The sequence below is a fragment of the Acinetobacter sp. YH12076 genome, from assembly GCF_013419525.1.
Classification (GTDB): domain Bacteria; phylum Pseudomonadota; class Gammaproteobacteria; order Pseudomonadales; family Moraxellaceae; genus Acinetobacter; species Acinetobacter amyesii.
This window is the reverse complement of record NZ_VOZY01000001.1, coordinates 288,357-343,696: the sequence shown is the minus strand read 5'-3', so window position 1 is coordinate 343,696 and position 55,340 is coordinate 288,357. Positions and strand designations below refer to the sequence as shown.

The window sequence follows — 55,340 nt, the reverse complement described above, 5'->3', positions numbered from 1 at the left end:
CGGTGACGCATGAAGCTGACCAATACTAATTGCTCGTGAGGCTTGACTATACAACACCCAAGCAGTTGTATATATAGCATCAATTGATTCACATATAATCAATCAAACTTGATTTAGTTGAAAAGCTTAGTAAAATTGAACACCTTAAATTAACTCAAGTACTTCTGTTAATAACTCATTTGGTAGAAAACTTAGCACGAAGAGCACTGCTCTGAGATTAGACTAAGCAAGTATCCATAACAGTTGTGCTGGCGACAATAGCAAGAGTGAACCACCTGATCCCTTCCCGAACTCAGAAGTGAAACCTCTTAGCGCTGATGGTAGTGTGGGGTTACCCATGTGAGAGTAAGTCATCGCCAGCTCATTATTCGAAACACCCCCTGACTAGTGCAGGGGGTGTTTTTTTATGTGCGGAGAAAAGGGGGGAAAGAAGAAAAGCAGAAGAATAGAATAGGAAAATGAATAAGTTAAAGTGACGAATAAATGAATATTTCTGAATCAAATATAAAGTTAATAGTCTTCAATATTTCTATAAAGTTTATTGATCCGCTGAAATAATTGATTGCGTTGCAGCTTTAAGCATATATAAGATTTGGCCTAATAAAATGTCCTTATCTGTCAATGCTACAATAATCATGGGATGATTTTGTGCAGCAACAGATGCAAGTAAGGTTATATTTTGACAACCGACCAAATGAATTTCTTTAATAAATGCTGACACCATTGCAAGGATAGAGCTGCTAACCGCAGCTAACTTGCTATTGTTATATTGCCCAAGTTTGTAAACACTTGTTAGCTCAAATCCATCTGTTGAACACACCATGATGAAATGAACGCCTCGTGCATTGTTAATAATATTATTTATTAGTTCACGGGCATGTTGTATTAACTCATTCGAAGCGGTGCGTTTTGTGACATTAAACATTGATAACTCCTTATGCGGTAATGTAGTAATTTACTTCGATTGAGGTAATTAAAGCTTCAAGTAGCAGTAAAACGTCAGATTTTTTGCGACAGTCAATAAAGAATAGGGGCGAATATAAGTCCTGACTAATCAGCCAATCTTTGTAGATAGCAGTATTCGTTGAACTTGTGATTTCGTCTGTATGGGTAATTCCAATGGCTATGTTATCTGTATAGTTTTGGAAGGTTTCTAAGTAGCTTTCGAGTTCACTTAGCGGATCATTAACATTATGATCAATCAAAATAATTGCACCGATTGCGCCTTGACAAATCACAGGCCAAATAAAATCAAAACGACTTTGTCCAGGGGTACCATATAAACCTATTTTTAAACCATCTTCTAAGGTCACTTCTCCGTAGTCGATACCTACTGTAGTTTCAAGTTTTTGATGGCTGGTTTGATCTGTATTAAACGCCTCGGTCAGTAGAACTGGGATATCAGAAAGTGAACGGATCGCTTCAGTTTTTCCAGCACCCATAGAACCAGCAAAGACAATTTTATAATGCTGAAGAATCATGTTTGATGTCCTATTCTAAAATCCAAATTTACGGCGTAATTTACGAAAGAAGTTTTGCACAAAGTTCTTTTGTTCTGTTGGTTCATGCGTTTCAGGTGGCGTGTAATGTTTATCCCAAAGATTTATTTTTTTAATATTCAGTGATGCCATATTCGCAGCAATGAACTGTCGAATGGTGCTGGGGGGTATATCATATTGTTCTGCGATCGCTGATATCTTTGCGCCCTGGATAAAGCATGCAGAAAGTTGAAAAATTTGTTTATGAGATAAATGTTCAGCAGGTTTTGGCCAACTTAAAATTCGAAAATGACCATCTTCAGGAATTGTTTGGTAAAAATTCGGAGTTTGCCAAAATAGATTCCATATCCAGTCTTGAAGGATGACGGGATGCTTTCGACTTACATGGGTCATATCTTCAATTGATGCGAAATCATATTTAAAACTAGCATCTGTGTGTTGAAGTTGACGCTTGAGGTTGAGCCAAGCTATATTTTGCGCGGTATCGATTACCGCTATTGTACCTAGATCATCATATAGGTGTAATTTTTCATGGTTATCTTCTGCATACATTTTTTTGAAGTAATCATCTTCCAAATTAAAATCGCTAAAGCTTTGAGTTTGATATTTTTGTGCATGCTCTATGGATTCATTAAGGCCATTATGGCTGACGAGATGTTTATCAATCCATTGATTGAGCTCTTGATTGTCATCCACGGGTAGGAACAGCGTATTATTTCTGACACGCCCAGATTGTTGGTAGTCTTTCGAGATCTTGAGCCAAGGTAAAGCGCGGCGCGTTAATATTTTTTGAATTCCTTCGGTGTCAAAAAAACGCTCATGAATAAATAAGCAATCGAGATTCACATCAGATGCACTTTTCCATTGGATATTAAAGTGCTGTGGAAAAATTGCGTAAAGCTGATGTTTGAGTTGATCTGAATCATGAATACTTAATCCAGCAATGCCGATATTGATATATTGCTTATTCATGGTGTTCCTCGACTAATTTTATTCAAACCTGTAAAACATTTTGGGAATAAAAAACCCTCTTATTGGCATAAGAGGGTTGGGTGAAATTAAGCAAAATCTAAATTTTTTTCATAGGTTTTTAATTCGTGTCGAGCCATGGCTAGGTTTGCTTTGGCACGATCAAGTACTAAATATAAGAACACGGATTCATTATTTTCCAGTGGACGAATCAAGTGATACTGCTTTCCTAGAGTAATTAAAATATCGACAATGTGATCGTCTAAATTGAGTGACTGAGCAACACGTCTTTTGGAGCGAACCACTTCAGTATTTCCAGCAGCTGCTAATTCTAAATCAATATCTCCACCGCCTTGTGTCGCCATAGCTAGGCCACTTTCACCGTCTACCAGTGCCGCTGCATTAAAACCGTCGATTGTTGTGAGTGATTCTAATGAAACTTTAGCCATTTTTATGCCCCTCTTTTAGGTTATACATGATTATTATTTGTAGATATTTAGGTAATTAAACTAGCGTTTTTAACTACATAATTTAATTATAGGAAGCGTAAGGGGCTTTGCAATAAAATTAATTTTTTGCCTTAAAAGGATAATATTTTCTAAATATAGCGTTAAGTTTTAGGATTTAAAAAATGTGATTTAATTTGCTATATATATTTTTTATGTATTTTAGAACTTTATTTTTGATATAAAATTTACCAAAAATTCAAATGTAATATTTTGTAAATGGTGTGACAAAACTCAATTTTTGCAGAATAAAGCTGACCGATTTACATAAAGAAAACAAAAAGTGATCTAAAGGCGTGTAATTTAGAATATTCGATTTAAAAAAACCTGCTTAAAAAGCAGGTCATTGTTTTAGACAAATGAAGCCACTTAAGAAAAAATATTACAAGCTGCAGATGCCAGAATCCATAAAATCACCACTGCAACGATAGGCTCTACAATTTTTGACCAAGTTGGCACTTGTACTTCAGTTGTCACATCTTCTTGAGTATGTTGTTGATTAACCATTTGATTGAACTCCTTCATTGATGCTTCTAATGATATCTCTTCTTGCAGATTTGGTTTAGAACCAAGAAGCTCTGTTAGGTTGTTTGTTGACCAAACCCAATCATCCGCTTGACCAGAAAGGTGTTCAATTTGTCCATTGAGTAATTCTTGAATGCTTTGTGGTGAGTGTGAGCCGGTATCATGAAGTTGCTTTAATTCATTTAATTGTAAATGAAAAATTTCAGTTGTTAGGTGTTCAAGTTCAGAGCGTTCTAATATTGATGCATTCGATGGATTGGTGGTCAGATGGCGTGAAACTTCTTGAATATAGAGTTCATCAGGATGAGTAATTTCTTGATAAACCTTTTGAGCATTATTGCGGAGCTGATGAATCAATTCACCTAAAGTTAATGCATTAATTTCACGTATATGTTGACGTTTTTCTTCACGATTTAAATGACTTAAAAGCGTAGGCTTTTGAGATTCTATTTGTTCGACAAAATATTGTACTAAATCAAAAGCCATTATTCGCTTCCTTATTCTTTAATCGAGCAACCTTAAACCTGGTTTTTTCTTCGGCTGCTCTTGTTGTTCTTGGTCGTTTGATTTTAAAGCATTTTGATCATTCTGAATACCTTCATATTCTTGAGGATCGAAGAACATGCCTTGACCATTTTCACGTGCATAGATACCTAGAACAGCAGAAAAGGGGATATAGAGGTTTTGCGAAACGCCACCAAAGCGTGCAGAGAAAGTAATCGTCTCATTGCTCATGTGTAGCGCATGCGTTGCATGAGGTGCGATATTCAGGACAATTTGGCCATCTTGGATATATTGAACTGGCACCATCGTACCATTCTGTGTCGCATCAACAAGTAGGTACGGTGTAAGTTGATTGTCACAAATCCATTCATAAAGTGCCCGTGTTAAGTATGGACGCGTTGGAGTGAGTTGTAGTTCTTGTTCAGACATAATGCTTACTCGAATATTAATGGGAAATTAATTTTTTGCTAAAAGCTCGCTATAGCGATTTTTTTCCTGCAATGTCATTGATTTGATAAATGCAGGACGGCTAAAGATGCGTTGGCAATAGAGAAATATAGGGCGGCATTGCTGTTTGGGAAGCTCAATCCCCATGGCTTTTAGGCGCAGAAATACAGGTGCGAGCATACAGTCTAACATGCTAAATTGTTCAGACATAAAATAAGGATAATGCTGAAACAAGGGGGTTAGTGAAATGAGTGTATCACGCAATTGTTTTTGTGCTTTTTGCTTGGCTTTTTCATTGAGGGTATCGGGATGGCGAAGCATAATATCGGCAAGTCTTAACCAATCTTGTTCGAAGCGCCATACATATTGACGTTGCTCTGCACGAGGCATGGGTGCATCTGCATACAGTTTATTTTGACGATATCGGTCATCCAGATATTCGGCGATAATACTGCTGTTATAGAGTTTTAGGCCATTTTCAATCATCATCGGAAGTTGATTGTAGGGATTTAAACTTGCAAGATCTTCGTCTTCATCATCAGCAATAATTAAATTATGTTTGATTTGCTTCTCTGCAAGTACATAACGTATCCAGTGTGAGCGAAAGTCATCCGCATGACTGTAAAGCGTAATCCCTTGGAGAGGTGCATTTTCGACTGACATAATCCGAGACGATGAGAAATGAATAAGATAGGATACTAAAATTAGACAGTAAAATCACGGGGACTTTAGCAATATCAATGCAGCTACAGTGAAAATTACAGTTTTGTTTTATTTGATTTTATCTGATAGCTCTTTCATGTCATTCATTTACCTGATCGTCACCGCATGATGACCATTGCACTTGTACAAAAATTATTATTTTTAGCTGCTGTTATTTTTATGGGCATTGGCTTTTATACGGCACTCGCTGGAGGTTATGCCTCTGATTATGGAGCAGAGGATGATACTCCTGAACAAAAAAGCAAAATGACCATTTGTACAATTACACTAACACTGTCGGTTATATGCTTTATTGCGAGTTTGAGTCTCTTTGTTTATCGGATCGTTATTCTATTTGTATCATCTTCATAAAAATTAAGACATAAAAAAACCTTGGCATAAGCCAAGGTTTTTTGTCCAATTCGGTAAACGAATTAACGTTTAGAGAATTGAGGACGTTTACGAGCTTTACGTAAACCAAGTTTCTTACGTTCAACTTCACGAGCATCACGAGTAACGAAACCAGCTTGACGAAGAGCAGGTTTAAGAGTTTCGTCAGAAGCGATCAATGCACGAGTAATACCGTGACGGATAGCGCCTGCTTGACCACCGATACCACCACCAGCAACAGTGATGTAAAGGTCATATTTCTCAGTAGCTTCTAAAAGCTCAAGTGGTTGGTTAACAACCATACGAGCAGTTTCACGACCGAAATATTGTTCTAAAGAACGGTTGTTGATTACGAGTTTACCAGTACCAGCTGATAGGAAAACACGTGCAGTTGCGGTCTTACGGCGACCTGTACCATAGTTAGTAGCCATGTGCTGTATCCCTTAGATGTCCAAAACTTGTGGCTGTTGAGCAGTATGTGGATGCTCAGTACCAGCGTACACTTTCATTTTCTTGATCATTGCATAACCAAGAGGACCTTTTGGCAACATGCCTTTTACAGCACGTTCGAAGATTTCTTCTGGTTTGTGAGCAACTAATTTTTCGAAATTAGTTTCACGAATACCACCAGGGAAACCAGTGTGGCGATAATATTTCTTATCAAGTGATTTTTTACCAGTCACTTGAACTTGCTCAGCATTGATAACAACGATGTAGTCGCCAGTGTCAACGTGAGGAGTATAAGAAGTTTTGTGCTTACCGCGTAAACGACGAGCGATTTCAGTCGCAAGGCGACCTAAAGTTTTGCCAGAAGCATCAACAACGTACCAGTCGTGTTGAACTTCAGCTGGCTTAGCGCTGAGAGTTTTCATTAAACCACTACCTATTATAGTTGGTTTGGACTATGGAAGCTGTCCAAACAAAAGGAGACGCGATTCTATACGAATACGTGAAGAATCACAAATGAAAATATAAAATTTCAAGCGCTGTATTGTAGTATATTTCTTCAGCAATAAACAGCAGATAATCCAGAAATTATAAAAAAAGCGGGTGAATGTAAATCATGTCGAATTCTAATCTGTTAAAAACCACATTTGACCCCTTATTTTGGCGACATTGGTGGTATTTAATGGGCTTATGTAGCACCTTGATTTTAAGCCCAACTTTTTTGTATTTGGTGTCTTTGCATGGGGCGGATGGCGCAATCATCGTTTTGTTAATGATGCTCACTTTATTTTTCCTTAGTTATTTATTGGTTTATCTGTTGATTGGATTATTGCTTGTGGGCGGTATGTTTTTTTGGTTGATAACGAACTACCCGCAGCATGTACCGGCCGTTCAGCGCGGCATTGTAATTCTTATTGCACTGATTTGGATCATTGGCATTTCAGGTTTTGCTTTCGATTTCATTCCATACAATGTCGCAAAACGCGGTTATTTTTGAGTTTTAGTCCGATATTTTTAGTCAATAAAATTAGGTCTGTCATGTGCATCACACAGTATAATAATGCTATTGCACACACAGGATAGACCCATGCTGCCTTTATATATCACGAGCGGTGAACCCGCAGGTATCGGACCTGATATTTGTTTGAGCTTAGCCAATCGAATAGATGAAAGGCCACTTGTGGTTCTTATTGATAAAGATTTGCTGCTCAAGCGTGCTCAACAGTTAAAGCTCGAAGTTGAACTGATTGACTATGTTGGGCAGGAGGGTTCGGCAGCTCTAGGTCAGCTTTATGTGGAACATGTACCTGTAACTACACCTGTTATTGCAGGTCAGTTAGATGTGAATAATGCAGCCTATGTGTTGGAACAATTACGTCGTTCTGCAGATTATGCGATGTCTGGCAAAAGTGTAGGTGTTGCAACTGCACCTGTGCAAAAGTCGATTATTAATGATGCCGGTATCCATTTCAGCGGACATACGGAGTTTTATCAAGAATTTGCAGGCGTTGATCGTGTCGTGATGATGCTTGCGACCAAAACGCTCCGTGTCGCATTGGCAACAACACATTTACCGCTTCGTGATGTTGCGGATGCCATTACTCAAGAACGTTTGCATCAGGTCATTGATATTTTGATTCATGATTTAAAAACCAAATTTAAAAAAGATCATCCGCATATTTTAGTCTGCGGTTTAAATCCGCATGCGGGTGAAGATGGTTATTTGGGCATGGAGGAGATTGAAGTGATCAATCCGGTGCTAGAGCGTTATCGCGCTCAAGGGGTGAATATGAGCCTGAGTTTACCTGCTGATACCTTATTTACCCCTGAAAATTTAAAAGATGCCGATGCGGTTTTGGCGATGTATCACGATCAGGGCTTACCTGTGTTAAAGTCGCAGGGCTTTGGCGAAGCCATCAATATCACTTTGGGCTTACCATTTATTCGGACTTCAGTGGATCACGGCACAGCACTGTCACTGGCTGGAACTGGTCTTGCTAAAAGTTCGAGTTTACAGGTGGCGGTTGATTTGGCTTTAGAATTAGCACGTGCGAAAAATAACGAAACTTAATAATAAAGGTTTGAATTTTATATGAATAATATTAAAAAATTATCAAAAATAAAACAGGAAAATAACAAGATGCTTAGGGCGAAATCGATCATTCGCCCATTTTTTGGGATTGCGTTAGCGTTGATGCTGTCAGCATGCTCAACGCTCGCTACAGATCATCATTCTTGTGAATTAAAAGTATTATCGCTGCAAATTCCAAAACAGACGGAAGGATTTATACGTTTTGCATCACCGGCTGCCGTGGATGGCTTTAAACATAATCAGCAAAAATTTAATCAAGCGCTGACCGCGGTGCATAAAAAATATGCGAATCGTGGCGGTGCTGATAAAATGCTTCAAGATGGACAGGCAATCAATGCTAATATTGATCTGCTTGTACAGCATCAAAATAGCCTGAGTGCGCTATATGAATATCAACTTCTTGTAAGTGAAACCATTCCAGGTATTCAAGCTGAATATAACATTCTGGCTGATATGATGGCTAGAGCAAACAATTCAGCTATTCAAGCAATGATTGCCAAAAATCAAGTCTATATTGCGGGACGAATGTTGAGTTCTTTGCTGAAGTTAACTGATGTGAATTCTATTCATCCAGACGATTTAGATGACTTTTTAGCAGATTTTGAAACTTTCAATAATTTTTTGAAGGCTCAACTGAATGGTAATCCCGAACTCGGTGTAGAGCGCGTAAACAATGCTGAAATGCGTGAAAGTTTGCTCTCCATTCAGGCTGAAACTGAAGAAATGATGAAATCTGAAACAATGGCTTTGTTGAAACAAAGAGAGCCATTGCTCAGTGTAATTAAAGCGGCTCGGGATAATATGACCAAGTCCGAAGAAATTTTTGCTCGCTTGAGTGAATTTGAATCAAGTCAGTAATCGTTGTAATAAACCTATGCGGAGAATTTTATGTATCAAATTAATGCCCTAAACCCAAAAGATGAAGGGCATCACACGCGTAAGCGGTTTGGACAGAATTTCTTACATGATCAACGTGTTATTGCTAAAATTGTACGTTCGGTAAATCCGCGTACTGGTGACAATATTGTCGAAATTGGTCCCGGTCTTGCTGCGCTTACATCGCCTTTAATTGGTGAATGTGATGCTCTAACTGTGGTTGAGCTGGACCGTGACTTAGCTGCAGGTTTGCCGGGCCGTGTGCCGCATCCTGAGCGCTTGACCATTGTTGAAACCGACGCGCTGAAATATGACTTTACCGAGCTGTTTGCCGAAGGCCGTCCTCTGCGCGTGGTTGGCAACTTGCCGTATAACATCTCGACTCCGCTGCTGTTTCATCTCTTGGAGTTTGGCGACAAAGTCAAAGACATGCACTTCATGCTGCAAAAAGAAGTCGTGGACCGTATTACCGCTTCACCGAATACTAAAGAATACGGCCGTTTATCGGTGATGATCCAATACTTCTGTAAACCGACGTTTTTATTTGAAGTGCCGCCGGGTTCGTTTAATCCGCCGCCAAAAGTCACCTCTGCGGTATTCCGTTTAGAGCCTTATGCCGTTAAACCGATTGTGGCGAAAAATGAAAAAGCGCTTGCGCGTTTGGTTTCACATGTCTTTACTCAACGCCGTAAGACGTTACGCAACAGCTTAAAAGGCATGTTGGTTGAAGATGGTTTTGAAAATGCAGGGGTTGATCCAATGGCGCGTCCTGAAACCCTAACACTTGCAGAATTTGTCGCATTAGCAGATCAAATGGTGGCTTAAATAATTATGACTCGCAATATTCGCTATAACTATGTCATTGGTGATGTTCAAGGCTGTTTTGAAGCATTAAAAGCTTTACTGAAAGAGATAAAGTTTGATGCAGACCAAGATTTTATATGGTTTGCCGGTGATCTCGTCGCACGGGGTGAAAACTCGATAGGCGCTTTGCGGTTCATCAAAAAATTAGTGGATAGTGAAGTTGCGGCGACGGTACTGGGCAATCATGATCTGACTTTGCTGGCATGCGCTCGCGGTATTAAGGATATCAATCCTAAAGACAATATCGATGATGTGATTCACGCTTTAGAAAGTGATGATTTGATTGATTGGTTACGCAAGCAGCCGCTGTGTCTATTTCCGAATGAGCAAACCATTTTGACTCATGCGGGTATTCCTTTGAATTGGACTGCGCAGCAAACCGCTGATTTGGCAAAAGAAGTGGAAGCGGTGATTGGTCATGACGACTTTGATGTGGTCGATGCGTTTCTTCAAGTGATGTACGGTAAAGAGCCGAACCTATGGACGGATGATTTGTCTGGTCATGCGCGCTTACGCTGTATTACCAACTATTTGACCCGCATGCGCTTAACCGATGCAGAAGGCCGTTTAGAGTTTAGTTTTAAAGATTCACTCGATGACCCTATGCCGAAGGGTTTTAAGCCATGGTTTGAGTTTGAGTCACAAGCAGCGCAGACCCATCAAATTCTTTTTGGTCATTGGGCGGCTTTGCAAGGAAAAAGCATTTCAGCAAAAATCCAAAATGTGGATGGCGGATGTGTCTGGGGCAATCAGTTGATGGCTTATCGTTTAGAAGATCAGCACATGTTTGCTGTCGATAATCCTGTGATGTAAGTATTTAAAAATAAAAAAGCCGCATTGATGCGGCTTTTTTATTGGTGTGAGGATTAGTCTAAACGAATCCAAGTTTGGTTACGGCCCAAGACTGAAACGCCAATACTTGCACGGATCGAAATACGTTTTCCTGTGCTGTTTAAGCGCACTTTAGCATCATAAACCTTGCCAGAAAGAGGGTCGATAATACGACCTTTTTCATAATTATTTGTATTATTAATTTGCTTTAAACCTTTAACAATTTCCATGCCGAGAATCGGTTGGTTGGTATAAGGCGCAGGGCACTTATTACAGTTTTTTTGCGGTGTATAGCCAGGACGTGGTGTAATTTTAATAATTTTACCGGTATAGGTATTATTGGATTCTTTGTGAATCGAAATAATCGCTTTGGCCGCTCCTGTTTTATCGTCAATTTGTTGCCACGTGCCAGTAATGTCATTTGCAAATGCGACATTCATCAATCCGAATGTGCAAAGGCTGAATAATATTTTTTTAAACATAATCGCTTTTCCCCTAGAAGCGTGATTTATGAGCACGTATGTTAGAAAGTTTACGAGAATAGTCAACTTTATTTTTAAAATAATTTGAATATCTTAGGCATAAAAAAACCGCCATGGCGGCGGTTTTTATAACATTGAACTTATTCTTGGCGAATCCAAGTTTGGCTACGACCGAGTGCTGATACACCCATATAGCCACGCAGCGTGAGACGTTTTCCGCTGGCATTTAAGCGAACTTTTGTGTCGTAAATTTTGCCAGAAAGTGGGTCAATAATACGGCCTTTGTCGTAATTATTGGTCCCTTCAACATGTTTTAAACCAGTTAACACATCAAGGCCTAAAATCGGTTTGTTTTTATAAGGTGCAGGGCAATTTACGCAGGTGTCGCGCGGTGTATAGCCCGGACGCGGCGTCACTTTGATGATTTTACCCACGAATGTTCCATTACTTTCTTTACGGATTTCAATAATGGCTTTTTGTGAACCTGTTTTATCATCAATTTGTTGCCAAGTCCCTGAAAGGTCTTGAGCAAAAGCTGAACCACTCATTACAGCAGCTAAGAATAAGAGGCTCACTTTTAATTTTTTCATCAGATATTCCCTGTAGGTGGTTCACCTATATCAAATCAATTTACTGAATAAATTTAAAATTTATTCAACGCGAATCCATGTCTGTGTACGACCAATCGCGGAAATCCCCAGATATCCACGTAAATGTAAGCGCTTACCATTGGCAGAAATTTTGCCTTTTAAGCTGTAAATTTTGCCTGCTAAAGGATCAATAATTTTTCCTTGAGAGTAGGTATTTTCACTTTCAAGTTTCAGCCCCTTAAATACATCCATCCCTAAAATAGGCTGGTTGGTATAAGGTGCAGGGCAATTCACACATTTTTCCTTTGGTGTATAACCCGGACGTGGCGTCACTTTGACAATTTTGCCGGTATAGGTGTCTTTGGCATCTTTTCGAATTTCGATCAGTGCTTTAGGCGAACCAGTTTTATCGTCAATTTGTTGCCAAGTCCCTGTAAGATCTTGAGCATAGAGTGCGGAGCTTGTAACTACAGCACCGAATAATGCAGCCCATTTCAAACTTTTTTCGATCATATTAATAATCCTTTATCAATACACTTTGTGAGGGTTTATTGATCATACTAGGTAATATTTGAACTTAGAGCAACTACTCTAAGCGTAAATATTTACATTTTATTCGGGAAAGTTGACATGTTGCACAAAAGTGCCTTTACCAAAAATGTAACATCCACAGCACATCGTTCAATGTGTTGTGGTGTACCCTTGAATTTATATTAAGTTTATTTTTTATACAAAACAATCATTTAAAAGTGATTGCTCAGTCACATATTTTGTAGATAGAGTATGAAAGTTGGCAACCAGATTGCTGTGAATACTGCATTTACCGCCATGCCAAATGCTGCATAGCGCCCAGCAATGCTGCCGCGCTGCCAAGCTTGAGCTGTGCCAATCGCATGTGCAGCAAGTCCTAAGGCGAGTCCTGATGCACGTTCATCATGAATATTTTTGAGTATGATGGGTGAAAATGCTGCGCCAATCACCCCTGATAAAATCACAATCAAAATTACCAAAGGAATCGGGGAATGCAGCAGCGTCGCAATGTTGATGGCAATAGGGGTGGTCACTGCCCGTGTAGCAAAAGCCATAATGGTTGGATCTGACAAATGCAGCAAATAAGCCAGCCCCATAGGGAGGGCAACGGCACTGATACTGGCAAAGACTAAAATCCCGCCCACGGCTTTTAAAGGTAAGTCATCGTAGCGCATCGCTGCTAAAGGAATGGCCAAGGCCACTGTGACATAGCCGAGTAAGTTATTGAACAGTGGATTGACCTGCGCCATATAACTTTCATAGGAAATGCCAAACAGATAGAGCATACCAATGACGAAGAACATCCCAATCACAATCACGGGGATTTGCGGTAATTTTTTATTAATGGGTTTTGCGACAAGATAGGCGATCAGGGTAATGATGAATCCAGAGATGATTGAAAGCATATTGATTCTCCTATAGCCATTTCTTAGACATTTTTGCGTAGACCCACAGCGGTATGAGGGTGCTGACAAAGAGAACAATCAAAAACATTGGAATTTCATCACCTAAATGCATCATCATCAGCAATGAGCCTGCACTAATGGGTAAGAAGGCAAAGGCACTTTCTTTCATGATTTTATTATTGGTATCGACCAAACTGGCTGGAATTTTGTTGAATTTTCTCCAAAATGAAAGCACGATTAAGAGGGCAATCAAACCGACTAGATTGCCTAATTCTGGGTGATTGAATTGCTTCATGACCCAGACCGCGCCTTCACGGAAAATAATAATTAATGCAATAGTGCCTATCCAGGCTTTCCAGTCGATGCGCTTGATCCAGTCCATTTTTGTCTTTCGTTTTCGTTAAAATTATACTAATCAAGTTTTAACCGATTTAGTCTTTAATTTCAAATTCTTCAAGTGGACGTTGGAATTGTTGCGCACGCGTTCCCAATATTTCATCAATGGATAAATGCGCCTGTTTAATCAGTTGTTCTAACTTATGCGGGGCAATGATGACATGCAAAATTAAGTTGCCTTGTTCATCATAACTTTCATTTTGGATCACATTGAGCGCATACAGTTGTGTTCTTAATTTGCCATAAGCCGGTTTTAGACGGACTTCAAAGCTTTGAATCTGTCCCATTAAGCATTCTTGAACCGCTTGGCGTAATAAGGGAAGACCTTTACCACTATGTGCTGAGACATAAACACGTTCCGGCTGATGCGGCTTGCCATAGATGATTTTAGGATCTTCGCCACTGACATCAATTTTGTTATAAACGCGCAGAATCGGAACATCGACACCAATTTCTTTCAGTACTTTTTCGACAGCCTCGATTTGTTCCATCATGTCCGGACTGCTGGAGTCAATGACATGTAACAATAAGGTCGCCTCCAACGTTTCTTCTAAGGTGGCTTTAAACGACTCAACCAGTGAGTGCGATAAATTACGCACAAAACCTACAGTATCCGCGAGAACTAAGTTGCCGATACCATCCCAATGTAGACGGCGTAAAGTTGGGTCAAGTGTCGCAAAAAGTTGGTCTGCTGCATAGACATCACTTTTTGCTAAATTATTAAATAAGGTCGATTTACCAGCATTGGTATAACCCACCAATGACACGGTTGGAACAGCAGCTTTTTGACGTGCCACACGACCTTGCATACGTGTTTGGCGGACTTTCTCAAGTTTCGCTTTGAGTTGCCCCATACGCAGCTTGAGTAGACGACGGTCAGTTTCCAGCAGCGTTTCACCTGGTCCACGTAGGCCGATCCCGCCTTTTTGGCTATCGAGATCGCCACGACTACGAATCAGCCGTGAAGCCATATGTTGTAATTGAGCCAACTCAACTTGCAATTTACCTTCATAGGTACGTGCGCGTTGGGCAAAAATATCTAAAATTAATTCTGTACGATCGACCACACGACAACGCATGATGCGTTCAAGATTACGTGCTTGGGCAGGGGTGAGAGCATGGTCAAAGATGACCAATTCGGCTTCATATTCCGCGACTACTTCTGCAATTTCTTCAGCTTTCCCTGAGCCGATAAATAATTTGGCATCAGGCTTAATACGCTGAGCATGCACATGTTGCAGAATATTGGCACCTGCAGATTGAGCAAGTAAGTGGAATTCTTCGGCATCAAGGTCTGCAAGCATTTGTACTGCCACACTGACTAAAATTACGCGTTCACCGCTCGCTTGATGTTGATTTAAATTTTCCACTCAGCACACACTCCTGTTTAAAGATTCATTTTAGGCGAAAATGGAGTGCGGTGGTTAATCTAAGTGATGGATTAATGGCAAAGTTGCTGTACGACCTGCAGTTCAATTAGAGAAAGCTGCGAAAGCTCAGTGCCAGTAAAAAAAGCACACTCATATATATCAGTGAAAAACCAGCAAGGGCTTTTAACGCTTGCCATGAAGAAATAGGGGGATTGTCTGAATATGAATGATTCATAATTTTAACCTTTAAAACCGATATAAAAATAATATTTGATTTTTAAAAACGATTAAAATGGGAAAATATTATCTTCGACTTCGGTTTTTATGATCAATGCAAAAAAACTGTCTTCGGTATATGATGATGAAAATTTACGCCAAATTGTGGCACCGTGTCCTTTTAGTGAACCGTTTATGAATCAACCTCAAATCGTCAATACACCGCAAATTAATGTGTTTTCAAAAATTTATTTGTATTGTAAAAAAGTCGGTGCAGCAGCTGTTGCCGTGACGCAGGGTTTTTATTTGGTTTATCGTCATCAATTGTATAAAGACCCGAATAACCCGCAAAATACCCGCTATGTGCAGTATTTTTGTCGCAAGTTATGCAAAGTATTTAATCTTGAAGTCAAAGTGCATGGCGAAATTCCACGTCAACCAGCCCTTTGGGTAAGTAATCATATTTCATGGTTAGATGTGGCAGTTTTGGGTTCTAGCGCACGTGTTTTCTTTTTGGCGAAAGCTGAAATTGAAAAGTGGCCGGTACTGGGTAATTTGGCGAAAGGCGGTGGCACCTTATTTATTAAGCGTGGCTCTGGCGACTCGATTAAAATTAAAGAACAAATTACAGGCTTCTTAAAACAAGATACGCCGGTACTCTTTTTCCCAGAAGCCACCACTTCAGATGGCAGCAAAATTAAAAAAATTCATGGTCGTATTTTAGGTGCGGCAATTGAAGCCGAACGTCCAGTCCAAATTTGCTTAATTTGCTATGTGAATCAGGACGGTGAACTCGATAATATTGCGCCCTATGTCGGAGACATTAGCTTTGATCGACATGTCAAAAATGTCTTAGAAATGCCGAAAGTCACAGCGCATCTGATGACATTGCCCGCAATTGATTCGGCAGGTCATACTGTTGACAGTCTGACACAAGAAGTGCAGCAAAAAATGAATCAGGGATTGGCAGAACTTCAAGCCAAAGTCCTTAAAGCGCCAGTTCCAGTTGAAGCTTAATGAATTAGTGATACATGCTGCAAGGGGGATGCCTTTGCAGCACAATCCTTACATAAAGCCTTCGAGCGGCAACCAAGAGATAAATTTCACCCCTGCTTTTTGCCACCACTTGATTTTCGGTTCACGTGGATAAATACGCGTTTGACCATTTGACAACTTAATTTTCCAATTGATCTGTTGGTCTGCATTGAGTACTAACTTATAGGCATATTTACTCAAATTTTCATCCATGGTGTAGTGGACTGCTTTGGCTAAGCGTGGGCTATTCAGTAATACCCCAATTTCAGTATTTAAATATGCTGAGCGAGGGTCAAAGTTAAATGAACCAATAAAAACTTGTTTTTCATCAATTGCCATCAGTTTGGCATGTAGGCTTGAACGGCTTAAACCTTTTAGACTAACTTTAGATTTTTCCGCCAACTCTTTGGTATTGGTGTTGAGGTTTTCTGCATCAGGTCTAGAGAGAAATTCATAGAGTTGAACGTCGTGTTCCAAGAGATCTTGACGATATTTGCTATAAAAAGCATGAACCAATGGCACGTCATTGGCCTGGAATGAGTTGGTCAAGACTCTGACTTTTACGCCATCTGCACGAAGGTTTTTTAGGCGTTCAGCCCCTTTTTTTTCGGGGACAAAGTAGGCTGAAACGATATCGACACTTTGTTCCGGTTTATCTAAACGGTTGAGGAGCTGAAAGTTGAGATGCTCTTCTTTTTTGGCTTTAGATTTGATTTTGCTCGGGGAATCTTTGACTACTTCGGCTTTGACCCAGTCAAATTGGATTTTATTGTTGAGCCAGTCATCAAAGGCATGTGAACGGTTAGCTAAGTCCAAATAATTGACCACAGTGGCTTCTTGGTTATAGTCATCGAGTTGTTGTTTGAGGCTGTCGAAGCGCAAACTATAGTGGCGTGGATTGACCAATTGACGTACTGGAAAGGCATAATCATCATTCCAATATTCGTCAAAAGAATGGATGATTTCATCGGATGCCGCACCGACCAGCATGACGTCAACATCGGAAAATTGATAATTATCACTGACGTTATAGTATTGGTTACTCATATTGCGACCACCAATCAATGCGATTTGATTGTCTGCAATAAAGCTTTTGTTGTGCATACGGCGGTTGATACGTTTTAGATCCAGCACCATATCGACAGGGCGGAAATGTCGGAAGCGGTATGGGTTATACAGTTTGACATCAATATTGGCATGCTGGTCGAGTGCCATATAAATGCCTTCCATTTTTTTTGCATTGTTGTCATCGACCAATAAACGAATTTTCACCCCACGATCTGCAGCTTTGATCATGGCATGTAGGGCCAAAGCACCAATTTTGTCGTTATCCCAAATATAGTATTGTAGATCTAAACTTTTTTCGGCCTTATTGATTAGCTCGATTCGAGCTGCTAAGGCTTCTAATGGGTCATACAGAACGTGGTAACCGGTTAAGTTGGGATTTTGTTCACGTAGCGGCAGCACAATTTTCGCAAGGCTAGTATCGTCTGTCGGGGTATTAAAAGCATATTCCACAGGTTGAGTTTGCTGTTTAGGCAAGGTACTACATGCAGATAAAGTCAAAACAAGGCTACAACTCAGCAAAACCGCCTTAGTGTGGTTGTGTATGAAGGACAAATTTTGCTGTTTCAGTGTAGCTGAGTTCATACTGTTAGACATACTAAAAAATTTGATTTGAGTATAAGTGTCAGCTGTGAAAAGATAAATATAGTGACCGAGTTTTCTCGTTAGGCAAATTGTAGAGCAAATGTATGTGGGAATTAGATTCCGTAGTGATGTATTTTTATATCGGGTTGGCTGTGCTGGGCGTTTGGGCAATATCCCAAGCTTGGTTAAGCCAGTCGCGCACGGAAACGATTCATCCGTTTAAAGCCTTCGTACATTTGTTGGCGTTTTATCTCTCGTATTTACTTATCCCTTTATTCTTCTTTAGCTTTTATGCAGGCTGGAGTGGCTATTATTCACTACATGAAGCGATTTTTGTCGGTGCTGTTACGGGGCTTTTGTGCTATGCCCGATTTATCGAGCCGCACATGATTCAGGTGAAAAAATGTCAATATCAATTGCATGAAACACGACAATTATTAAAGCCTGTACGCATTGCTTTAATTGGTGATTTACACATTGGTTTATTTTCGGGTCATGAACGTCAGTTAAAAATGATCGTCGATAAAATCAATGCACAAAATCCTGATTTGGTCGTGGTTGCAGGGGATTGGACTTATGAGCCAGAAAATAAGTTAGCTGAAGAACTGGCCGTACTAAAAAAAATTATTGCTCCGATTTATTCGGTGAATGGTAATCATGATGAGCAATATCCTGGTCCGCCTATTCAAGAGTTATTAAAACATGCATTAGAAAGTAATCATGTGGTGGATATCGAAGGGCAAGTAGTCGAGTTTAATGAGTTTCGCTTATTAGGCGTTGGGGACTTATGGGCAGGTAAAGCCGATATGCGCTATTTGCCAGAATTGCCACAAGATAAACCTTGGATCATTTTGTCGCATAATCCAGATACCGTTGATATGGTACCTAAACTGCCAGGACGACCATTGATGTTGTCGGGTCATACACATGGTGGACAAGTGGAATTGCCATGGTTGACCGATTATGTAATGAAAAAAGTGTCGATTTTAGGTCATAAAAAAGGGCTATATCAGCATGACAATGCAGATGTCTTTGTCACTGTTGGTACGGGCATGGTTGGGGTACCTTTCCGTTTTCTTGTGCCACCGACCATTGATATTATCGAGTTGGTTTAATCAAAATCTACCGTTCATTATCACTAACCGTTTGGTGACTGTTCCTCTTGATGAAGAGCTACAAACCTTGTTTTGTTAATAAAATTGAATCGTGCCATGAAACATTTGTAGTTTGAAGTTGAGTGAATGACCGTGTCTTGGAACAGATAAGGTGTATTGCTTAGTTGGATCTAAGTTGCTTTCATGAATTACATCAAAATGCTGTCAACTACAGAGTATTCATCAGGTCATTGACTCAATTTGAGACATAAAAAAGCCAGCAATATGTGCTGGCTTTTTTATTATGTGCAGATTAAACCTGATTATTCACATCATCATTTTTAGTTTCGCGAATCATTAAGAACGCGATCAATGAAAGGATTGATGCCGCAGTTAGGTAGTAACCTACTGCATATAAACCATAGCCAGTTGCAAGTTTAGTTGCGATCAATGGCGCGAAAGATGCACCAAAAATACCAGCCATGTTAAAGGTTAAAGCTGAACCTGTGTAACGTACAGACGTTGGGAAGATTTCAGACAATACCGTACCAATTGGACCATAGGTTAAACCCATGATCGCAAGACCGATACATAGGAATAAGAACACCATCGCAGTACTGCCAGACTCAAGCATGCTTGAGAAGACTAAGCCAAACAATGCAGATACAACACATACCGCAATCGAAGTCGTTTTACGACCAAATTTTTCAGCAAATACAGCAGAAAGTGGAATGAAGGCAGCGAAACAAAGTGTGGCAACCAGTTGAAGTTTTAAAAATTCTTCACGTGTGTAACCAAGCTGGGTTGTACCCCATTGTAAAGCGAATACTGTGGTTAAGTAGAACACAACGAATGTACAAATCGCGGCAATCGTACCGAGAATTAACATCCCCCAGTGCTTAGTGATCACTTCTTTGAACGGAATATTTACTTCTTTTTGCTTATCCAATACTTTTTGGAACGCTGGTGTTTCATGTAATTTTAAACGAATCCATAGACCGACAATAACCAATAGCGCACTTGCAATGAATGGAATACGCCAACCCCATTGCATAAACTCAGCTTCAGACATGAAGTGACCTAAGGTCAAGAATGAGCCTGTTGCAAGAATAAAGCCGATTGGCGCACCTAATTGAGGGAACATACCATACCAAGCACGTTTGCCTTCTGGCGCATTTTCAGTTGCAAGTAGCACGGCACCTGACCATTCACCACCTAAACCAAGACCTTGACCTAAGCGACAAAGTGCAAGCATGAGCGGAGCAGCGATACCAATTTGAGCATAGGTTGGAAGCAAGCCGATACATACTGTCGAAATCCCCATGGTGAGGAGAGCGGCAACTAATGTGGCTTTACGACCGATACGGTCACCTAAATGGCCAAAGAATGTTGCACCAATCGGGCGAGCAATAAAGGCAATCGCAAACGTTGCTAGAGATTGAATCGTTGCGGTTGTTGGATCTGTACTTGCAGGGAAGAACAGATGCGGGAAGATAATTACAGCCGCAGTTGCATAGATGTAGAAATCGAAGAATTCGATTGTGGTACCTACAAGACTTGCTGTAAGTACGCGGAATTTTGAATTTGTTGGTTGCTGTTCAGTGGCAGCAGCACTTGAAGACGCCATGGTGGACCTTACACTTACTAAAAATAATTGAACTTAGTTTTAAAAGCGTAATCTTTTTAAAAAAGGCGTAATTTCTTAAAAAAATACGAAATACCAACTTACGAACTGCGGAATTAGGGTCACTAAAGAATGCAGTGTCAGTGGGTTATATCACGTAGAGATAAATCGACAGGAAATGTGATCCTGCACCTATCAATACAAAAATATGCCAGATAGCGTGTGTATATCTTACCTTTTTTAAGGCATAAAACAATGCACCGATTGTATAAGATAGCCCGCCAATGATCAGGTAGGTTAAAGCTTGATCAGATAAAAAGCGTTGCATATCATCAATTACCAGTACTGCAAGCCATCCCATCACCAAATAGGCAATCAACGAAATCTTTTGAAAACGATGAATGAAAATTAATTTGAATAGTGTTCCAATTGCAGCAATGACCCACAGTGCAATGAGTAAATAATGCGCTTTTGCGGTAGGCAGTGCGATTGCCAGAAACGGGGTGTAAGTACCTGCAATTAAATAATAGATTGCGGTATGGTCGAGTTTTTTGTACCAACCACGGCGCTCAGGAGATTCTGCGAAGTGATATAGACTCGAGGCTGAAAACAATAATAGCATACTGAATGCATACACCCAAAGTGCAAGCCATTGTCCAGTTGGAAGATATGATCCTTTTAAAATCAGTAGGATACCTGCGATGGCAGACAACGCTGCACCGAAAGCATGGGTATAGAAATTCAGTCTTTCTTCAGCTGGGTCATAAGCTAAAAGGTGGGGAGTATTCATAACGTATCTTTTATAATAATTTAAATATACAAGTGTATAGTAATTCAATTTTGCTTTTGGTGTAAGAAGATTTAAAATTGTTATGCAAATTTATCTAGGTTTATATTATGTCATCTTTGGCTTCTCCCTCTACGCAAGAGCAGCAATTTTTAGCAGCCTTTCAGCAAGCCATTGAAACACAGCGTTTTGATCGCATGATCTTGAGTCAGTATAAAGGTGAATTAGACCAATTAGAAAAAATGACCTTACGAGTCATTTCGCTGCAAGGTGAGTCGTTTCTTAGCTGTTTATATCGTTACAAAACCCAAGACATCACCAAAAACTATCCAATCGCATCTGCAAATCAACAAGTCGAAAGTTTATTAAGCTGTTGTAAGCAAGCCAACCTGATGACCTTGGATGAAGAAATTCAGCTCAAAAAAATAAAAAGAAAGTGATGCTAAGCATTAGCAAAAAGCAGCCTGCTTTTGGGAAAAATCCTACGGAGCAGCAAGGGCATGATCGAGCAAAACATCGCTATGTCGATCAAAACAGTTATTTCTTACAGCCACTCGGTATTACGGATGCAAAAGCACAAATTATTCCGAGCATGGCACGTAAATGGAAACAAATTAATAAATTTGTAGAAATTTTTTCAGGTGCTTTAAGTCAGATCAAAGAAACCGATCAATCTCTAAATGTCGTGGATTTTGGTTCAGGTAAAGGCTATCTGACTTTTGCATTATATGATTATTTAGCAAAACACCAGCAAGTGCCTAAAGTGACTGGGGTTGAGCTGAATCCAAAAATGGTGGAATTTTGCCAAAGCGTTGCTCAGCAGTCGAATTTCAGCCAACTGGATTTTTTCCAAGGCGATGTTCGTACCTATGCGCCTGAGCGCTTAGATGTCATGATTGCGCTGCACGCCTGTGATGTGGCAACGGACTTTGCGATTCATACCGGTATTCGATTAAATGCGCAAATGATCATGTGTGCGCCGTGTTGTCATAAAGAACTGCGTCCGCAATTGAAAGCGCCACAAGTACTTGCACCGATGTTGCAATTTGGTATTCATGCCGGCCAGCAAGCAGAAATGCTCACCGACACGATTCGTGCACTTTTATTAAAAGCATATGGTTATGAAACCAAAGTCTTTGAGTTTGTGGCACTTGAACATACCAGTAAAAATAAAATGATCTTGGCAACCAAACGTGCAGACTATGTCGAACCTGATCAAGCGGTATTGACGCAGATCCAAGCTTTAAAAGACATGTATGGCATTCAAAAGCATTCGTTAGAATTATTGTTGAATGATCAATGGGACCAGCAAGATATTGGCTGTAAATGCTAAAGGATGAAGGGATGCAGCAGTTAAATATTCAATTTGGTCCGTGGGAGCAACTGGCATCTGCAGCTCGGCCGATACGTGAACAGGTCTTTATTTTAGAACAGCAGATATCGCCCGAAGATGAATGGGATGCAGAAGATGCGATTTCACTGCATTTTATTGTTCATGATGGGATGAAAGCTATTGCAACTGCACGTTTGTTGAAAAATAACAGTATAGGTCGTGTTGCTGTTTTAAAGGCCTATCGCGGTCAGGGGATTGGTAAAATCTTGATGCAAGCCATTATCGAACAAGCGAAATTAGAGCAACGTGAATATTTAAAACTATCTTCACAAGTGCATGCTATACCGTTTTATGCAGCTTTAGGTTTTGTTGTTGAAGGTGATGAATATTTAGATTGTGGTATTCCGCATCAAGATATGTACATGGCTTTGGCTTAAATACGTAAAATTGGACATCTATAAATAAAAAAACGCTTAATATTTTAAGCGTTTTTTTATATAGATGAGGTCAAAGCTTAGTGACCATGATCATTCGATGCAGTAGGTTCAGGGCTCATGTCATCCATATGTGCATGTTGTTCTTCAGTCATCTGCATATCTGCTGCAGTCGGCGTAGAAGCTTCACGAGCTGCTTGATCAGCTTGCGCCTTTTTCAACGCTTCTTCTGACATCACAGGGGCATTTTTAAATGCATGCTGTTGAGTATTGTCTTTTTTCTGTTGGCTCGGCATATAGTCTGGTTCATTGGTCACAGCAAGCCAGAAAATACCCATGAATAGCGCACCTAAAATACAGAAGATAATCAGTGCTTTCCAGCCCCACGGTGATTTTTCAGGAGAAGTATGATCAGTCATAACAAGCTACTCAATCGGATAAAAAGAAATCAAAAAACTTGTTACTTTATAACATAAAACTGATGAGAGTTCGCGTAAATTCTAGGCTTGTTTGCAAACACGCGACTGACAAGGAAAATAAAAAGGAGCCGAAGCTCCTTTTGATGTGATTGAACAGCAAAATTTGCATGCTCAAAATGAATAATTAAATCTGCTCAGCTTTCGCTACTTTGTCTTTCAGCAATTGCGGTGCTTTGAAGCGTTCGCCATATTTTGCTTCTAGTGTATTGGCACGTAATAGCGCTTTTTCCAAACCATATTGGTTTAAAAATTGAAGTGCACCACCTGTCCAAGGGGCAAAACCAATCCCGAAGATTGAACCGACATTGCCATCGACTGTCGACTGCAAAACGCCTTCTTCTAGGCAGCGTAAGGTATCGAGTGACTGTACAAACAGGAAGCGGTCAATCATTTCCTGTTCAGAAATAGCATTATCTTTCTGCCATTTGCTCAAGCCATCCCAGAGATGCTTTTTACCGCCTTCAGGATATTCATAAAAACCTGCGCCGGCAGCTTTACCTTTACGTCCGAACTCATGAATCATTGTCTGAATCACCTCATCCGCACCTGAGCGAGGCAGGTCTTTGCCTTCGGTTTGTAGGGCTTTACGTGTTTCATTTGCAACATGCTCAGAGAGTGTTAAAGACACTTCATCTTGAATCGCCAATGGGCCTACAGGCATGCCAGCTTTTAGCGCTGCCATTTCAATGCGGGCAGGGTGTATGCCTTCAGAAAGCAGACGTAAACCTTCTTGCACAAAGGTGCCAAAGACACGGCTGGTAAAGAAGCCACGGCTGTCATTCACCACAATTGGTGTTTTGCCAATTTGCTGTACATAGTCATAGGCTTTGGCTAAGGTTTCAGCCGATGTGTTTTTACCTTTAATAATTTCCACCAATTGCATTTTGTCGACAGGACTAAAGAAATGTAGACCGATAAATTTAGCTTGATCTTGAGATGCATTGGCCAAGCCTGAAATCGGCAAGGTTGAGGTGTTGGATGCAAAAATACCGCCATCTGCCAAATAGGCTTCTGCTTCTTGTGTCACTTTGGTTTTGAGTTCGACATTTTCAAATACCGCTTCAATGATCAAGTCGCAGCCTTGTAAGTCGGCAGCATCTGCAGTGGCATGAATCAGTCCTAAAACTTGATCACGTTTTTCTGCACTTAAACGGCCTTGAGATACTTTTTTATCCAGCAGTTTTTGGCTATAGGCTTTGCCTTTTTCAGCAGCTTCAACAGAAACATCTTTGAGTACAACTGCAATGCCTTTTGATGCTGTGGCATAAGCGATGCCTGCACCCATCATGCCTGCACCTAAAATACCAACTTTGGTGGCTTGCCATTTCGCGACGTCTTTTGGACGGCTTGCACCAGACTTAATAGCGTTGAGACCATGCCAGAAGGTGCCGATCATATTTTTAGAAATTTGACCGGTTGCAAGGTAAGTAAAGTAACGTGATTCAATGGTGAGCGCTGTATCAACATCGACCTGAGCGCCTTCAACTGCAGCCGACATAATGGCTTCAGGCGCAGGGTAACAGCCCTTGGTTTTGTCACGTAGCATAGCGGGGGCAATGGCGAGCATTTGCGCCACAGCAGGAGTCGATGGCGTCCCGTCCGGAATTTTATAGCCTTTTACATCAAAGGGCTGCTGTGATTTTGGATTGGCTTTCACCCACGCAATGGCTTTTTCCATCAAGTCTTCAAGGCTATCTGCAGTGTCTTGAATCAGCCCCAATGATTTGGCTTTTTCGACACCAATTTGTTTGCCTTCCATCAAGAGCGGAAATGCATTTTGCAGACCCAATAAACGTACCATACGAACAATACCGCCACCACCCGGCAGTAAACCTAAGGTTACTTCAGGTAAGCCAAATTTCGCTTTAGCATCATTAAGGGCGATTCGATAATGACAGCCAAGAGCTAACTCCCAGCCACCGCCAAGCGCTGTACCATTTAAGGCTGCTACAACAGGAATGCCACGGGTTTCGATATAACGCAGTTTGGCTTTCATCTCTTCAATCATATTGAAGAATTCTGTCGCATGCTCAGGTGTAGCTTGAATCAGTTCGTCTAAGTCACCGCCGGCAAAGAAGGTTTTTTTTGCGGAACGAAAAATAATCCCTGCAATATTTTCATCTGCTTGCAGTTTGTCTACCGTTTCAGCCAGTGCCGTGCGGAAGTCTGCATTCATGGTGTTGGCAGATTGGTTTGGAGAATCTAAAGTTAAAATGACGATATTGTCGGCATTTTTTTCAAATTGAATTGCGCTCATTTTTATTCTCCTTATACCAACTCAATAATCGTTGCGATGCCCATACCGCCACCCACGCAAAGTGTTGCTAAGCCGCGTTTTTTACCTTGGCGTTCTAGTTCATCCATCAGGGTGCCTAAAATCATGGCGCCTGTTGCACCCAGCGGATGTCCTAATGCAATTGCACCGCCATTCACATTGACTTTGGTAGGATCAACCTTGAGTTCGGTAATAAAACGCATCACGACTGCTGCAAAAGCTTCGTTCACTTCAAATAGGTCAATATCATCAATGGTTAAGCCAGCTTTAGCTAAGGCTTTACGTGCAGCAGGTGCAGGGCCAGTCAGCATAATGGTTGGGTCTGCACCCACCAATGCAGTGGCAAGCACTTTGGCACGCGGTTTTAGGCCTTGTTCTTTGATCGCTTTTTCAGAGGCAAGCAATACTACGGCAGCACCATCAACGATGCCCGATGAGTTCCCTGCATGGTGTACATGGTTGACTGCGCCGACTTCAGGATATTTTTGCAAGGCAATGGCATCAAAGCCCATTTGCCCCATCATGGCAAAACTTGGGTTGAGCTTGCCTAAGCCTTCTGCTGTGGTCGTTGGTTTAATAAATTCATCTTTGGCTAAAACTGTCACGCCTGCTTTGTCTTTAACAGGAACGACAGATTGGTCAAAATAACCATTGGCTTGAGCTGCGGCTGCTTTTTGCTGAGAGTTGGCTGCAAAGGCATCCACATCTGCTCGGCTGTAACCGTCAATGGTGGCAATTAAATCGGCTCCAATGCCTTGTGGAATAAAGTCACAGGCCATATTGGTTTCAGGGTCAAGCGCCCAAGGGCCGCCGTCACTGCCCATGGGCACACGAGACATCGACTCTACACCGCCAGCCACCACCAGATCTTCCCAGCCAGAACGCACCTTTTGTGCAGCCATATTTACGGCTTCCAAACCTGATGCACAAAAACGGTTGATTTGTACGCCTGCCACATCATTGTCCCAACCTGCTGCAATGGCTGCGGTTTTTGCAATGTCTGCACCTTGGTCACCAATGGGGGTCACGCAGCCCAGTATAATGTCATCAACTGCCGCGGTGTCAAACTGATGGCGGTTTTGTAATTCGTTCAATAAACCGGTCAGTAGGCTAATCGGTTTAACGGCATGTAGTGAACCGTCTTTTTTTCCTTTGCCGCGCGGTGTGCGAATGGCATCAATGATGTAAGCCTCGCTCATAATCCTGTCCCTATGATCTATAAATTTTTATTGGTTTTTTGAGTGTACGGATTAATCAACCTAGTGCAATGATGAGAACGGGCGAGTCGTTTGATATTTTTGGTCAACGCTTGCTGCTGAATAAGATAAAAATCAACCTGCATATTGAAAGCGAGGATCGGTTAAGATCAGTTGCTATCGATTCAGTACATATTGAAGATCTGCTTATGCATAAAAATGTGAAGCGAGTGTTGAAAGGTCTGGCTTGGTTAGTACTAGTAGGCTGCTTAGGTTTTGTATGCTTGATCGGTTTTTATATTTATATGATCTATGGCATTCATCCCTCAGATGAGGGGACGGGCGGTTTAGCCTGTGAGTATGATCGAAATGATCATGTGACCAAGGCAGAAATGTATCGGATACAGGATGGCAAACGCGTGATCACGCCCGTCGATCCATTGCTTTGTCAAAAACAACGTGCAGATTTTCCGAAATAAAAAAACCTGATCGAGATCAGGTTTTAGAGAATGCTATTTTTGAATATTGCTTAGTGATAACCATGTAATTGGCGATATAGGCCTGGTGTTACACCGGTCCACTTTTTAAATGCACGGTGGAAAGTACTGGTTTCACTAAAACCGACTTGCTGTGCAACATCTTCAAGCGTTAAGTCTGGATTAAGCAATAAGTGAATTGCAGCATCACGACGTAAGGCATCTTTCACACCTTGGTAGCTCTTACCTTCAGCGGCTAAACGACGACGTAGTGTTTGCGGCGATAGATACAGCATTGAAGCAACATCGTTCAAGGTTGGCATTTCTTCGCCAATTTGACTCTTCAGCACATCACGGATACGAGATGTTAATGAATTGGTATTTTTAAATTTAACCAATAACTGTGCAGGAGCCGCTTTTAAGAATTCTTCAAGCGTTTCTTCGTTTTGACGAATTGGTAAATCTAAATAATCCGCTGCAAATGTAATTTCAGTTCGTGGTGTATCAAACTGCATGACAGGTGCAAAAAACAAGGCATCATATTCGTCAGCATGTTCAGGACGTTCATAACCGAAGTGAACACGCTCTAAAGGCAGACGACGTTCAATCAACCAAGAAGCGAGACCATGCCAAATCATCAGCATACTTTCTGTAATGAAATGGTCTGGGTCCATAGATTTTGGAATTTGAGGAACTAAACGTGCTTCGTGCTTATCACGTTCTAGTGTCACCGACCATTCATCACCAAACAGTTTGTAGAACTGCGAAGACAATTCGAGTGCATCACCGAGGGTTTTTGCATGAATAATCAATTGGCACATAATGGCAAAAGTACCCAAGCGGCGCGGTTGAATATCAAAACCGACATGTTCGTCTTGAGTCACCATCCACAACATTTTAATAAAACGTGTGTATTGTTCAGGTGAAATACGCGCTTTGGGTTGGCGTAGAAGTTCAGCCTCAATGCCAACATGAGACAGTAAAGTTTCGACATCCATGCCGAGACGTCTCACACCAGTTAAGGCTGCGTTGACGAAATGGATACTGATCGTATCACGACTCATGTTTAATCCTTCAGTCTCTTTAATGTTCACAAATGTTTGACCTAAATGACGCTAAAAAAAGAAAGCATGGCAATTTACAACAGCGGTTTTGCCATTTTTACATGGTAAATTGCCGAAACTATCAAGGTAAATGGCTGAACATGACATTGTTTTAATCATTTTATATTTCTACCATGGATAAAAAATCTACACAATTAGAGAAAAATATCCATGGAAGCTGCTTTAAAAGGATTGAAAGTACTCGACTTTTCGACATTACTCCCAGGGCCATTTGCGACCTTGTATTTGGCTGACATGGGTGCGGAAGTTGTGCATATTGAGTCACCGACGCGTCCCGATCTAGTTCGTTTGATGCCACCTTATGCCAATGGGCAAGCCACAGCGCATAGTTATTTAAATCGCAATAAACAATCCATCGCATTAGATTTAAAAGATCCGAAAAGTATTGAATTGATCAAAGCCAAAATTTCAGATTTTGATATTGTGGTAGAACAATTTCGTCCAGGTGTCATGCAACGCTTGGGTTTGGATTATGCAGTTTTGGCCGAAATTAATCCGCGACTTATTTACTGCTCGATTACGGGTTATGGTCAAACCGGACATTACAAAGACCGCGCAGGGCATGACATCAATTACTTGGCTTTATCAGGCATTTCAGGTCATAGCGGACGCCAAGATAGTGGCCCGCCACCGATGGGGATTCAAATCGCCGATGTAGCAGGTGGATCAATGCATGCAATTACTGGCATCTTAGCTGCGGTGATTGAGCGTTACCGTAGCGGTTTAGGACAATATATTGATATTTCCATGACCGATTGCGCTGTCGCATTGAACAATATGGCTGCAGCTGGCGTATTGGCTGCCAATGCTGTAACAGCCGCAGAAACTGCACATCTGAATGGCGGAAGTTTCTATGACTATTATCGAACCCAAGATGGTCGTTATCTGTCTATAGGTGGTTTGGAGCCACAGTTTTTACATGGATTGGCGCAAATTCTAGATTTACCCGCTTTAGCGACGCAAGGCATGTCATTTGATCCACAAGATCAGACTGAAATTAAGCATGCAATTGCCAGCAAGATACTGACCAAAACATGGGCTGAGTGGAAAAAGATTTTTGCCTCTCAAGATGTCTGTGTGGAACCAGTTTTAAGTTTGGACGAAGCTCTAAATTCACAATTGGCCCAAGAGCGGCATTGGTGTGTTGAAGTTCCGCTACAAGAAGGCGACACAATGACACAAACTCAACTGGCATGTCCGATTAAATTTTCTAGATCAGCATTGATTTATACCCATGTGGGTAAAACTTTAGGTGCGGATAATTGGTTATGAACGGTATAAAAAAAGGTGATAAGTTAAACAATAAAACCTTTAAAATCTCTTAATTAGATAAACATCTATGTAAATATTGAGAGTTGTTAACAAAAAAATAAATAAATTATACAAATGTGAGAGTATTATATGAACTATTAACACAATTGGTATATAGGTCTCCAAATGAAAATAGCTGTGAGTAAACTTGGATCTTTATATCTTAGCCTCGGAATAATGCTTGCGGGTTCAGCAACCCAAGCGGCAACTACTGCAGATGCTTTCAGTTCTGAAAGCCCATGGATGTTCGGTGATTGGAACGGTCAACGAACAGCTCTCCAACAGAAAGGTTACGATTTTAGTTTTAGTTATGGTGGCGAATTAGCCACTTTGTTAGATGCAAGGCATGCTTCTGGTCATGGCACTGAATATGCGGACCAATTCGCGATCGGGGCACATCTCGATTTAGAAAAAATTGCGGGTTGGAAAGATACCGAAGCGCAAATCAATATCACTGAACGTAATGGTCGTTCATTGTCTCAAACTTCAGATGCATTAAATGGTCATTTAAGTGCAACACAAGAAGTGTGGGGTCGTGGTCAAACTTGGCGTTTGACTGATTTTTGGATCAAGAAAAAATTCTTAGACCAAAAATTAGATATTAAAGTCGGTCGTTTTGGTGAAGGTGAAGATTTCAACAGCTTTGACTGTGACTTTCAAAACTTAGCACTTTGTGGTTCACAAGTGGGTAACTGGGTCGGTGACCAATGGTACAACTGGCCAGTCAGCCAATGGGCTGCTCGCGTGAAATATAACATTCAGCCTGAACTCTACGCACAAGTCGGGGTTTATGAATACAACCCTAAAAATCTAAAACGTGGTAAAGGTTGGAACTTGAGTACTGATGGTTCTAAAGGTGCGATTATTCCTGCTGAAGTGGTGTGGACTCCAAAAGTGGGGACACAAAAGCTACCGGGTGAATACCGTGCAGGTTACTACTACAGTACCGCTGATGCCGATGTCATTGATAGCCCAGTAAATGAAAAAGATCACCATCAAGGTGGTTGGATTGTGGCGAAACAACAACTGACAGCACACAAAGACGATGCTTCACGTGGCTTAAGCGGTTTTGTGAATGTCACCGTGCATGACTCAGACACCAACAATGTGAGTGATATGCAAAACATTGGCTTGGTCTACAAAGGTGCATTCGATGCACGTCCTCAGGATGAAATTGCGATTGGTTTGGGTCGTATCAGTATCAATGATGATGTGAATGATGCCAATATTGCCAATAACAGCGTTGATGCACGCGGTCTACAAAGTGAAGAGTATGACGCAGAAATTTACTACGGTATTCATGCAGCAAACTGGCTGACTATTCGTCCAAATATTCAATATATCCGTCACGTCGGTGCTTACAAAAATGGTGAGAATGCGTGGGTCGGCGGTATCAAATTTCAAACAGCATTTTAATTGATGTCAAATTAGAGTTCTTATAAAAGCAATTCGGTAATTCTGAGAAAAATTACGATATTTCCTCTTGAATTGTTTTTGTAACAACTTCTCTTTGCGACATAAAAACGGTGGTGTGTTGAATGTGTTTCACGCACCAAATACAACATTCGACAATAGAGGTGGTCAACATGAGCAACCCATCTACCGGAACTGGGATGCGAACATTTACCGTCGTTGTGATGGCAATTTTCGCCTTGGTTCTATTGATTGGTGGTATCTGGCTGGCAGTCCTTGGCGGTTCTTGGTACTACATTATCGCCGGCCTGTTAATGCTGGCTTCAGCAATATACTTAAGAAAAATTCAAAACAGTTCTTTATACATTTATGCAGCGTTGATGCTGGGTACAGTGATTTGGGGACTTTGGGAGGCAGGGTCTGACTTTTGGGCACTTGCACCGCGTTTTGATATTTTAGGCTTATTGGGCCTTTGGTTACTGATTCCTGCCGTGACACGCGGTATGGAAAATGGCAAAACTGCGAAAATTACATTATCAGGCACACTGGTGATTGCGATTATCGTGATGATCTATTCAATTTTTAATGATCCGCAAGAAATTCACGGTGAAATTAAAAATGCACAACCTCAAACAGCCAAAGCGATTGAGGGTATTGCTCCTGAAGATTGGCCTGCCTATGGTCGTACACAAGGTGGTGTACGTTATTCTCCACTCACCCAAATCAATAGCGACAACGTTAAAGATTTAGAAGTAGCATGGACTTTCCGTACAGGTGAGTTACCAACAGAAAATGACTCAGGTGAAACCACAAACCAAGTCACTCCGATTAAAGTCGGCAATGACATGTTTATGTGTACAACTCACCAACGTTTAATTGCACTTGATCCTGCGACAGGTAAACAAAAATGGGCATTCGATCCTAAGCTTAAAGCGGACAATACCTATCAACATTTAACATGTCGTGGTGTGTCTTATTTTGACGCTGCAAATACCACTCAGTTTGCAAAAAGCTTAGAGAACAAACGCTCGACTTCTACTGAATGTCCGCGCAAAGTGATCTTGCCTGTAAATGATGGTCGTTTGGTTGCAGTCAATGCTGACACAGGTAAAGCATGTAGTGATTTTGGTCATAACGGCGAAGTCGATCTACAAAAAGATATGCCTTATCCGTATCCGGGCGGTTATATCCCAACTTCACCTCCAGTGGTTACTGGCACAACCATTGTGATTGGCGGTTCAACTACCGATAACTTCTCGACTAAAGAGCCATCTGGTGTCATCCGTGGTTATGATGTCAATACCGGTGAATTATTGTGGATCTTTGATACAGGGGCGGAAGATCCAAATGCCATGCCAGGCGAAGGTCAAAAATACTCTGTAGCCTCACCGAATGCATGGGCACCTTTAGCATATGACGAAAAACTTGACATCGTTTATGTGCCAACAGGTGTAGGCACACCAGACATTTTTGGTGGTCACCGTACGCCATTAGATGAACGCTATGCAAACTCAATGTTGGCATTAAATGCATCAACAGGTAAATTAATTTGGAATTTCCAAACCACACATCATGATTTGTGGGATATGGATGTACCATCACAACCTTCATTGGCAGATATCAAAGATAAATCAGGTAATACTGTTCCTGCGATCTATGTCTTAACCAAAACAGGTAATGCATTCGTCCTTGACCGTCGTACTGGTAAAGCGATTGTGCCAATCACCGAAAAAGCGGTTCCACAAACTGTAAAACGTGGTCCACAAACTAAAGGTGAGCATTATTCTGCAACTCAACCGTTCTCTGATTTTGATTTAGCACCAAAAGATAAATTGACTGATAAACAAATGTGGGGTGCCACTATGTTTGATCAGTTGATGTGTCGTGTGTATTTCAAATCATTAAACTACGACGGTATTTATACACCACCTTCTGAAAATGGCACATTGGTATTCCCAGGTAATCTTGGGGTATTCGAATGGGGTGGTATGTCGGTGAACCAAGACCGTCAAGTTGCTGTGATGAACCCAATTGGCTTGCCATTTGTCACTAAGTTGATTCCTACAGATCCAAACCGTGAGCAAACTGCGAAAGGTGCGGGTACTGAACAAGGCGTGCAACCGATGTATGGCGTACCTTATGGTGTGGAAATCAAAGCCTTCTTGTCACCACTTGGCTTACCTTGTAAACAACCTTCATGGGGCTTTACTGCAGGTGTAGATTTAAATACACATGAAGTGGTCTGGAAAAAACGTATAGGTACAATTCGTGACAGTTTACCGAAATTGTTCCAATTACCTGCTGTGAAAATTGGTGTACCGGGTCTTGGTGGATCAATCTCGACTGCTGGTAATGTCATGTTTGTAGGCGCAACACAAGATAACTATATCCGTGCAATCAATGTAACGAATGGTGATACTTTGTGGGAAGGTCGTCTACCAGCAGGTGGTCAAGCGACTCCAATGACTTATGAAGCAAATGGTAAACAATATGTTGTGATCATGGCTGGTGGTCATGGTTCATTTGGTACAAAACTTGGTGATTACCTTGTTGCGTATGCTTTACCAGATAAAAAATAAGTGATTTTACATCGCTAAATAAAAAGCCCGATTTATCGGGCTTTTTATTGGCTGAAATTCTTTATGTAAATTTATGCTAAGTAATGGAGAAATAATTCAATATATTAATAAATAAAAAGTAAATGACCGGAATCCGCTATATCAGTGAAATTGCGACAGTCTTATCAATAAAATCGCTATTAAATATGTAAAAAACGCATTTTCTTGATAGATAAAATCTCGTTATGCTGTGCATTGTTATAATAGAAATTACTAGCTGTACGCCATGTATTTATATACTGATTTTGACCAGCAACTGGTTAATGAACGTGTTGCACAGTTCCGTGATCAAACGGAACGTTATTTAGCAGGTAAATTGACGGAAGATGAATACCGTCCACTGCGTCTTCAAAACGGCCTTTATGTACAGCGTTATGCACCGATGCTACGTATTGCAGTACCTTATGGCCTGATGAATTCTAAACAATTACGTAAAATTGCGTCATTGGCTCAGGACTATGACCGTGGTTATGCGCACGTATCTACTCGTCAAAACATTCAGTTTAACTGGCCTGCACTAGAAAATGTGCCTGATATGTTACAAGAGCTCGCATCTGTTCAAATGCATGCGATTCAAACTTCGGGTAACTGTATTCGTAACACAACTACTGACCAATATGCAGGTGTGGTTGCGGGTGAAATTGCTGACCCACGCCCAACGTGTGAATTGATTCGTCAATGGTCAACTTTCCACCCAGAATTCGCTTTCTTGCCACGTAAGTTCAAGATTGCAGTTTCAGCACTGGAAGAAACTGATCGTGCGGCAACGTCTTTCCATGATATCGGTGTGTATATCGTGAAAAATGAAGCAGGCGAGATTGGCTATAAAATCAAAGTTGGTGGTGGTTTAGGCCGTACACCAGTGATTGGTAGCTTTATTCGTGACTTCTTGCCACGTGAAGATTTGATTGCTTATTTAGAAGCGGTACTTCGTGTATACAACTTACACGGTCGTCGTGATAACAAATATAAAGCACGTATCAAAATTTTGGTGAAAGCATTAACACCAGAAGTATTTGCAGAGAAAGTGGAAGCTGAATTTGCACATACCATCAAAACTTTAAAAATTGATGCTGATACCTTGGCGAAAATGGATGAGAACTTCACACCATTTGATTACCAAGATTATGCGGATGAAGATTTTGCAGAGCAATTTGCCGCAGAGCCGAAATTTAAACAATGGTTCAACATCAACACCAATGCACATAAAGTCAAAGGTTACCGCATCGTTACGATTTCTTTGAAACGTGCGGGTATTGCACCGGGCGATATGACTGTTGAAGAAATGAACCTGATTGCTGACTTGGCTGACAAATATACCTTTGGTGAGTTCCGTACCACACATGAGCAAAACATTGCGCTTGTGGATGTACCGCAAAAAGATTTGTTTGATCTATGGAAAATCCTTGATCAACATAATCTTGCACGTGCGCATATTGGGTTCTTAACCGACATCATTTGCTGCCCAGGTGGTGATTTCTGTTCATTGGCAAATGCGAAATCGATTCCAATTTCTGAAGCCATTACACGTCGTTTTGATGACTTAGATACCATTTACAATTTAGGTAAATTGGATCTGAACATCTCTGGTTGTATGAATGCGTGTGGTCACCACCATGTCGGTAATATCGGTATTTTAGGTGTAGATAAAAAGGGTGCTGAGTTCTATCAAATCACTTTGGGTGGTAATGCCGACCATGATGCATCAATTGGTGACATCTTAGGCCCATCATTTGCAGCCGAAGTTGTACCAGACATCATTGAAGAAATCTTAAATACTTATCTAGACCTTCGTGCTGAAGGCGAAGAGTTTATTGATACTTACCGCCGTGTTGGCATCCAACCATTTAAGGAGCGTGCATATGCTTAATACAGCACTACAAGTCCTCTCTAAAGATGGCTCGATTGCAGACAATACTTACCAAGTCATTGGTGAAGATGGTGTGTTGCCACAAGGCGACGTGGTTTTAACAGTTGAGCAGTTAGATCAACTTGCGAACGTGTCTGGTAAAAAAGCACTTTTCGTCACGGTGGATGCTTCACCTGAAACCAATGAATTCCCGCTTGATCAGTTAGATGCAATCTTTATCGAGTTTGCTGGTTTTAACGATGGTCGTGGCTATTCATTTGCTGCGTTGTTACGTCGCCAAGGTTTTCAAGGCGAGCTACGTGCAACAGGTGATGTATTCAAAGATGTGTTGAACTACATGAAGCGTTCAGGTTTCGATACTTTTGTAGTGAAAGAAGGTAAAGATATTGCTGAAGCTGCTTCAGGCTTAGGTGATTTTACCAATCCATATCAAGCTTCAACTGCAGTGCCGCAAGCGCATTATCAAACTGGTGCTTAAGTGCCATGATTGATTAAAAAAGCCTCCGTTCGGAGGCTTTTTTTATTGATCGAAATACTTTTAATGAGTGATTATTCGTTTTCAAGCTGGCAATTGACCATCAATTTAATACCGAACTGATCGGTAAATGCGCCATACAGCGCACCCCAAAAGGTCTTTTCGAGAGGCATTTCTATAGAGCCTCCTTTGGACAAGCCATCAAACAGTCGTTTGGCTTCAGCTTGTTCACTGCTGTCTAAATTAATCGAAATATAATGATTGCTGCCTAAGGTAAAGGGTTGATTGGATTGCGCACAGAATTGTTCGTTGACATCTGAGGCCATCAGCACGGTAAATTCATTGATCGGTAGGGAAATATGCATAATCTTTTGCTGATCTGCATCGGATAGTGAAATGCCTTCCTCAGCAGGCATATCACCATAACGTATCACATTGAGGAACTCTCCACCAAATACAGAACGATAAAAATTAAAGGCTGCCTCGGTATTGCCTTGAAAATTCAAGTAGTGATTGAGCTGCATGGTGGTCATCCATTTTTTATTATGTCGACATTTATTTTAAGAGCCTTGGCTGAGCTGTATGTGAACAATTTATGTCTAAAATGTAAGCATAAAAAATCCCTCTTACAGAGGGATTTTCAGTCTCCCTCCTTTATTAAAGGAGGGGTTAGGGGAAGATTAAAGAATATTCCCTCTAAATCGCCCTTTGTGAAGGGAGTCAGCAGAGGATTAAAGCAATTCAATCGCCACAGCAGTCGCTTCACCACCGCCAATACACAGCGCTGCAATACCACGTTTACCGCCTGTACGTTTTAATGCATGGATCAGCGTTAAGATAATGCGTGAACCTGTAGAACCAACAGGATGTCCAAGCGCACAAGCACCCCCGTTGATATTTACTTTTTCAGCATCTAATTTAAATTCATCAATAGGGCACATCGTGACCATGGCAAAAGCTTCATTAATTTCCCATAAATCGACATCAGCAACATTCCAACCCGATTTATCTAGAACTTTTTGAATTGCGCCTACAGGTGCAATAGTAAATTCTGAAGGATGCTGTGAATTTGATGCATAAGCCACAATTTTCGCTAGTGGATTTAAGCCCTTTGCTGATGCTTGTTCTGCTGATGTTAATACTAAAGCAGACGCACCATCAGAAATAGAACTGGCATTGGCAGCGGTAATTGTTCCATCTTTAGCAAAAGCAGGGCGCAGCGTTGGAATTTTTTCGATATTAGCGTTAAAAGGCTGTTCGTCTTTATCGATAATCACATCGCCTTTACGACTCGAAACAGTGACAGGCACGATTTCGTCAGCAAAATATCCCTCATTAATTGCAGTTTGCGCACGTTTAAGCGAGCGAATGGCGAAGTCATCCATTTGTTCACGTGTATAGCCTTTTGTGTTTGCCATATCCTGCGCAAAAGACCCCATGAGTCGGCCCGTTTCTGCATCTTCTAGGCCATCTAAGAACATATGATCTTTAACGTCACCGTGGCCCATACGGTAGCCAGCTCGTGCTTTGGTCAAAACATAAGGGGCATTGGTCATTGATTCCATACCACCTGCAACTACGACTTGAGCTGATCCTGCCTTGATCATATCCGCCGCTTGCATAACAGCTTTCATACCTGAACCACACAGCTTATTGATGGTTACGGCACCAGTTGAATCTGGAAGACCAGCCTGACGCATCGCTTGACGGGCAGGACCTTGTTTCAGGCCAGCCGGAAGCACACAACCCATAATGACTTCTTCAACATCTATCGGTTGTAAACCCGCGCGTTCGATGGCTGCTTTAATCGTAACTGCGCCTAATTCTGGTGCAGTGACAGCGGCTAAACTCCCTTGAAAACCACCCATTGCAGTACGGGCTCCATTCACGATGACGATATCAGTCATTACATATCTCCATTTTCTTATACATTAATTTTTGAATACGTCAGCAGTATAAGTAAAATTGAACAGGAATAAAGCAAATTTAAAAGGCTGCTTTGGACTCACCGGTTCTCAAATTAGCAACTGGTTGGGTTTTCAAATCGGATATGTCCCATTCGACTTAAGACTGCTCGGATCGGTTGAAGCGTTGATTTCGAACAGTAGTAGAAACTACCATTTGAACCATTGGGTAAACCGGAGCTAGCCTGAAAGGTGAGACTTGGAATGTGTAGAGTCCCACGCCAAGACAGATCGCCATATTTTAAATTGAGTTTATCTTGCAGCAATATTTTTTCATTTGCGTCGACTTGACGGTTTTTATTACTGTCAATAAATATGATCAGACCACTGTTCCAGTTGTTAGGTTGGCAAAGTTTAAAGTTAAGACTAGGACAAATCACAATATTGGAATGATAAATAGTGGCCTGAGCCCGTGCGAATGCATTGTGATTCTGAATAGTCAATTTGATGTTATTCGCTTCTCGCTGCGCCATTAAATTGTTGAAATGTGGTAAAGCTATCGTCACGATAATGACCATAATCGCAATTGAGACCAAAAGTTCAAATAACGTAAAGCCGGTTTCTTTATTGTAAAGCATTGATTTAATCCAAAATTTAATATTATTTTTATATGTCTAATGTTATATGTGTTTTTAATGGCGATATTAATTTTGAGTATAGAATTTTATTACTCAATTTTAGATAAAGCTGTTAAAATGAAAATAGCAAGTGACAATAGGCGATTCACTGCTCAAAATTGAGTAAAAATTTACCGAATTACAACGGAAATTGTAAGTAATTTTGTCAATAATTTACTTGATTAGATTAATCAAGCACTTGGAAAAAGAAAAAAGTGTTTGTATGATTCAGCGTGAATAGCTTAAAAAAAAACTGGGGTATAAGAAAGCCTATCTCAGGATAGCCAATTTTTCGGCTTGAGCTTGAACAACAATTGTTATCTCTGGAGGATAAATCCATGAAAATGAGTCGTATTGCATTAGCAATGCTCGTAGCTGCTCCTTTAGCAGCTGCAAACGCAGGCGTAACTGTTACTCCATTAATGCTTGGTTACACTTTCCAAGATTCTGAACACAACAACAGCCGTGGCAACCTTACTGAAGGTCCAGAGCTACAAGACGACTTGTTTGTTGGTGCAGCACTTGGTGTTGAATTAACTCCATGGTTAGGTTTCGAAGCTGAATACAACCAAGTTAAAGGCGATGTAGACGTTGATCACGGCGAATACAAACAAACCCAAATTAACGGTAACTTCTATGCTACCTCTGATTTGATCACTAAAAACTATGATAGCAAAGTTAAGCCATATGTGTTGTTAGGTGCAGGTCACTACAAATACAAATTTGACGAAGCTCGTGCTCGTGGTGTTGCTGGTGTAGATCGTGGTACTACTGAAGAAGGTACTTTGGGTAATGCTGGTCTAGGTGCTTTCTGGCGCTTAAACGATGCTTTATCTCTACGTACTGAAGCTCGTGCTACTTACAACATCGATGAAGATTTCTGGAACTACACAGCTTTAGCTGGTCTTAACGTAGTTCTTGGCGGTCACTTGAAACCTGCTGCTCCTGTAGTTGAAGTTGCTCCTGTAACTCCAGTTGCTCCAGTTGCTCCAGCTCCTCAAGAGTTGACTGAAGATCTTAACATGGAACTTCGTGTGTTCTTTGATACAAACAAATCTAACATCAAAGATCAATACAAACCTGAAATTGCTAAAGTAGCTGAAAAATTAGGCGAATACCCTAATGCTACAGCTAACATCGAAGGTCACACAGATAACACTGGTCCACGTGCTCTAAACGAACGTTTATCACTAGCTCGTGCTAACTCTGTTAAATCTTCACTTGTTAACGAATACAACGTTGACCCAGCTCGTTTATCTACTCAAGGTTTCGCGTGGGATCAACCGATCGCTGACAACAACACTAAAGAAGGCCGTGCTATGAACCGTCGCGTATTCGCTACGATTTCTGGTAGCCGTACTGTAGTGGCTCAACCTGGTCAAGCTCAATAATTTGAGTTTAACTTCGGTTAGAAAAAAGCGGCTCTTTTGAGTCGCTTTTTTTTTAAAATTTAAAAAAGGGACTTAAATTTGGCTAACAGGCACTAACTAAAATGCGTTATTAACTTTTGAATAATTTTTGGATGTAAAAGGATTTATCTATTCATGTGGCAATTAAGCATGTAAAAATTCAAACTATTTGTATATTAATTAATCATTTATTTGCCTAAGAGCTTTAAATTGAACATACACAGATTGTATTTATTTTTTTATAAAAGCAATAAAAAACAATTATTTACATTTGTATTATCTACAATTTATAAAAAATGAATATTTATATTTTTCATTAAAAAAATATATTCATCGGGATTAATAATGTAGTTAAGAATTATTCTAAATATAATAATGATTCTTATTCAAATAAAACTAATCTTGAAATGATGAATAATTTTGCAAAAACACACTTAGTACGTTCAATAACTATGGTACTACTCGGTGTTGGAGGGGCTACTTCTGCGCTTGCAGCGGATACAACGGTGCTTGAGACAATTGAGGTTGAGGTACCTGCAGAAAAACAAATTGCGAATGGTAAGTTGAAAGCGCAGACAGACCTTGGTGCATTGGGAAATCAAAAAATTGTTGATACGCCATTTAGCGTGACGGCATATAGCGAAAAACTGATTGAAGAACAGCAAGCGATCACCGTGGGTGAAGTGCTGAGAAATGATGCGAGTATCCGTATTACAACTAACCAAGGTCATTTAAACGAAAACTTTAATATTCGTGGCTTTGACATCAATCACGATGACATTGCACTCAATGGTATGTACGGTATGGCGCCTTATGGACGCGTACCGACTGAATTTCTAGATTCGGTAACGGTTTTAAAAGGCCCGAATGCCTTGGTTGCAGGTATGTCGCCTGCTGGTGGGGTCGGTGGTGTGGTCATCGCTAAAACTAAGCGTGCAGATAAAGAAAAAACTCAAGTTTCAGCTTCAATGGAAGAAGGTGGTTTTTACCAATCAGGTTTTGACGTTTCGCGACGTTTTGGTGCTGAAAAAGAATTTGGTCTACGTGTGAATAGTGCTTATGGTCAAGGTGAGCACATTATTGAAGGCATGGAAGATAAACATGCATCAGGTGCAATTGCTGCAGACTATACAACGGATAAGTTAAAACTTAATTTTGATGCTTTTGCGGTACGTGATGATCGTAATGGTGGGTCACCTGCAATGGTCGCGTTCGGCGTGAAAGACGCACATGGTCATATCTATAATGGCGTACTTGATGCGCCTAAAGGCGATACCAATTATTTTAGTAGTTTAGAAGGTCATACAGATAGTGAGTTTGTAGGATTAAGTGGTGAATATGCATTCACGCCTGATTTAAATGTGTATGCGGGTGTAGGGCATATTGAAAAGGCCTATAGCGGACACATTTTTGGTACGCGTCTTATCGTAGGGCAAGCTGATGGTCATGCTACTTCACAGTACTATCGTACAGGGTCATCTGAATCGATTACATCAGCCAATACAGGTTTCCAATATAAGTTTAACACAGGTGCTGTAAAACATGCCTTAAATGTAAGAGCTGACTACTTGACCAAAGAAACAGATCAGCATGTGAAAGCGACGCAAGAGAATATTGAGTCAACCAATTTATATGATCCTAACACCACTATAGGTATGCCTTCAGCTTATCCTGTGGTTCAACCAAACTTAGACAATAAATATGTCAGCTATACGGTGTCTGATCAGATTTCGATGTTAAATGATAAATTGCAGCTGATTGTTGGTGCACGCTATCAGGATATCGATACCAAGAATTTACAAAGAAAGACTGGCTATCAAGATGATAAAATTTCGCCAAGCTTAGGTGTCGTGGTTAAACCTTTTGGTGAGAATCTTTCTATTTATGCAAACTATGTAGAGGGACTTTCTGAAGGGGTAACGGTGAATAACGTTGCAGATGCCAACAATAATGTCACCTTTGTGCCATTCCAAACCAAACAATATGAATTGGGTGCAAAATATCAAGCAGGTTCTTGGTTGAATACATTTGCCCTTTATCAAATTGAAAAACCATCGACCATGGTATCTTCATATTCTGATGGTCAACCCAATAGTACAATCAATCAAATTACCACAGATGATGCAGAAACACGTTCACGTGGCGTGGAATGGGCATTTTCAGGAGAGATTTATACAGGTCTAAATCTGATGGGTAGTTTGGCTTATATCGATGCTGAATATACCAAAGCAGCGGTGAAAAATGGTGTAACTAATCAAGGCAATACGGTGTATGGTATTCCTGACTTTACCGCAACGCTTGGTTTAGATTATGTAGTACCGTATGTGGATGGTTTGAATGTCAATGCGCGTGCAAACTATGTGAGTGAACAGTACTTAAATGAAACCAATGCACTTAAACTCGCAGACTACACAATTTTAGATCTAGGTGCGCGTTATAAAACCAATTTGGGTGGTGTAAATACTACATTCTTAGCCAATGTTAATAACGTGACTGATGAGAAATATTGGGAAGGTACATTCAACTCAGGTTATGCCTTAGTGGGTGGTCCACGTACCTATAAAGTCGGCGTGACTTTTGATTTCTAAGTTAGATTAGTTTTTTTAATATAAAAAGCCACCTATTTAAGGTGGCTTTTTTGTTGATGAGTTATTCACGGAATATATTGCTTCACCACACCGTCATCGAGGAGTTGTTGGAAATGCTCAACCACACTGTTTTGAATATCGCGGTATTCGATCCCTAATTCTTTCTTGCTTTTATCTGCATTAAAATAAATTGGGTAGCCCATATTCAGTTCAACAAACTTTCGCGGGAAACCTGCAAGAGGGCCAAAGGCTTTAAAGGCAAACTTCGGTAAGGTATTGCGCGGAAATGGAAATTTATTACCAAAATGCGAGCGTAATATTTTCCCCATTTCTAATAAACTTAAAGTACCACCGCTAATGATATAACGACCTGATGCTTTAGGGTTTAATGCTGCTTGTACGTGCGCATCGGCGACATCACGGACATCGACAATTCCATTCCACATTGGTGGAACACCCGCCAAAGTCATACCGTTGGCAAACTGCTGTAAAACCTCAACACTGCCAGACTGAGTTGATGCTGTTAATGAAGGGCCCATCACTAAGGCTGGATTTACACAAACCAAATTCCAGCGTTGTTGTGCTTTTTGCATATCCCATGCTTTTCGCTCTGCCATAACTTTTGAATACGGATAAGGCTGATGCGTCTCAGAGCTAGAAGTGTTCCAATGCGATTCATCAAATTCATTATGCTCGGTCTGTAGAATATCAATGGCATCACCATAGGTTGATGCGATGCTTGAGGTCACGACAACACGTTGTACAGATTCTGTTTTATTGACACTGTTGAGTACATTTTCAGTGCCTAAAATAGCCGGCTCAATAATGTCTTTTATTGCGTCTTTATAGTTGGTCACTACAAAAGGGGATGCCATGTGGATCACAATGTCACAACCTTGCATGGCTGAATCAAATGCACCCTCATCCAATAAATTGGCTTGGAACAGTTTTAAAGTGCCAGTTGTATCAGCTGCAATTTTTTCGAGATGTGCAAATCCTGATGTTTTATTCAGATCACGAACTGTGGCATGTACCGTGTGCCCTAATTCGAGTAAATTTTTGATGACCCAACTGGCAATATAGCCTGTCGCGCCTGTGACGAGTATCTGTCTTGTTGTCTTGCTATTCATATTCTTCAACTTTAATTGACGCATTTTTTTATCATATTGAGAATATTTAGTTTTGTCTTTGATTGATTTGAAAAAATATATTTTGATGATTGGGTTTAATGCGCACTAAATTCAGCAGAGAATGCATGTGAATGCTGAAAAAGTACTTTTTTATTGATCTTAAAATATGCGAATATGGGATGAATGTTGGATAGATGTATATTCTTATGAGTATGGACGCAAAATCTCACAGAAAAATGGACAAAGAGTCATATCTAACTTGTGCGCTTTAATTTAAAGCCTAGATCTTAGGTCTTGGTTTTTTATTTCGTATAACCTCTATGATGTTAAATAGGCTTCAAAAGCCACCCATGAATGACATTAATCTGATGCTGTATAGCATCTATTAAATGAGGTGAATTTTCGATTGTCCATGTTTCATCGCACCAGTCACAAGCGTCATAGAGGTCACCTATCCATTCTGGATAGTAAGCTATGTTATTTTCAAGTCCTCTTGGTGCATCAAGGAACCCTTTTTCTAAATTACTAAAAATTTTACATAGCTTAAGAGGGCTTAAATTACCATTTTTATAGTCAGCTAAAACACCTAAAAAGAATTTAGCTGCCAATATTTCGGCTTCTAAACAATTGGATGAAAATTCAGAATCTTTTATCTGTATTACACTGAGTAATAGTGGTTCATAATTAGGATATAGTTCAAGTAATTCAGCAGGAGTATTTTCATTGTTATCAATATATTCAATTAATTTTTTTCTCCTTTCTGAGTAAGAATATTCTCCATAATAAAGTTCTATATATAACGCTTTTAATGTCATTGATTATTCCAACTGATTCTTGATTTTCTCTAAAATTAGCATAATACACGTGATGCGAAGTTGAAAAAATTGATACTATAGACTTAATTTTTATATATTTTTTAAATTTAAAGCCTAGATCTTCGGTCTAGGCTTCTTCATTTTGTATAACAGCCATTATGTTAAATAGTTTATTTCTATTAGCTTCTGTAAAGCTCAATAGTAAATTAAGCTAGTTTCTTAATGTGACAGAACCTTATTATTTGCAGGAATGTATTTGAGATTTTGGTAAGTAGATCAGAAATTATGGAACAAAGAACAAAACGTAAGAGAATTAAAGAAGGTGATGTGATTGCAATTAATTTGGGGGATCTAAGCTATGGCTATGGTATAGTTTTAAAATCTCCATTGGCAGGGTTCTACAATTTACAGACGAAAAATTTAGAATTGAATGTTAATTTCATAACATCACATTCGATTTTGTTTAAAGTACCTGTCATGAATTACGCATTTAAATCCGAGAAATGGCATATTATTGGGAATGTAGAATTAAATGATGATTTAAAACAGAAGGTTTACTTCTTTAAGCAAGATATGTTTGATCATTCAATTTCTATTTATTATGAAGATGGAACTGAAGGTATCGATATTCCAGCAACATATGAAGAAGTAAAAGATTTGGAACGTGCTGCTGTATGGGATCCTGAACATGTAGAAGATCGTTTAAGAGATCATTTTAATGGTGTTCCGAATGAGTGGGTTAAACAATTACGCCCTAAACCCTCTGCATCTTAAAATTAACATAATACACCTTATACGAAATTCTATTTTTTATTTAATATAAATCACAATCTTATACTTATATAAAAAGCCCAATCATCAACGATGGGGCTTTTTGTTGATTCTTCATGTTTCACGGTTTTTTTTAATGAAATTTAATGCTATAGCAAACAAAAATGTCTAAATAAAATAAGAATAGACTTCCAAGTGGTTATTGATTTTCAGATAGACAAATAAAAGGATAGGGGCGTCATTGATGGTCAAATTCACGTACAATATTGACTAATTTGCAGGTATTGATCCTGCCTTATCAGATGATTCTGTTCTCCCGTTGAATATTGGCATATACATGGCGCAAGCAAAGAAATCTTTTCCGCAGCAAAAATCGGAATTACATGCACGAAATCTGCATCGCAGTCGTTACGATTTTCCTCAGTTAATCAAGAGCTGTCCGGAACTTGCGCCTTTTGTCAGCCCAAATAAATATAACGATTTATCGGTAGATTTTTCTGATCCACACGCAGTGAAAATGCTGAATAAAGCATTGCTCAAGCATTTTTATGGCATTCAATATTGGGATATTCCCAAAGATTTTCTTTGCCCGCCTATTCCGGGACGAGCGGACTATATTCACTATTTGGCTGACTTGTTGAGTGCCAACAACAAAGGGCAGATTCCAACAGGACACACCGTTCAAGTCTTAGATATTGGGGTTGGTGCGAACTGTATTTATCCGATTATTGGTCATCGCAGCTATGGCTGGAAATTTGTAGGCTCAGACATACATGCTGCATCGGTTAAAAGTGCTCAATTTATTGTGGAGGCAAATCCGAATCTGCGTAAAGGCATTCAGATTCGATTGCAAAAAAAAGCGAGCAATATTTTTAATGGTGTGATTAAACCTTCAGATCGTTTTGATTTGACCATGTGTAATCCACCATTTCATGCCTCGCAAGATGAAGCCAACGCGACAGCAACGCAAAAATTAAGAAAACTGGGCAAGCCAGTTGATCGGAGCAAGGTGGTATTAAACTTTGGCGGTCAAAAGAACGAACTCTGGTGTGATGGAGGCGAAGAGCGATTTGTCTGCCAAATGGTACAAGAGAGCATCCAGTTTGCTGAACAATGCCTATGGTTTAGTACGCTGGTTTCCAAGAAAACAACATTGCCTGTGCTCTTAAAAGCCATAGCGAAGAGCGGTGCAGTGGATGTAAAAACGATTAAAATGACACAGGGACAAAAAGAAAGCCGTTTTGTCGCTTGGACTTTTTTAGATTCAAAGCAGCAGCAAGCATGGAAGAATGCACGTTGGACTTCAGCTTAAGCCTGTCTTATTTGGAAATGTTCACCTTGCTCTTGACTGCAATGCATAGGGTATCAATATAAAGTTTCCCATATCGATAAGCACCGTGTGTTGAATCAATCAGGAGATATTTTTGCTAAATAAGACGCATTGTTAATTGTTACAAAAAACAGCATCCAGCGATTTTTGATTATTTCGTGTTCTAAATGCATTGAATATTCTGCAAGGGCTTCTTTTATATGTGAAAAATGCGCGGAATTGAACTGCAAATGCGTATGTTTATCATTTAAATTATATAAAAATCATAAGCTTACAAAAATTATATTTTGCATTCATTTTGAAACTTGTCCATAATATTTGAAAAGGGTATGGAGTGAAGAAAATGCGTGGCAATCCAGAAGTCGTAGACTACTTAAATATGCTGATCGGTGGCGAACTGGCTGCTCGTGATCAATACTTAATTCATTCCCGCATGTATGAAGATTGGGGCTTAAGTAAAATCTTTGAACGTATCGATCATGAAAGCCAAGAAGAAGGCTCACATGCAGATGCATTGATTCGTCGCGTATTGTTCCTTGAAGGAACGCCGAATATGAATCGTGATGATATTGAAGTCGGTACAGACGTTGTGACTTGTTTAAAAGCGGATTTGGCGCTTGAATATCATGTTCGTGAGAAACTTGCTCAAGGCGTAAAATTGTGTGAAGAAAAGGGTGACTATGTGACCCGTGATATGCTCCGTCAGCAAATGTCAGATACTGAAGAAGATCATACCTACTGGCTTGAAAAGCAAATGCGTTTGATCGAACTCATTGGTCTTCCAAACTATATTCAGTCTCAAATGTAATTTAAAAAATATCAAAATAAACCCAGCTTCTGCTGGGTTTTTTATTGGACCATGAAAACTATTGTTGTAGTTTTTTAATATCTGTCAGGACCTTCGCCGCGTGTGTCTGTGCATTCACGCTGGTATAGTGATAAACAATAATGCCTTTCGGATCAATCAGAAAGGTTTCACGTTTGGCAACTTTTAAAATCCCTAAGTTTCGTACAATACCTAACTGTGTCGCCAGTTTATGTTGTTGATCGGCAAGAATTGGAAAGGGAAGTCCGAGTGCTTTAGAGAACTTTTGATGTGATGCGACATCATCTAAGCTTGCGCCCAAAACAACCGCATTACTTTTTAAAAATTGTGGATATAGGGTTTTAAATTGATTGGCTTCTTCTGTACAACCGGGTGAGTTGTCTTTGGGGTAAAAGTACAGAACAAGCCATTTCCCTTGATATTGCTTCAGTTCGTGCCATTTTCCGTTTTGATCTTGCAATTTAAAGTTGGGTGCGGGTGTGCCTACCCATTGTTTTTGTTTGTTTTGACTGGTGCTGAGTATTGATGTTTCGGCAACTGTGATTTGGGTAGTTGCTATTAAAGCACATGTCATTAAACAGATTTTTAGCAATGAAGAAACTTTCATAGAGCATCAGTTTATATCGTTCTTTATCCGATCTTAGCAAATTTTAAAGCGCTGTAGGCTAGCTGATTTTATATTTATCAAAGTCGATTTCGAATGTCTTTTGGCAAACCGGTTGATGTGCTGAAATGCCACTATCAAACGTGCTCTGAACTTTTATACTATTTGGAATCGTTTAATTTTAGAGTTTGCATTGAAACAACAGATTTTACTTATTACTGGATGGGGCGGCGGTCGTAAATTACTTGCTCCTTTACAGCAGGCATTGATCACCCAAGGTTATCAGGTCGAATTATGGAATATTTTTGATGCCTTAAATCTAGCAGTGCTCGAACAGAAAGTTGAATTGGCGAAGCAATTTGATGTGATTATTGGCTGGTCACTTGGTGGTCAATTGGCGACGATTTTGGTAGATGAAATTCAAAAAAAATATCAACAACAAAAAGTGCTGATCACACTTGGCTCAAATCCAAGTTTTGTGGCTCATGAACAGTGGCCTGCTGCGATGGATCAAACCAGTTTTCAAAGCTTCAAACAATCTTTCGAGCAGGATGCGATTTCTACCTTAAAGAAGTTTGGTTATATGGTTTGTCAGGGTACTGATAGCACTAAGCAAGATTTCATCACCTTGCAAAGTTTGATTCAAGCGCAAAATTTAGATGTGCTTCGAGCAGGATTGAACTGTTTGGGGAAGCTTAATAATGTCAGTATATTGAAAAATTACACTGGTCATCAATACCATTTGTTTGCTAAGCAAGATTATTTGGTTAGTTACAAAGTTGAGCGATTATTGAGTAATTTAGCCGTAAAGTTTTTGGAGACTGAATTGGTTTCTGGCTCACATGGCTTTCCATTGTTTCAATCTAAAGTTATAAGTTGCAAAATCTGCCAATATTTAAAGAAAATAGAACAAATCTCTGAATAGCTGGGCTTTATGGCAATTTATTTTTCCTTGCCGTGGGTTTAACATCTTGCCACATTGATGTTTAAGCCTGATACATGGAGTGAGGGATGGCCAATTTAACCGATCTACAATTTGATCAGCAGCATATTTGGCATCCCTATACATCGATGACTCAGCCCCTTCCAACGTTTAAAGTGAAACGTGCGCAAGGGGTGATGATTGAGCTTGAAGATGGTCGTCAATTGATTGATGGTATGTCTTCATGGTGGTGTGCGATTCATGGTTATAACCATCCTGAGCTAAATCAAGCTGTGACCGATCAACTGCAACAGATGTCTCATATCATGTTTGGTGGATTGACACATGATCCCGCGATTCAACTGGCTAAATTACTGTTAAAAATCACACCGCCCAGTTTAGATAAAATCTTCTTTGCTGATTCAGGTTCGGTTGCTGTCGAAGTGGCATTGAAAATGGCGGTGCAATATTGGTCGTCATTGGGTCAAACCCAAAAGACTAACTTTGTGACGCCGCGTTCGGGCTATCACGGTGACACTTGGAATGCGATGTCTGTGTGTGATCCCGTGACTGGGATGCATCAAATTTTTGGCCCAAGTTTGCCCAATCGAATTTTTGTTTCTGCGCCGCAAATTGGCTTTGAGCAAGCGTGGAATCCTGCGGATATTGCTGAACTAGAAAAGACTCTCTCAGAACAGCATGAAAATATTGCGGGATTGATTCTAGAGCCAATTGTGCAAGGTGCAGGAGGCATGCATTTCTACCATCCTGAATATTTGCGTCAAGCTAAATTACTCTGCGAAAAATACAATATCTTGTTGATCTTCGATGAGATCGCGACAGGTTTCGGGCGAACAGGAAAACTCTTTGCTTGGGAATGGGCCGCAGTTGAGCCAGATATTATGTGTATTGGCAAAGGACTGACAGGCGGTTATATGACCTTGTCTGCAACCCTGACTACGCAGAAAGTCGCGAATACGATCAGCCAAGGCGAAGCGGGTGTGTTTATGCATGGCCCAACCTTTATGGCAAATCCGTTGGCATGTGCTGTGGCTGTAAAAAGTACCGAACTGCTACTTTCTCAAGATTGGCAAGCCAATATTCGACGTATCGAAGCTCAATTGAAGTTTCATTTACTAGCACTTTCATCGCTTGAACATGTCAAAGATGTACGAATACTTGGTGCAATTGGTGTGGTGGAATTGACCTTTAATGTAGATATGAAAACCCTACAACAGGAGTTTGTCCGTCGTGGTATTTGGATTCGTCCATTCGGTAAGCTGGTTTATGTTATGCCCCCATATATTATTTCAGAGCATGAATTAAAAAATTTGTTAGAACACATGGTTGAGGTGGTGAAAAACATGGTGCAGCCAGCATGAATCTGCTCAACCATTTTTCAGATCAACTTGATCAACTAAAACAGCAAGGCAACTTACGTCAGTTCACTTCAAATCATCAGCATGATCGTTACATTAGTATTCACGATCATACCATGTTGAATTTAGCGTCAAATGACTATTTAGGTTTGGCTTCAAACCTACACCTACGTGAACAATTCTTTGATGAAACCCCGAACGCACAGCGTTGGATGAGTTCATCCTCATCGCGTTTATTGACAGGAAACTTTCCTGAATATGAACAACTTGAATCAACATTAAGTGATGCCTTTCATGGCCGATCTGCACTGTTATTTAACAGCGGCTATCACATGAATATCGGGATTTTACCTGCACTGGCAGACAGTAAAACCTTGATATTGGCGGATAAGTTAATTCATGCCAGTTTGATTGATGGCATCCGATTATCGACTGCGAAATATGTACGTTATCGCCATAATGATTTGGCGCATCTTTCTCAGCTTTTATGCAAATATCATGAAGATGAGGCTTTTGAGCGGATCATTGTGGTGACTGAATCGATTTTCAGTATGGATGGTGATGAAACCGATTTGGCTGAACTGGTACGGATCAAAAAACAATTTTCCAAAGTGATGTTGTATGTCGATGAGGCGCATGCGATCGGTGTGCGCGGTGAGCGTGGTTTAGGCTGTGCTGAGCAATATCGGGTGATGGATGATATTGATCTTTTAGTCGGGACATTTGGTAAAGCACTGGCTTCAATAGGGGGATATCTCATCTGTCATGCGATTATTCGTGACTATTTGATTAACTCGATGCGACCGTTGATTTTTAGTACCGCACAGCCCCCGATCTGTATGGCGTGGACAGATTTTATTTTCAAGAATGTTTTAAATTTAAAAGCAGAGCGTCACAATTTACAGCAAATCAGTCAAAATTTGCAACAAGCTGTGCAAGCCAAAGGTTTTGATTGTCCATCTACATCACATATTGTGCCTGTCATTATTGGCGAGTCGAATAAAACAGTTGCCAAGGCTCAAGCTTTGCAAGCGGCAGGTTTTTATATCATGCCTGTACGTCCACCCACTGTGCCGCAGCATAGTTCGCGCTTACGCATTTCACTCACTGCTCAGATTACACAAACAGATCTTGATCAGTTGACTCAATTGTTGTGAGTGAATTGTGAATAATATTGAAATTGATAAATCCCAAGTGGCATTGCGCTTTGCTCAGGCAAGGCAGAGCTATGCTGAACATGCCATTGTACAAAAAGAGATTGCTCAACATTTATTTGAGTTGATGCAGCAGTATTGTTCAAAGTTGCAAAATCATCCTGTGGAAACGCTTTTTGAAATTGGATGTGGCTCGGGGAATTTAAGCCATTTAATGCTGGAAAATATGCAAATCAATCGTTTGGTTTTAAATGATCTATATGCAGAAATTCAACAGCATTTTCAGTCAAGTCCGCAGATTCATTACTGGCTTGGAGATATCGAACAACTTGAATTTCCACAGCATATCGACTTGATCGCATCGAGTTCGGCTTTGCAATGGGTAGGGAACTTTGCGGGCATTGTCGAAAAAGCCTTTCAAAGTTTAAATCCAGAGGCATATTTTTGTTTTTCGACCTTTGGACAGCAGAATTTACAGGAAATAAAAGCTTTGACTGGGCAGGGTTTGGACTACCTCGATATCGACATGCTTCAAGCTATATTAAGTCAAAATGGTTTTGAAATTCTGCATCTTTCAGAGCAGACAGCGGCATTATATTTTGATCATCCAAAGCAGGTTTTGCAGCATTTAAAAGCGACAGGTGTGACTGCGACAGCCTCACATTTTCGTTGGACGAAACAATCGCTCTTTGATTTTTATTCAGCATATCAACAGTTTTCTTTGCGTGATGAAACTGGGCAGATGCGTTATACACTGACCTATCATCCGATTTTTTGTATTGCACGGAGAATGCCATGACAGGGCAAGTTTATTTCATTAGTGGGATCGATACAGGCATCGGTAAAACATATACCACGGGCTATTTGGCTAAAATATGGAATGAACAAGGCACGCGAACGATCACGCAAAAGCTGATTCAAACCGGCAATGTTGATGTTTCTGAAGATATTGAACAACATCGTCAAATTATGGGTACAGGGTTGTTGGTCGAAGATGAAACCAAACTCACGATGCCTGAAATATTTAGTTATCCTGCGTCGCCACATCTCGCTACCAAAATTGATGGACGTGACATTGATTTTGCTAAAATCGAATACGCGACAAAACGTTTAACTGAAAAATATGACAACGTTTTACTCGAAGGTGCGGGTGGGTTGATGGTGCCATTAACCACGGATCTTTTAACCATCGACTATGTTGTAGAGAAACAATATCCCGTTATTTTGGTGACATCAGGTCGTTTGGGCAGCATTAACCATACGATTTTAAGTTTGGAAGCATTAAAAAGTCGTGGCTTAGTGCTTTATGCACTCGCTTATAATTTAAATGATGAATCGCAAGATGCATTGATTTCTAAAGATACTGCTGAATATTTAAAAGCATATTTAGCGAAACACTTTCCACAAGCATTATGGATTGATGTTCCTTTATTGGCATAATGGGCTAACTCTATATATTGACAATGATGGGGTGTAATTATGACGGATCATGCGTTTATAGAACTTGCGATTCAACTTGCGAAAGAAAATATTGAGCAAGGTGGGCGACCATTTGGTGCTGTGATCGTTAAGCATGGTGCTGTGGTGAGTACAGGGGTGAATGAAATATTAATCTCGGGCGATCCGACATCTCATGCCGAGTTAAATGCATTAAGACAAGCCGCACAAAATTTAAATACGACGTCTTTGAAGGACTGTGTCGTTTATGCGAGCGGACAACCATGTCCAATGTGTTTGGCGGCTCTGCGAATGGCTGGAGTTGAAAAAATTGTATATGCTTATTCAAATGCTGATGCAGAAGCCTATGGTTTATCTACAGCAGAGATTGCCGAAAAATTAAGACTTGAACCACATGAACAGCAAGGGTTAAGTTTTAGTCAGTTAAAGCCAAACTGTGATCATGAGCTATATGAATTTTGGAAGCAGAAAAATACTTAATAAATAATAAGAGTTTCTTTCTGAGTCACTAACTGTATAGATTTCTGTGAAGAATTAAAAAAGCCAACTGAGGTGATCAGTTGGCTTTTTTTGTTGGAGAGCAATTATTGATTTGCTGAGACACCAATTTTTTTGACATTCAAACGTTGTGCTGCTGCCATCACCATAGCGACATCTTTATATTCTGTCATTTTGTCAGGTTGCACTTTGATCGTATCTTGATCTGCTTGTTGTGCAACACCAGCAAAAAGTGTTTCTAAAGCTTGCTTATTGGCAACGGGTTGACCATTCCAAAATAATTTACCCTGCGCATCAATGCGTAAGGTGACCGGCTCAGGCGGCTTTTCATTGGTTGGCGGTGGCGTACCGTTTGGTAAATCAATATTGATCGAGTTATTTGGAATTGGAATTGTGATAATAAACATAATGAGCAAAACCAACATCACATCGATCAATGGCGTCATGTTGACGTCCAACATAACATCATCGTCTTTATCGGAACCGACATTCATTCCCATACCTTGTCCCTCATCCGATTATGGTGCGGCAACAGGAGTCGTGACAAAAGCAATTTTGCCAATTCCTGCTGCTTGTGTTGCACTAATGACTTCATCAATCGCTTCATATTTTGTCACCTGATCGCCACGGATATGAACTTCAGGTTGCGGACGCTTTTTAGCTTCCGCTTGTAGTCGACTGATCAGCGTGTCTTTATCTGCAATGTATTTTTCATTCCAGAAGATATCGCCATTTTTATTGACAGCAATCTGAATATTGATCGGTTTGGTTTCATAAGGTGTGTTTTTTTCCTCAGGTAACTTCACCGGAACTGTATGGATTGCAACAGGTACTGTAATTAAGAAAATAATGAGCAGCACCAACATAATATCAACCAAAGGTGTTGTATTAATGGCTGAAATTACATCATCTTCGTCACCATCTGAATTGACCATCATTCCCATGGCTGATGCCTCTCTTATTTTGTGTCGTTATTATTGTTTTTGATCTCACCGCTTAAAAGTACGGTGTGTAGATCTGAACCAAAGGTACGAACATTATCTAGAACTGCTTTATTACGACGCGTTAACCAGTTATAGCCAAGAACCGCAGGTACTGCTACAGCCAAACCAATTGCCGTCATAATTAGGGCTTCACCGACCGGGCCTGCAACTTTATCAATAGATGCTTGACCTGAAATACCAATTGCCGTTAAAGCATGGTAAATACCCCAAACTGTACCGAACAAACCCACAAATGGTGCAGTCGAACCGACAGTTGCGAGAAAAGCTAATCCACCACTTAAATGGCTTTGAATTTTATCGATAGCACGCTGGATTGAAATAGTCACCCATGTGTTGAAGTCGATACGTTCTAACAGGTTGCCACCATGTTTTTTAGTTGAATTAATGCCTTTTTCTGCAATGAAGCGGTAGGCGCTAGACTCATCAAGCGTTTCAGCAGCGCTATCAATTGAAGCAGCATCCCAAAATTTAGCTTCGGCTTCTTTGCCTTGACGTTTAATTTTAGCTTGTTGAATAAATTTAGTGACCATGATGT

57 protein-coding genes, 1 rRNA gene and 1 pseudogene (1 of these 59 only partly in view) are annotated in these 55,340 nt (G+C 40.4%); 28 read left to right on the top strand and 31 right to left on the bottom strand.

Features of this window, described 5'->3' with window-relative positions; translation table 11 throughout:
• Positions 1 to 247: 247 nt before the first annotated feature.
• A 5S ribosomal RNA gene (rrf, locus tag FTU22_RS01490) occupies positions 248 to 362 on the top strand.
• A gap of 176 nt (positions 363 to 538) precedes the next feature.
• On the opposite strand, the gene FTU22_RS01485 is transcribed toward rrf, so the two are convergent.
• From FTU22_RS01485 to FTU22_RS01455, 7 genes are all read right to left on the bottom strand, one after another.
• Positions 539 to 925: a roadblock/LC7 domain-containing protein gene (locus FTU22_RS01485; RefSeq protein WP_180092563.1), complete on the bottom strand. Its 387-nt coding sequence runs from the start codon at positions 923 to 925 to the stop codon at positions 539 to 541.
• Positions 926 to 935: 10 nt separating this feature from the next.
• The gene (locus FTU22_RS01480) at positions 936 to 1,481 is read right to left on the bottom strand and encodes an ATP/GTP-binding protein (protein WP_180092560.1); all 546 of its coding nucleotides are present in this window, start codon (positions 1,479 to 1,481) and stop codon (positions 936 to 938) included.
• A gap of 15 nt (positions 1,482 to 1,496) precedes the next feature.
• Positions 1,497 to 2,471: a hypothetical protein gene (locus tag FTU22_RS01475; RefSeq protein ID WP_180092557.1), complete on the bottom strand. Its 975-nt coding sequence runs from the start codon at positions 2,469 to 2,471 to the stop codon at positions 1,497 to 1,499.
• Positions 2,472 to 2,557: 86 nt separating this feature from the next.
• Positions 2,558 to 2,917, bottom strand: a complete 360-nt coding sequence (locus tag FTU22_RS01470; RefSeq protein WP_180092554.1) for a roadblock/LC7 domain-containing protein — start codon at positions 2,915 to 2,917, stop codon at positions 2,558 to 2,560.
• Positions 2,918 to 3,343: 426 nt separating this feature from the next.
• Complete coding sequence (locus FTU22_RS01465; RefSeq protein WP_180009225.1) at positions 3,344 to 3,985, bottom strand: hypothetical protein; 642 nt, start codon at positions 3,983 to 3,985, stop codon at positions 3,344 to 3,346.
• Between the two features lie 18 nt (positions 3,986 to 4,003).
• A complete protein-coding gene (locus FTU22_RS01460) occupies positions 4,004 to 4,432 on the bottom strand; it encodes a ClpXP protease specificity-enhancing factor (RefSeq protein ID WP_078194278.1) in 429 nt (142 codons plus the stop codon).
• A 27-nt stretch (positions 4,433 to 4,459) separates the two neighbouring features.
• A complete protein-coding gene (locus FTU22_RS01455) occupies positions 4,460 to 5,113 on the bottom strand; it encodes a glutathione S-transferase N-terminal domain-containing protein (protein WP_180024986.1) in 654 nt (217 codons plus the stop codon).
• Between the two features lie 165 nt (positions 5,114 to 5,278).
• On the opposite strand from FTU22_RS01455, the gene FTU22_RS01450 reads away from it, so the two are divergent.
• The gene (locus FTU22_RS01450; RefSeq protein ID WP_180092551.1) at positions 5,279 to 5,524 is read left to right on the top strand and encodes a hypothetical protein; all 246 of its coding nucleotides are present in this window, start codon (positions 5,279 to 5,281) and stop codon (positions 5,522 to 5,524) included.
• A gap of 62 nt (positions 5,525 to 5,586) precedes the next feature.
• Here FTU22_RS01450 and rpsI read toward each other — a convergent pair whose 3' ends face one another.
• Together rpsI and rplM are read right to left on the bottom strand one after the other, a co-directional pair.
• Complete coding sequence (rpsI, locus tag FTU22_RS01445; RefSeq protein WP_078190115.1) at positions 5,587 to 5,973, bottom strand: 30S ribosomal protein S9; 387 nt, start codon at positions 5,971 to 5,973, stop codon at positions 5,587 to 5,589.
• Between the two features lie 12 nt (positions 5,974 to 5,985).
• A complete protein-coding gene (rplM, locus tag FTU22_RS01440) occupies positions 5,986 to 6,414 on the bottom strand; it encodes a 50S ribosomal protein L13 (RefSeq protein WP_004722943.1) in 429 nt (142 codons plus the stop codon).
• A gap of 191 nt (positions 6,415 to 6,605) precedes the next feature.
• On the opposite strand from rplM, the gene FTU22_RS01435 reads away from it, so the two are divergent.
• The 5 genes from FTU22_RS01435 to FTU22_RS01415 all read left to right on the top strand — a co-directional run bounded on the left by FTU22_RS01435 (position 6,606) and on the right by FTU22_RS01415 (position 10,634).
• On the top strand, positions 6,606 to 6,986 hold the full coding sequence (locus FTU22_RS01435; RefSeq protein WP_180092548.1) for a hypothetical protein: 381 nt from the start codon (positions 6,606 to 6,608) through the stop codon (positions 6,984 to 6,986).
• A 90-nt stretch (positions 6,987 to 7,076) separates the two neighbouring features.
• A complete protein-coding gene (gene pdxA / locus FTU22_RS01430) occupies positions 7,077 to 8,060 on the top strand; it encodes a 4-hydroxythreonine-4-phosphate dehydrogenase PdxA (RefSeq protein WP_180092545.1) in 984 nt (327 codons plus the stop codon).
• Positions 8,061 to 8,081: 21 nt separating this feature from the next.
• Complete coding sequence (locus tag FTU22_RS01425; RefSeq protein ID WP_180092542.1) at positions 8,082 to 8,939, top strand: pilus assembly protein PilJ; 858 nt, start codon at positions 8,082 to 8,084, stop codon at positions 8,937 to 8,939.
• A 30-nt stretch (positions 8,940 to 8,969) separates the two neighbouring features.
• Positions 8,970 to 9,782 carry a 16S rRNA (adenine(1518)-N(6)/adenine(1519)-N(6))-dimethyltransferase RsmA gene (gene rsmA / locus FTU22_RS01420; protein WP_180024991.1) on the top strand — a complete coding sequence of 271 codons (813 nt, stop codon included), beginning with the start codon at positions 8,970 to 8,972 and terminating at the stop codon, positions 9,780 to 9,782.
• Positions 9,783 to 9,788: 6 nt separating this feature from the next.
• Positions 9,789 to 10,634: a symmetrical bis(5'-nucleosyl)-tetraphosphatase gene (locus FTU22_RS01415; protein WP_180092539.1), complete on the top strand. Its 846-nt coding sequence runs from the start codon at positions 9,789 to 9,791 to the stop codon at positions 10,632 to 10,634.
• A 53-nt stretch (positions 10,635 to 10,687) separates the two neighbouring features.
• On the opposite strand, the gene FTU22_RS01410 is transcribed toward FTU22_RS01415, so the two are convergent.
• The 6 genes from FTU22_RS01410 to hflX form a co-directional block, all read right to left on the bottom strand.
• Positions 10,688 to 11,134 carry a DUF2147 domain-containing protein gene (locus tag FTU22_RS01410; RefSeq protein ID WP_180024993.1) on the bottom strand — a complete coding sequence of 149 codons (447 nt, stop codon included), beginning with the start codon at positions 11,132 to 11,134 and terminating at the stop codon, positions 10,688 to 10,690.
• Positions 11,135 to 11,274: 140 nt separating this feature from the next.
• On the bottom strand, positions 11,275 to 11,724 hold the full coding sequence (locus tag FTU22_RS01405; protein ID WP_078190108.1) for a DUF2147 domain-containing protein: 450 nt from the start codon (positions 11,722 to 11,724) through the stop codon (positions 11,275 to 11,277).
• A gap of 60 nt (positions 11,725 to 11,784) precedes the next feature.
• Positions 11,785 to 12,237: a DUF2147 domain-containing protein gene (locus tag FTU22_RS01400; RefSeq protein ID WP_180024995.1), complete on the bottom strand. Its 453-nt coding sequence runs from the start codon at positions 12,235 to 12,237 to the stop codon at positions 11,785 to 11,787.
• 248 nt (positions 12,238 to 12,485) lie between these two features.
• The gene (locus FTU22_RS01395; RefSeq protein ID WP_078190106.1) at positions 12,486 to 13,160 is read right to left on the bottom strand and encodes an LrgB family protein; all 675 of its coding nucleotides are present in this window, start codon (positions 13,158 to 13,160) and stop codon (positions 12,486 to 12,488) included.
• Between the two features lie 10 nt (positions 13,161 to 13,170).
• Positions 13,171 to 13,542 (bottom strand): hypothetical protein, encoded by a 372-nt coding sequence (locus FTU22_RS01390; RefSeq protein WP_078194269.1) that lies wholly within the window; start codon positions 13,540 to 13,542, stop codon positions 13,171 to 13,173.
• A 49-nt stretch (positions 13,543 to 13,591) separates the two neighbouring features.
• Positions 13,592 to 14,926, bottom strand: a complete 1,335-nt coding sequence (gene hflX, locus FTU22_RS01385) for a ribosome rescue GTPase HflX (RefSeq protein WP_180092536.1) — start codon at positions 14,924 to 14,926, stop codon at positions 13,592 to 13,594.
• Between the two features lie 411 nt (positions 14,927 to 15,337).
• Between hflX and FTU22_RS01380 the strand changes: the two genes are divergently transcribed.
• Complete coding sequence (locus tag FTU22_RS01380) at positions 15,338 to 16,159, top strand: 1-acyl-sn-glycerol-3-phosphate acyltransferase (protein ID WP_180092595.1); 822 nt, start codon at positions 15,338 to 15,340, stop codon at positions 16,157 to 16,159.
• A 48-nt stretch (positions 16,160 to 16,207) separates the two neighbouring features.
• Here FTU22_RS01380 and FTU22_RS01375 read toward each other — a convergent pair whose 3' ends face one another.
• Complete coding sequence (locus tag FTU22_RS01375; protein WP_306670211.1) at positions 16,208 to 17,827, bottom strand: phospholipase D family protein; 1,620 nt, start codon at positions 17,825 to 17,827, stop codon at positions 16,208 to 16,210.
• 104 nt (positions 17,828 to 17,931) lie between these two features.
• Here FTU22_RS01375 and FTU22_RS01370 point away from each other — a divergent pair, with 104 nt between their 5' ends.
• A complete protein-coding gene (locus FTU22_RS01370; protein WP_078190102.1) occupies positions 17,932 to 18,942 on the top strand; it encodes a metallophosphoesterase in 1,011 nt (336 codons plus the stop codon).
• 292 nt (positions 18,943 to 19,234) lie between these two features.
• Here FTU22_RS01370 and FTU22_RS01365 read toward each other — a convergent pair whose 3' ends face one another.
• Both FTU22_RS01365 and FTU22_RS01360 read right to left on the bottom strand, forming a co-directional pair.
• The gene (locus FTU22_RS01365) at positions 19,235 to 20,548 is read right to left on the bottom strand and encodes an MFS transporter (protein WP_078194265.1); all 1,314 of its coding nucleotides are present in this window, start codon (positions 20,546 to 20,548) and stop codon (positions 19,235 to 19,237) included.
• Positions 20,549 to 20,693: 145 nt separating this feature from the next.
• Positions 20,694 to 21,335, bottom strand: a complete 642-nt coding sequence (locus tag FTU22_RS01360) for a hemolysin III family protein (RefSeq protein WP_180092530.1) — start codon at positions 21,333 to 21,335, stop codon at positions 20,694 to 20,696.
• Positions 21,336 to 21,442: 107 nt separating this feature from the next.
• Between FTU22_RS01360 and FTU22_RS01355 the strand changes: the two are divergent.
• A pseudogene (locus FTU22_RS01355) lies at positions 21,443 to 22,665 on the top strand (SAM-dependent methyltransferase).
• Between the two features lie 11 nt (positions 22,666 to 22,676).
• Positions 22,677 to 23,102, top strand: coding sequence for a GNAT family N-acetyltransferase (locus FTU22_RS01350; protein WP_249733326.1), 426 nt, complete (start codon positions 22,677 to 22,679; stop codon positions 23,100 to 23,102).
• Positions 23,103 to 23,179: 77 nt separating this feature from the next.
• Here the strand turns inward: FTU22_RS01350 and FTU22_RS01345 are convergent, their stop codons facing one another.
• The 3 genes from FTU22_RS01345 to FTU22_RS01335 all read right to left on the bottom strand — a co-directional run bounded on the left by FTU22_RS01345 (position 23,180) and on the right by FTU22_RS01335 (position 27,052).
• Positions 23,180 to 23,518, bottom strand: a complete 339-nt coding sequence (locus FTU22_RS01345) for a hypothetical protein (RefSeq protein ID WP_180092527.1) — start codon at positions 23,516 to 23,518, stop codon at positions 23,180 to 23,182.
• Between the two features lie 184 nt (positions 23,519 to 23,702).
• A complete protein-coding gene (locus tag FTU22_RS01340) occupies positions 23,703 to 25,835 on the bottom strand; it encodes a 3-hydroxyacyl-CoA dehydrogenase NAD-binding domain-containing protein (protein WP_180092524.1) in 2,133 nt (710 codons plus the stop codon).
• 11 nt (positions 25,836 to 25,846) lie between these two features.
• Positions 25,847 to 27,052, bottom strand: coding sequence for an acetyl-CoA C-acetyltransferase (locus tag FTU22_RS01335; RefSeq protein WP_180092521.1), 1,206 nt, complete (start codon positions 27,050 to 27,052; stop codon positions 25,847 to 25,849).
• Between the two features lie 206 nt (positions 27,053 to 27,258).
• Between FTU22_RS01335 and FTU22_RS01330 the strand changes: the two genes are divergently transcribed.
• Positions 27,259 to 27,528, top strand: a complete 270-nt coding sequence (locus FTU22_RS01330; RefSeq protein ID WP_180092518.1) for a hypothetical protein — start codon at positions 27,259 to 27,261, stop codon at positions 27,526 to 27,528.
• Between the two features lie 50 nt (positions 27,529 to 27,578).
• Here the strand turns inward: FTU22_RS01330 and FTU22_RS01325 are convergent, their stop codons facing one another.
• Positions 27,579 to 28,589: an AraC family transcriptional regulator gene (locus FTU22_RS01325; RefSeq protein WP_180005120.1), complete on the bottom strand. Its 1,011-nt coding sequence runs from the start codon at positions 28,587 to 28,589 to the stop codon at positions 27,579 to 27,581.
• Between the two features lie 210 nt (positions 28,590 to 28,799).
• On the opposite strand from FTU22_RS01325, the gene FTU22_RS01320 reads away from it, so the two are divergent.
• The 5 genes from FTU22_RS01320 (at position 28,800) to FTU22_RS01300 (ending at position 36,339) form a co-directional block, all read left to right on the top strand.
• Positions 28,800 to 29,921, top strand: coding sequence for a CaiB/BaiF CoA-transferase family protein (locus tag FTU22_RS01320; RefSeq protein ID WP_180092515.1), 1,122 nt, complete (start codon positions 28,800 to 28,802; stop codon positions 29,919 to 29,921).
• Positions 29,922 to 30,137: 216 nt separating this feature from the next.
• Complete coding sequence (locus tag FTU22_RS01315) at positions 30,138 to 31,376, top strand: carbohydrate porin (RefSeq protein WP_257225863.1); 1,239 nt, start codon at positions 30,138 to 30,140, stop codon at positions 31,374 to 31,376.
• A gap of 170 nt (positions 31,377 to 31,546) precedes the next feature.
• Positions 31,547 to 33,952, top strand: a complete 2,406-nt coding sequence (locus tag FTU22_RS01310; RefSeq protein WP_180085419.1) for a glucose/quinate/shikimate family membrane-bound PQQ-dependent dehydrogenase — start codon at positions 31,547 to 31,549, stop codon at positions 33,950 to 33,952.
• Positions 33,953 to 34,217: 265 nt separating this feature from the next.
• On the top strand, positions 34,218 to 35,861 hold the full coding sequence (locus FTU22_RS01305; protein WP_078194255.1) for a nitrite/sulfite reductase: 1,644 nt from the start codon (positions 34,218 to 34,220) through the stop codon (positions 35,859 to 35,861).
• Entirely contained in the window at positions 35,854 to 36,339 is a 486-nt protein-coding gene (locus FTU22_RS01300; protein ID WP_180025006.1) for a DUF934 domain-containing protein, read from the top strand. Before FTU22_RS01305 ends, FTU22_RS01300 begins: the two co-directional genes overlap by 8 nt.
• 71 nt (positions 36,340 to 36,410) lie before the next feature.
• On the opposite strand, the gene FTU22_RS01295 is transcribed toward FTU22_RS01300, so the two are convergent.
• From FTU22_RS01295 to FTU22_RS01285, 3 genes are all read right to left on the bottom strand, one after another.
• On the bottom strand, positions 36,411 to 36,860 hold the full coding sequence (locus FTU22_RS01295) for a VOC family protein (protein ID WP_180092509.1): 450 nt from the start codon (positions 36,858 to 36,860) through the stop codon (positions 36,411 to 36,413).
• Between the two features lie 207 nt (positions 36,861 to 37,067).
• Positions 37,068 to 38,243 (bottom strand): acetyl-CoA C-acyltransferase, encoded by a 1,176-nt coding sequence (locus FTU22_RS01290; RefSeq protein WP_180092506.1) that lies wholly within the window; start codon positions 38,241 to 38,243, stop codon positions 37,068 to 37,070.
• A gap of 113 nt (positions 38,244 to 38,356) precedes the next feature.
• Positions 38,357 to 38,878, bottom strand: coding sequence for a GspH/FimT family pseudopilin (locus FTU22_RS01285; protein WP_180025009.1), 522 nt, complete (start codon positions 38,876 to 38,878; stop codon positions 38,357 to 38,359).
• A gap of 377 nt (positions 38,879 to 39,255) precedes the next feature.
• On the opposite strand from FTU22_RS01285, the gene omp38 reads away from it, so the two are divergent.
• The gene (gene omp38, locus FTU22_RS01280; protein ID WP_180025010.1) at positions 39,256 to 40,308 is read left to right on the top strand and encodes an outer membrane protein Omp38; all 1,053 of its coding nucleotides are present in this window, start codon (positions 39,256 to 39,258) and stop codon (positions 40,306 to 40,308) included.
• A 428-nt stretch (positions 40,309 to 40,736) separates the two neighbouring features.
• Entirely contained in the window at positions 40,737 to 42,914 is a 2,178-nt protein-coding gene (locus FTU22_RS01275) for a TonB-dependent siderophore receptor (protein WP_180092592.1), read from the top strand.
• 65 nt (positions 42,915 to 42,979) lie between these two features.
• Here the strand turns inward: FTU22_RS01275 and FTU22_RS01270 are convergent, their stop codons facing one another.
• Together FTU22_RS01270 and FTU22_RS01265 are read right to left on the bottom strand one after the other, a co-directional pair.
• The gene (locus tag FTU22_RS01270) at positions 42,980 to 44,068 is read right to left on the bottom strand and encodes an aldehyde reductase (protein ID WP_257225861.1); all 1,089 of its coding nucleotides are present in this window, start codon (positions 44,066 to 44,068) and stop codon (positions 42,980 to 42,982) included.
• 302 nt (positions 44,069 to 44,370) lie between these two features.
• Positions 44,371 to 44,859 (bottom strand): hypothetical protein, encoded by a 489-nt coding sequence (locus tag FTU22_RS01265; RefSeq protein WP_078194247.1) that lies wholly within the window; start codon positions 44,857 to 44,859, stop codon positions 44,371 to 44,373.
• Between the two features lie 285 nt (positions 44,860 to 45,144).
• On the opposite strand from FTU22_RS01265, the gene FTU22_RS01260 reads away from it, so the two are divergent.
• The 3 genes from FTU22_RS01260 (at position 45,145) to bfr (ending at position 47,768) form a co-directional block, all read left to right on the top strand.
• A complete protein-coding gene (locus FTU22_RS01260; RefSeq protein WP_180092503.1) occupies positions 45,145 to 45,633 on the top strand; it encodes an immunity 26/phosphotriesterase HocA family protein in 489 nt (162 codons plus the stop codon).
• 334 nt (positions 45,634 to 45,967) lie between these two features.
• Positions 45,968 to 46,942, top strand: a complete 975-nt coding sequence (gene rlmF / locus FTU22_RS01255; protein ID WP_180092500.1) for a 23S rRNA (adenine(1618)-N(6))-methyltransferase RlmF — start codon at positions 45,968 to 45,970, stop codon at positions 46,940 to 46,942.
• 361 nt (positions 46,943 to 47,303) lie between these two features.
• The gene (gene bfr / locus FTU22_RS01250; RefSeq protein WP_067762676.1) at positions 47,304 to 47,768 is read left to right on the top strand and encodes a bacterioferritin; all 465 of its coding nucleotides are present in this window, start codon (positions 47,304 to 47,306) and stop codon (positions 47,766 to 47,768) included.
• A 58-nt stretch (positions 47,769 to 47,826) separates the two neighbouring features.
• Here the strand turns inward: bfr and FTU22_RS01245 are convergent, their stop codons facing one another.
• Entirely contained in the window at positions 47,827 to 48,393 is a 567-nt protein-coding gene (locus FTU22_RS01245) for a peroxiredoxin (RefSeq protein WP_180092497.1), read from the bottom strand.
• 190 nt (positions 48,394 to 48,583) lie between these two features.
• On the opposite strand from FTU22_RS01245, the gene FTU22_RS01240 reads away from it, so the two are divergent.
• From FTU22_RS01240 to FTU22_RS01215, 6 genes are all read left to right on the top strand, one after another.
• Positions 48,584 to 49,315, top strand: a complete 732-nt coding sequence (locus FTU22_RS01240; RefSeq protein ID WP_180092494.1) for a YqiA/YcfP family alpha/beta fold hydrolase — start codon at positions 48,584 to 48,586, stop codon at positions 49,313 to 49,315.
• 86 nt (positions 49,316 to 49,401) lie between these two features.
• Positions 49,402 to 50,694 carry an adenosylmethionine--8-amino-7-oxononanoate transaminase gene (bioA, locus tag FTU22_RS01235; protein WP_180092491.1) on the top strand — a complete coding sequence of 431 codons (1,293 nt, stop codon included), beginning with the start codon at positions 49,402 to 49,404 and terminating at the stop codon, positions 50,692 to 50,694.
• Positions 50,691 to 51,848, top strand: coding sequence for an 8-amino-7-oxononanoate synthase (locus tag FTU22_RS01230; protein ID WP_180092488.1), 1,158 nt, complete (start codon positions 50,691 to 50,693; stop codon positions 51,846 to 51,848). Before bioA ends, FTU22_RS01230 begins: the two co-directional genes overlap by 4 nt.
• A 7-nt stretch (positions 51,849 to 51,855) precedes the next feature.
• The gene (gene bioC, locus FTU22_RS01225; protein ID WP_180092485.1) at positions 51,856 to 52,644 is read left to right on the top strand and encodes a malonyl-ACP O-methyltransferase BioC; all 789 of its coding nucleotides are present in this window, start codon (positions 51,856 to 51,858) and stop codon (positions 52,642 to 52,644) included.
• Entirely contained in the window at positions 52,641 to 53,285 is a 645-nt protein-coding gene (bioD, locus tag FTU22_RS01220) for a dethiobiotin synthase (protein WP_180092482.1), read from the top strand. The genes bioC and bioD overlap by 4 nt, the downstream gene beginning before the upstream one ends.
• Before the next feature lie 39 nt (positions 53,286 to 53,324).
• The gene (locus FTU22_RS01215; protein WP_180092479.1) at positions 53,325 to 53,783 is read left to right on the top strand and encodes a nucleoside deaminase; all 459 of its coding nucleotides are present in this window, start codon (positions 53,325 to 53,327) and stop codon (positions 53,781 to 53,783) included.
• Between the two features lie 104 nt (positions 53,784 to 53,887).
• Here the strand turns inward: FTU22_RS01215 and FTU22_RS01210 are convergent, their stop codons facing one another.
• The 3 genes in view from FTU22_RS01210 to FTU22_RS01200 are tightly spaced (at most 18 nt apart) and all read right to left on the bottom strand, a layout consistent with a single transcriptional unit that may run on beyond the window.
• The gene (locus FTU22_RS01210; protein ID WP_078190075.1) at positions 53,888 to 54,301 is read right to left on the bottom strand and encodes a biopolymer transporter ExbD; all 414 of its coding nucleotides are present in this window, start codon (positions 54,299 to 54,301) and stop codon (positions 53,888 to 53,890) included.
• A gap of 18 nt (positions 54,302 to 54,319) precedes the next feature.
• Complete coding sequence (locus FTU22_RS01205) at positions 54,320 to 54,745, bottom strand: biopolymer transporter ExbD (protein WP_078190074.1); 426 nt, start codon at positions 54,743 to 54,745, stop codon at positions 54,320 to 54,322.
• Positions 54,746 to 54,759: 14 nt separating this feature from the next.
• On the bottom strand, positions 54,760 to 55,340 hold the 3' portion of the coding sequence (locus FTU22_RS01200; protein WP_078194237.1) for a MotA/TolQ/ExbB proton channel family protein. The gene runs 283 nt beyond the window's last position; only the last 581 of its 864 coding nucleotides appear in the window; the start codon falls outside the window, past its right edge; its stop codon occupies positions 54,760 to 54,762.

Coding starts and splice junctions, on each gene's coding strand:
- FTU22_RS01265 (WP_078194247.1), bottom strand. CDS start 44,859: ATGACATTAAAAGCGTTATATATAGAACTTTATTATGGAGAATATTCT.
- FTU22_RS01465 (WP_180009225.1), bottom strand. CDS start 3,985: ATGGCTTTTGATTTAGTACAATATTTTGTCGAACAAATAGAATCTCAA.
- FTU22_RS01340 (WP_180092524.1), bottom strand. CDS start 25,835: ATGAGCGCAATTCAATTTGAAAAAAATGCCGACAATATCGTCATTTTA.
- FTU22_RS01230 (WP_180092488.1), top strand. CDS start 50,691: ATGAATCTGCTCAACCATTTTTCAGATCAACTTGATCAACTAAAACAG.
- bioA (WP_180092491.1), top strand. CDS start 49,402: ATGGCCAATTTAACCGATCTACAATTTGATCAGCAGCATATTTGGCAT.
- FTU22_RS01290 (WP_180092506.1), bottom strand. CDS start 38,243: ATGACTGATATCGTCATCGTGAATGGAGCCCGTACTGCAATGGGTGGT.
- FTU22_RS01360 (WP_180092530.1), bottom strand. CDS start 21,335: ATGAATACTCCCCACCTTTTAGCTTATGACCCAGCTGAAGAAAGACTG.
- FTU22_RS01260 (WP_180092503.1), top strand. CDS start 45,145: ATGGAACAAAGAACAAAACGTAAGAGAATTAAAGAAGGTGATGTGATT.
- FTU22_RS01365 (WP_078194265.1), bottom strand. CDS start 20,548: ATGGCGTCTTCAAGTGCTGCTGCCACTGAACAGCAACCAACAAATTCA.
- FTU22_RS01395 (WP_078190106.1), bottom strand. CDS start 13,160: ATGCTTTCAATCATCTCTGGATTCATCATTACCCTGATCGCCTATCTT.
- FTU22_RS01315 (WP_257225863.1), top strand. CDS start 30,138: ATGCTTGCGGGTTCAGCAACCCAAGCGGCAACTACTGCAGATGCTTTC.
- FTU22_RS01425 (WP_180092542.1), top strand. CDS start 8,082: ATGAATAATATTAAAAAATTATCAAAAATAAAACAGGAAAATAACAAG.
- FTU22_RS01400 (WP_180024995.1), bottom strand. CDS start 12,237: ATGATCGAAAAAAGTTTGAAATGGGCTGCATTATTCGGTGCTGTAGTT.
- FTU22_RS01295 (WP_180092509.1), bottom strand. CDS start 36,860: ATGCAGCTCAATCACTACTTGAATTTTCAAGGCAATACCGAGGCAGCC.
- bioD (WP_180092482.1), top strand. CDS start 52,641: ATGACAGGGCAAGTTTATTTCATTAGTGGGATCGATACAGGCATCGGT.
- FTU22_RS01405 (WP_078190108.1), bottom strand. CDS start 11,724: ATGAAAAAATTAAAAGTGAGCCTCTTATTCTTAGCTGCTGTAATGAGT.
- FTU22_RS01325 (WP_180005120.1), bottom strand. CDS start 28,589: ATGAGTCGTGATACGATCAGTATCCATTTCGTCAACGCAGCCTTAACT.
- FTU22_RS01350 (WP_249733326.1), top strand. CDS start 22,677: ATGCAGCAGTTAAATATTCAATTTGGTCCGTGGGAGCAACTGGCATCT.
- rplM (WP_004722943.1), bottom strand. CDS start 6,414: ATGAAAACTCTCAGCGCTAAGCCAGCTGAAGTTCAACACGACTGGTAC.
- FTU22_RS01275 (WP_180092592.1), top strand. CDS start 40,737: ATGAATAATTTTGCAAAAACACACTTAGTACGTTCAATAACTATGGTA.
- FTU22_RS01475 (WP_180092557.1), bottom strand. CDS start 2,471: ATGAATAAGCAATATATCAATATCGGCATTGCTGGATTAAGTATTCAT.
- FTU22_RS01375 (WP_306670211.1), bottom strand. CDS start 17,827: ATGAACTCAGCTACACTGAAACAGCAAAATTTGTCCTTCATACACAAC.
- FTU22_RS01415 (WP_180092539.1), top strand. CDS start 9,789: ATGACTCGCAATATTCGCTATAACTATGTCATTGGTGATGTTCAAGGC.
- FTU22_RS01215 (WP_180092479.1), top strand. CDS start 53,325: ATGACGGATCATGCGTTTATAGAACTTGCGATTCAACTTGCGAAAGAA.
- FTU22_RS01245 (WP_180092497.1), bottom strand. CDS start 48,393: ATGAAAGTTTCTTCATTGCTAAAAATCTGTTTAATGACATGTGCTTTA.
- FTU22_RS01480 (WP_180092560.1), bottom strand. CDS start 1,481: ATGATTCTTCAGCATTATAAAATTGTCTTTGCTGGTTCTATGGGTGCT.
- FTU22_RS01320 (WP_180092515.1), top strand. CDS start 28,800: ATGGAAGCTGCTTTAAAAGGATTGAAAGTACTCGACTTTTCGACATTA.
- FTU22_RS01435 (WP_180092548.1), top strand. CDS start 6,606: ATGTCGAATTCTAATCTGTTAAAAACCACATTTGACCCCTTATTTTGG.
- rsmA (WP_180024991.1), top strand. CDS start 8,970: ATGTATCAAATTAATGCCCTAAACCCAAAAGATGAAGGGCATCACACG.
- FTU22_RS01210 (WP_078190075.1), bottom strand. CDS start 54,301: ATGGGAATGAATGTCGGTTCCGATAAAGACGATGATGTTATGTTGGAC.
- FTU22_RS01460 (WP_078194278.1), bottom strand. CDS start 4,432: ATGTCTGAACAAGAACTACAACTCACTCCAACGCGTCCATACTTAACA.
- FTU22_RS01330 (WP_180092518.1), top strand. CDS start 27,259: ATGCATAAAAATGTGAAGCGAGTGTTGAAAGGTCTGGCTTGGTTAGTA.
- FTU22_RS01410 (WP_180024993.1), bottom strand. CDS start 11,134: ATGTTTAAAAAAATATTATTCAGCCTTTGCACATTCGGATTGATGAAT.
- rpsI (WP_078190115.1), bottom strand. CDS start 5,973: ATGGCTACTAACTATGGTACAGGTCGCCGTAAGACCGCAACTGCACGT.
- FTU22_RS01305 (WP_078194255.1), top strand. CDS start 34,218: ATGTATTTATATACTGATTTTGACCAGCAACTGGTTAATGAACGTGTT.
- FTU22_RS01390 (WP_078194269.1), bottom strand. CDS start 13,542: ATGGACTGGATCAAGCGCATCGACTGGAAAGCCTGGATAGGCACTATT.
- FTU22_RS01335 (WP_180092521.1), bottom strand. CDS start 27,052: ATGAGCGAGGCTTACATCATTGATGCCATTCGCACACCGCGCGGCAAA.
- FTU22_RS01450 (WP_180092551.1), top strand. CDS start 5,279: ATGATGACCATTGCACTTGTACAAAAATTATTATTTTTAGCTGCTGTT.
- FTU22_RS01380 (WP_180092595.1), top strand. CDS start 15,338: ATGAATCAACCTCAAATCGTCAATACACCGCAAATTAATGTGTTTTCA.
- FTU22_RS01310 (WP_180085419.1), top strand. CDS start 31,547: ATGAGCAACCCATCTACCGGAACTGGGATGCGAACATTTACCGTCGTT.
- FTU22_RS01455 (WP_180024986.1), bottom strand. CDS start 5,113: ATGTCAGTCGAAAATGCACCTCTCCAAGGGATTACGCTTTACAGTCAT.
- FTU22_RS01285 (WP_180025009.1), bottom strand. CDS start 38,878: ATGCTTTACAATAAAGAAACCGGCTTTACGTTATTTGAACTTTTGGTC.
- bfr (WP_067762676.1), top strand. CDS start 47,304: ATGCGTGGCAATCCAGAAGTCGTAGACTACTTAAATATGCTGATCGGT.
- rlmF (WP_180092500.1), top strand. CDS start 45,968: ATGGCGCAAGCAAAGAAATCTTTTCCGCAGCAAAAATCGGAATTACAT.
- omp38 (WP_180025010.1), top strand. CDS start 39,256: ATGAAAATGAGTCGTATTGCATTAGCAATGCTCGTAGCTGCTCCTTTA.
- FTU22_RS01345 (WP_180092527.1), bottom strand. CDS start 23,518: ATGACTGATCATACTTCTCCTGAAAAATCACCGTGGGGCTGGAAAGCA.
- FTU22_RS01470 (WP_180092554.1), bottom strand. CDS start 2,917: ATGGCTAAAGTTTCATTAGAATCACTCACAACAATCGACGGTTTTAAT.
- FTU22_RS01485 (WP_180092563.1), bottom strand. CDS start 925: ATGTTTAATGTCACAAAACGCACCGCTTCGAATGAGTTAATACAACAT.
- pdxA (WP_180092545.1), top strand. CDS start 7,077: ATGCTGCCTTTATATATCACGAGCGGTGAACCCGCAGGTATCGGACCT.
- FTU22_RS01370 (WP_078190102.1), top strand. CDS start 17,932: ATGTGGGAATTAGATTCCGTAGTGATGTATTTTTATATCGGGTTGGCT.
- FTU22_RS01300 (WP_180025006.1), top strand. CDS start 35,854: ATGCTTAATACAGCACTACAAGTCCTCTCTAAAGATGGCTCGATTGCA.
- FTU22_RS01270 (WP_257225861.1), bottom strand. CDS start 44,068: ATGCGTCAATTAAAGTTGAAGAATATGAATAGCAAGACAACAAGACAG.
- FTU22_RS01205 (WP_078190074.1), bottom strand. CDS start 54,745: ATGGGAATGATGGTCAATTCAGATGGTGACGAAGATGATGTAATTTCA.